The sequence below is a fragment of the Ramlibacter sp. genome, assembly GCF_035554825.1.
GTDB lineage: Bacteria > Pseudomonadota > Gammaproteobacteria > Burkholderiales > Burkholderiaceae_C > Ramlibacter.
In genome coordinates this window covers 114,763-161,454 of the sequence record NZ_DATMHS010000077.1, presented here as the reverse complement: position 1 = coordinate 161,454, position 46,692 = coordinate 114,763, and the positions used below count along the sequence as shown (strand labels likewise).

Annotated in this window: 48 protein-coding genes (1 of these 48 only partly in view); 21 read left to right on the top strand and 27 right to left on the bottom strand. The window is 71.6% G+C overall.

The annotated features are described in order from the left end of the window. Positions 1–331, bottom strand: a 331-nt coding sequence (locus tag VNT59_RS10050) for an AEC family transporter (RefSeq protein WP_325498206.1), incomplete at its 3' end; no start/stop codon positions are given. Between the two features lie 64 nt (positions 332–395). Between VNT59_RS10050 and VNT59_RS10045 the strand changes: the two genes are divergently transcribed. Then, positions 396–1,370 (top strand): tripartite tricarboxylate transporter substrate binding protein, encoded by a 975-nt coding sequence (locus VNT59_RS10045; protein WP_325498204.1) that lies wholly within the window; start codon positions 396–398, stop codon positions 1,368–1,370. Between the two features lie 18 nt (positions 1,371–1,388). On the opposite strand, the gene VNT59_RS10040 is transcribed toward VNT59_RS10045, so the two are convergent. From VNT59_RS10040 to msrA, 4 genes are read right to left on the bottom strand one after another with little or no spacing between them, the layout of a single operon-like run. Then, the gene (locus VNT59_RS10040; RefSeq protein ID WP_325498202.1) at positions 1,389–1,883 is read right to left on the bottom strand and encodes a hypothetical protein; all 495 of its coding nucleotides are present in this window, start codon (positions 1,881–1,883) and stop codon (positions 1,389–1,391) included. A gap of 7 nt (positions 1,884–1,890) precedes the next feature. Continuing rightward, entirely contained in the window at positions 1,891–3,093 is a 1,203-nt protein-coding gene (locus VNT59_RS10035) for an ABC transporter permease (RefSeq protein WP_325498201.1), read from the bottom strand. Next, positions 3,090–3,758, bottom strand: coding sequence for an ABC transporter ATP-binding protein (locus tag VNT59_RS10030; protein WP_325498199.1), 669 nt, complete (start codon positions 3,756–3,758; stop codon positions 3,090–3,092). The genes VNT59_RS10035 and VNT59_RS10030 overlap by 4 nt, the downstream gene beginning before the upstream one ends. Beyond that, a complete protein-coding gene (gene msrA / locus VNT59_RS10025; protein WP_325498197.1) occupies positions 3,755–4,297 on the bottom strand; it encodes a peptide-methionine (S)-S-oxide reductase MsrA in 543 nt (180 codons plus the stop codon). The genes VNT59_RS10030 and msrA overlap by 4 nt, the downstream gene beginning before the upstream one ends. A 199-nt stretch (positions 4,298–4,496) precedes the next feature. Here msrA and VNT59_RS10020 point away from each other — a divergent pair, with 199 nt between their 5' ends. The 6 genes from VNT59_RS10020 to VNT59_RS09995 are packed head-to-tail and all read left to right on the top strand — an operon-like array spanning position 4,497 to position 11,959. Next, positions 4,497–5,186 carry a TetR/AcrR family transcriptional regulator gene (locus VNT59_RS10020; protein ID WP_325498195.1) on the top strand — a complete coding sequence of 230 codons (690 nt, stop codon included), beginning with the start codon at positions 4,497–4,499 and terminating at the stop codon, positions 5,184–5,186. Further along, positions 5,183–6,355, top strand: coding sequence for an efflux RND transporter periplasmic adaptor subunit (locus VNT59_RS10015; RefSeq protein ID WP_325498194.1), 1,173 nt, complete (start codon positions 5,183–5,185; stop codon positions 6,353–6,355). Before VNT59_RS10020 ends, VNT59_RS10015 begins: the two co-directional genes overlap by 4 nt. 6 nt (positions 6,356–6,361) lie before the next feature. Further along, a complete protein-coding gene (locus VNT59_RS10010; RefSeq protein WP_325498192.1) occupies positions 6,362–9,553 on the top strand; it encodes an efflux RND transporter permease subunit in 3,192 nt (1,063 codons plus the stop codon). 14 nt (positions 9,554–9,567) lie between these two features. Next, a complete protein-coding gene (locus VNT59_RS10005; RefSeq protein ID WP_325498190.1) occupies positions 9,568–10,257 on the top strand; it encodes a protein-L-isoaspartate O-methyltransferase in 690 nt (229 codons plus the stop codon). 12 nt (positions 10,258–10,269) lie between these two features. Then, entirely contained in the window at positions 10,270–10,614 is a 345-nt protein-coding gene (locus VNT59_RS10000) for a rhodanese-like domain-containing protein (RefSeq protein ID WP_325498187.1), read from the top strand. A gap of 22 nt (positions 10,615–10,636) precedes the next feature. Beyond that, positions 10,637–11,959 carry a TolC family outer membrane protein gene (locus VNT59_RS09995; protein ID WP_325498186.1) on the top strand — a complete coding sequence of 441 codons (1,323 nt, stop codon included), beginning with the start codon at positions 10,637–10,639 and terminating at the stop codon, positions 11,957–11,959. Positions 11,960–11,966: 7 nt separating this feature from the next. On the opposite strand, the gene VNT59_RS09990 is transcribed toward VNT59_RS09995, so the two are convergent. From VNT59_RS09990 to VNT59_RS09980, 3 genes are all read right to left on the bottom strand, one after another. Further along, the gene (locus VNT59_RS09990; protein WP_325498185.1) at positions 11,967–13,226 is read right to left on the bottom strand and encodes a 3-deoxy-D-manno-octulosonic acid transferase; all 1,260 of its coding nucleotides are present in this window, start codon (positions 13,224–13,226) and stop codon (positions 11,967–11,969) included. Continuing rightward, positions 13,223–14,212, bottom strand: a complete 990-nt coding sequence (gene waaC / locus VNT59_RS09985; RefSeq protein WP_325498184.1) for a lipopolysaccharide heptosyltransferase I — start codon at positions 14,210–14,212, stop codon at positions 13,223–13,225. The genes VNT59_RS09990 and waaC overlap by 4 nt, the downstream gene beginning before the upstream one ends. 274 nt (positions 14,213–14,486) lie before the next feature. Then, complete coding sequence (locus VNT59_RS09980; RefSeq protein WP_325498183.1) at positions 14,487–15,869, bottom strand: phosphomannomutase/phosphoglucomutase; 1,383 nt, start codon at positions 15,867–15,869, stop codon at positions 14,487–14,489. Between the two features lie 112 nt (positions 15,870–15,981). Between VNT59_RS09980 and VNT59_RS09975 the strand changes: the two genes are divergently transcribed. The 3 genes from VNT59_RS09975 to VNT59_RS09965 are packed head-to-tail and all read left to right on the top strand — an operon-like array spanning position 15,982 to position 18,979. After that, positions 15,982–17,559: a DNA-3-methyladenine glycosylase 2 family protein gene (locus VNT59_RS09975; RefSeq protein ID WP_325498182.1), complete on the top strand. Its 1,578-nt coding sequence runs from the start codon at positions 15,982–15,984 to the stop codon at positions 17,557–17,559. Continuing rightward, positions 17,556–18,050, top strand: coding sequence for a methylated-DNA--[protein]-cysteine S-methyltransferase (locus tag VNT59_RS09970; protein WP_325498181.1), 495 nt, complete (start codon positions 17,556–17,558; stop codon positions 18,048–18,050). Before VNT59_RS09975 ends, VNT59_RS09970 begins: the two co-directional genes overlap by 4 nt. Beyond that, positions 18,047–18,979: a DMT family transporter gene (locus VNT59_RS09965; protein ID WP_325498180.1), complete on the top strand. Its 933-nt coding sequence runs from the start codon at positions 18,047–18,049 to the stop codon at positions 18,977–18,979. Before VNT59_RS09970 ends, VNT59_RS09965 begins: the two co-directional genes overlap by 4 nt. Positions 18,980–18,989: 10 nt before the next feature. On the opposite strand, the gene VNT59_RS09960 is transcribed toward VNT59_RS09965, so the two are convergent. Then, positions 18,990–19,298, bottom strand: a complete 309-nt coding sequence (locus VNT59_RS09960; protein WP_325498179.1) for a hypothetical protein — start codon at positions 19,296–19,298, stop codon at positions 18,990–18,992. A gap of 127 nt (positions 19,299–19,425) precedes the next feature. On the opposite strand from VNT59_RS09960, the gene VNT59_RS09955 reads away from it, so the two are divergent. After that, complete coding sequence (locus VNT59_RS09955) at positions 19,426–20,187, top strand: hypothetical protein (protein ID WP_325498178.1); 762 nt, start codon at positions 19,426–19,428, stop codon at positions 20,185–20,187. Positions 20,188–20,195: 8 nt separating this feature from the next. Here the strand turns inward: VNT59_RS09955 and VNT59_RS09950 are convergent, their stop codons facing one another. From VNT59_RS09950 to VNT59_RS09930, 5 genes are all read right to left on the bottom strand, one after another. Next, a complete protein-coding gene (locus VNT59_RS09950) occupies positions 20,196–20,339 on the bottom strand; it encodes a hypothetical protein (RefSeq protein WP_325498177.1) in 144 nt (47 codons plus the stop codon). Position 20,340: 1 nt separating this feature from the next. Continuing rightward, a complete protein-coding gene (locus VNT59_RS09945; RefSeq protein ID WP_325498176.1) occupies positions 20,341–20,514 on the bottom strand; it encodes a hypothetical protein in 174 nt (57 codons plus the stop codon). Positions 20,515–20,523: 9 nt separating this feature from the next. Beyond that, positions 20,524–20,676: a stereocilin gene (locus VNT59_RS09940; RefSeq protein WP_325498175.1), complete on the bottom strand. Its 153-nt coding sequence runs from the start codon at positions 20,674–20,676 to the stop codon at positions 20,524–20,526. Between the two features lie 8 nt (positions 20,677–20,684). Continuing rightward, a complete protein-coding gene (locus VNT59_RS09935; RefSeq protein ID WP_325498174.1) occupies positions 20,685–20,825 on the bottom strand; it encodes a hypothetical protein in 141 nt (46 codons plus the stop codon). A gap of 108 nt (positions 20,826–20,933) precedes the next feature. Further along, positions 20,934–21,206: a hypothetical protein gene (locus VNT59_RS09930; protein WP_325498173.1), complete on the bottom strand. Its 273-nt coding sequence runs from the start codon at positions 21,204–21,206 to the stop codon at positions 20,934–20,936. Positions 21,207–21,447: 241 nt separating this feature from the next. On the opposite strand from VNT59_RS09930, the gene VNT59_RS09925 reads away from it, so the two are divergent. From VNT59_RS09925 to VNT59_RS09890, 8 genes are all read left to right on the top strand, one after another. Further along, on the top strand, positions 21,448–22,641 hold the full coding sequence (locus VNT59_RS09925) for an acyltransferase (RefSeq protein WP_325498172.1): 1,194 nt from the start codon (positions 21,448–21,450) through the stop codon (positions 22,639–22,641). A gap of 316 nt (positions 22,642–22,957) precedes the next feature. Next, positions 22,958–23,323 carry a hypothetical protein gene (locus VNT59_RS09920; protein WP_325498171.1) on the top strand — a complete coding sequence of 122 codons (366 nt, stop codon included), beginning with the start codon at positions 22,958–22,960 and terminating at the stop codon, positions 23,321–23,323. After that, positions 23,320–24,831, top strand: coding sequence for an oligosaccharide flippase family protein (locus tag VNT59_RS09915; RefSeq protein WP_325498170.1), 1,512 nt, complete (start codon positions 23,320–23,322; stop codon positions 24,829–24,831). The genes VNT59_RS09920 and VNT59_RS09915 overlap by 4 nt, the downstream gene beginning before the upstream one ends. After that, positions 24,828–26,180: an O-antigen ligase family protein gene (locus VNT59_RS09910; RefSeq protein ID WP_325498169.1), complete on the top strand. Its 1,353-nt coding sequence runs from the start codon at positions 24,828–24,830 to the stop codon at positions 26,178–26,180. Before VNT59_RS09915 ends, VNT59_RS09910 begins: the two co-directional genes overlap by 4 nt. Positions 26,181–26,226: 46 nt before the next feature. Beyond that, a complete protein-coding gene (locus tag VNT59_RS09905) occupies positions 26,227–27,291 on the top strand; it encodes a glycosyltransferase family 2 protein (protein WP_325498168.1) in 1,065 nt (354 codons plus the stop codon). Between the two features lie 48 nt (positions 27,292–27,339). Beyond that, a complete protein-coding gene (locus VNT59_RS09900; protein WP_325498167.1) occupies positions 27,340–28,530 on the top strand; it encodes a glycosyltransferase family 4 protein in 1,191 nt (396 codons plus the stop codon). Beyond that, a complete protein-coding gene (locus tag VNT59_RS09895) occupies positions 28,527–30,203 on the top strand; it encodes a GMC family oxidoreductase (protein WP_325498166.1) in 1,677 nt (558 codons plus the stop codon). Before VNT59_RS09900 ends, VNT59_RS09895 begins: the two co-directional genes overlap by 4 nt. Before the next feature lie 13 nt (positions 30,204–30,216). Further along, complete coding sequence (locus VNT59_RS09890; protein ID WP_325498165.1) at positions 30,217–31,236, top strand: NAD-dependent epimerase/dehydratase family protein; 1,020 nt, start codon at positions 30,217–30,219, stop codon at positions 31,234–31,236. A 46-nt stretch (positions 31,237–31,282) separates the two neighbouring features. Here the strand turns inward: VNT59_RS09890 and galE are convergent, their stop codons facing one another. From galE to epsA, 8 genes are all read right to left on the bottom strand, one after another. Continuing rightward, positions 31,283–32,320 carry a UDP-glucose 4-epimerase GalE gene (gene galE / locus VNT59_RS09885; RefSeq protein WP_325498164.1) on the bottom strand — a complete coding sequence of 346 codons (1,038 nt, stop codon included), beginning with the start codon at positions 32,318–32,320 and terminating at the stop codon, positions 31,283–31,285. 9 nt (positions 32,321–32,329) lie between these two features. Then, positions 32,330–33,112, bottom strand: coding sequence for a WecB/TagA/CpsF family glycosyltransferase (locus tag VNT59_RS09880; RefSeq protein WP_325498163.1), 783 nt, complete (start codon positions 33,110–33,112; stop codon positions 32,330–32,332). After that, complete coding sequence (gene epsG, locus VNT59_RS09875; protein ID WP_325498162.1) at positions 33,096–34,043, bottom strand: chain length determinant protein tyrosine kinase EpsG; 948 nt, start codon at positions 34,041–34,043, stop codon at positions 33,096–33,098. The genes VNT59_RS09880 and epsG overlap by 17 nt, the downstream gene beginning before the upstream one ends. Further along, the gene (gene epsF / locus VNT59_RS09870; RefSeq protein ID WP_325498161.1) at positions 34,040–35,422 is read right to left on the bottom strand and encodes a chain length determinant protein EpsF; all 1,383 of its coding nucleotides are present in this window, start codon (positions 35,420–35,422) and stop codon (positions 34,040–34,042) included. Before epsF ends, epsG begins: the two co-directional genes overlap by 4 nt. 22 nt (positions 35,423–35,444) lie before the next feature. Then, the gene (gene epsE, locus VNT59_RS09865) at positions 35,445–36,257 is read right to left on the bottom strand and encodes a polysaccharide export protein EpsE (protein WP_325498160.1); all 813 of its coding nucleotides are present in this window, start codon (positions 36,255–36,257) and stop codon (positions 35,445–35,447) included. A gap of 24 nt (positions 36,258–36,281) precedes the next feature. Beyond that, entirely contained in the window at positions 36,282–37,619 is a 1,338-nt protein-coding gene (locus tag VNT59_RS09860) for an outer membrane beta-barrel protein (RefSeq protein ID WP_325498159.1), read from the bottom strand. Positions 37,620–37,757: 138 nt separating this feature from the next. Beyond that, a complete protein-coding gene (locus tag VNT59_RS09855; protein WP_325498158.1) occupies positions 37,758–39,185 on the bottom strand; it encodes an undecaprenyl-phosphate glucose phosphotransferase in 1,428 nt (475 codons plus the stop codon). After that, the gene (gene epsA, locus VNT59_RS09850) at positions 39,178–39,960 is read right to left on the bottom strand and encodes an XrtB/PEP-CTERM-associated transcriptional regulator EpsA (protein WP_325498157.1); all 783 of its coding nucleotides are present in this window, start codon (positions 39,958–39,960) and stop codon (positions 39,178–39,180) included. Before epsA ends, VNT59_RS09855 begins: the two co-directional genes overlap by 8 nt. Before the next feature lie 779 nt (positions 39,961–40,739). Between epsA and VNT59_RS09845 the strand changes: the two genes are divergently transcribed. Continuing rightward, positions 40,740–41,699, top strand: coding sequence for a glycoside hydrolase family 5 protein (locus VNT59_RS09845; RefSeq protein ID WP_325498156.1), 960 nt, complete (start codon positions 40,740–40,742; stop codon positions 41,697–41,699). An 18-nt stretch (positions 41,700–41,717) separates the two neighbouring features. On the opposite strand, the gene VNT59_RS09840 is transcribed toward VNT59_RS09845, so the two are convergent. Beyond that, the gene (locus VNT59_RS09840) at positions 41,718–41,915 is read right to left on the bottom strand and encodes a hypothetical protein (RefSeq protein ID WP_325498155.1); all 198 of its coding nucleotides are present in this window, start codon (positions 41,913–41,915) and stop codon (positions 41,718–41,720) included. A 95-nt stretch (positions 41,916–42,010) separates the two neighbouring features. Next, positions 42,011–43,252 (bottom strand): chromate efflux transporter, encoded by a 1,242-nt coding sequence (gene chrA / locus VNT59_RS09835; RefSeq protein WP_414708374.1) that lies wholly within the window; start codon positions 43,250–43,252, stop codon positions 42,011–42,013. Positions 43,253–43,340: 88 nt separating this feature from the next. Between chrA and VNT59_RS09830 the strand changes: the two genes are divergently transcribed. Beyond that, positions 43,341–44,444 (top strand): phospholipase A, encoded by a 1,104-nt coding sequence (locus VNT59_RS09830; RefSeq protein WP_325498154.1) that lies wholly within the window; start codon positions 43,341–43,343, stop codon positions 44,442–44,444. A gap of 46 nt (positions 44,445–44,490) precedes the next feature. Here the strand turns inward: VNT59_RS09830 and VNT59_RS09825 are convergent, their stop codons facing one another. The 3 genes in view from VNT59_RS09825 to VNT59_RS09815 are tightly spaced (at most 13 nt apart) and all read right to left on the bottom strand, a layout consistent with a single transcriptional unit that may run on beyond the window. Beyond that, positions 44,491–45,624 (bottom strand): rhodanese-like domain-containing protein, encoded by a 1,134-nt coding sequence (locus tag VNT59_RS09825; RefSeq protein WP_325498153.1) that lies wholly within the window; start codon positions 45,622–45,624, stop codon positions 44,491–44,493. 12 nt (positions 45,625–45,636) lie between these two features. Continuing rightward, positions 45,637–45,957, bottom strand: coding sequence for a hypothetical protein (locus VNT59_RS09820; protein ID WP_325498152.1), 321 nt, complete (start codon positions 45,955–45,957; stop codon positions 45,637–45,639). 13 nt (positions 45,958–45,970) lie between these two features. After that, on the bottom strand, positions 45,971–46,692 hold the final stretch of the coding sequence (locus tag VNT59_RS09815) for a DUF3373 family protein (protein ID WP_325498151.1). 1,048 nt of this gene lie beyond the right edge of the window; only the last 722 of its 1,770 coding nucleotides appear in the window; its start codon lies beyond the right edge, outside the window; its stop codon occupies positions 45,971–45,973.

Below are 46,692 nucleotides of genomic sequence, written 5' to 3'. Positions count from 1 at the left end.
GGCCCACCAGCGGCGTGCCGATCATCACCGTGTTGCCGAAGGTCGTGGCCAGCGCCAGCACCGCCGCGCGGCGGTTGAAGCCGCACACCGCCAGCGTGCCCGCGAAGATCACGATCACGGCCAGGAAGTAGGCGGCGACGGGCGTGAAGTCCAGGTCCTGCACGTGCACCTTGCTCATGGTGCGAAACAACAGTGCCGGCGTGAGCACCAGGAACACCAGGTTCGACAGGTCCTTGGCGGCGCTGGCGCGCACCCACCCGAGCCGCCCCGCGGCGAACCCGATCGCGATCAGCGCGACGACCGGCGTGAGGGCGGAAACGACGGGGTTCACTCGGATTGACCTGCGAAACGGCCGAGCATAGCCTGAGCGCTCCCTCCACTCGCCGCCCGTCCCCATGCCTACCAGGAAGAACCCGCTGTCCGCGCGCCGCGGCGCGCTTGCCATCGCCCTGCTCGCGCTGGGCGCGCTGGCCTCGCCCGCCCGCGCGCAGGACTGGAAGCCGACGCAGCCGATCACCATCCTGGTCGGCTTCGCCCCCGGCGGCTCGGCCGACCAGATCGCGCGCCAGCTGTCCTTCGCCGCCAAGGGCATCATCCCGGTGCCGGTCGTGGTCGTGAACAAGGTCGGCGCCGCCGGCGCGATCGCCGCCCAGGCCACGGCCGAAGCCAAGCCGGACGGCTACACGCTGTTCGTCGGCGGCGGCAGCGAGACCACTTCGGTCGGCAACCACAAGGCGCTGCCGTACGACCCGCGCAAGTCCTTCGTGCCGGTGCTCAAGGTGGCGCGCGCGCCCAGCCTGCTCGTGGTGAAGGCCGACTCGAAGTACGGCGACATGCGCGCGCTGCTGGCCGAAGCCAGGCTCGCGCCCGAGAAGGTTTCCTACGGCTCCACCGGCGAAGGCGGCATCTTCCATTCCACCGCCCTGGTGCTGGAAAAGCAGACCGGCACCAAGTGGCTGCACGTGCCGTACAAGGGCGCGGCCGAAGCGATGACGGCGCTGGCCGCCGGCCAGGTCGACTCGGCGTTCGGCGCCTACGAGGAGATGAAGCCGCTGATCGATGCCGGCCGCCTGCGCCCGGTCGCCGTGTTCTCGAAGAGCCGCTCGCCCGCCCTGCCGAACGTTCCGACCATGACCGAGCTGGGCGTGCCGGTGGCGATCGACAACATGAAGGGCCTGATGGGGCCGGCCGGGTTGCCGGAGCCGGTCTACCGCTACCTGAACGACGCCTTCCGCAGGGCGGTGCAGAGCGACGCCTGGAAGGACTACGTGGCGAAGTCGGGCATCACCGTCGACTACGCCGACGGCCCGGCGTTCCAGCAGGAAATCGTCGAGGCCTACGAGACGATCGGCAAGGCGATCAGGAAGTGAGGCGGCGCGGGGCGCCGGTTACTTGACGCCGACCGCGTCGGTGACGCGGTAGTACAGGCCGTACTGGTCGTCCTCGAGCAGCGCGAAGCGCCCTTCGACGACGACCGGATCGAGCGTGTAGCGCACCGGCGTCCTGGTCTTGACCTCCACCATGCTCTCCGGGCCGCCGGGCACGCAGAAGGGGCAGGACAGCGGCACCGAGCTCAGCAGGAAGTGGGTCTGCTTCTCGCCCGGCTCCAGCGGCATCATGAAGCCCTGCACCCGCTGCGCCTTCTGCGTCAGGGCCAGGTGCTGCCGCTCGAAGACCGGCAGCGTCCGGTTCTTCTCCACCTTGGTCTTGATCGTCGTCAGCAGCGACCAGGGCACGACGTCGGTGCGCGCCGGCAGCGGCGCGAACGCGCTGTTCGGATCGTGCACGCCCGGCCCGCTGCCCATGGGCACCGGCGCGGTGACCTGGGCCGCGGCGGCAGCGGCGAGGACGGCGGCCAGCAGGCCGGCAGCAACACGTTTCATGGCTCGTTCACCTCGGATTGAGCAATTCTGCTACATCGACGCGGTACGCGCTGGCGGCCGGAATGATCGCCGCGAACGTCGCCACGCCGAGCGCCGCCACCGGAATCCAGGCCTCGGCCGGCACCCACAGATTCCCGCTCACCGGCAACGAGCGCTGGGCCGGCAGCATCGCGCCGACCAGCGCCGCCAGGCCGTGGCCGGCGGCCAGGCCCAGGACCGAGGCCAGCAGCGCCAGCCACCAGGCTTCGGCCAGCAGCAGCCCGGCGATCTTCGCCGGCCGGGCGCCCAGCATGCGCAGCATCGCGAGATCGGCGCGCCGTTCGCGCACCGCGTTCCACAGCGCGATGAAGACGCTCAAGCCGGCGGCCAGCAGCAGCACGGCGCCGAAGCCGCGCAGGACGTCCGAGCCGGCGCCGAGCATGCGCAGCAGCCGCGAGATCTCCAGCGCCGGCGCCGCGGCCTGCATGCCGGTGTTCGAATTCACATGGCGCGGAAAGGTCACCGCCGCCAGCGGCGTCCGGTAGGTCACCAGCGCCATCGTCACTTCGCGCTGCTCGTCGGCGCCGTGCGCCCGCTCGTCGCGCGGCTCGCCGGCGTGCTCGTGCACCTCCCACACCGACTCGGTCGACGTCAGGATCAGGCGATCGGCGACGCAGCCGCACGGCGGCAGCACGCCCGTCACGCGGTACGGATGATCGCCATGTCCGTGGCCGCCGCCGCCCAGCCCGTGCGAACCGGCGAAGCTGCTGCCCGGTCGCAGGCCGGTGTCCTGCGCCACGTGCGCGCCGACCACGGCTTCCATCGGCGCCTGCCAGGTCCGGCCGGCGACCGGCGCCAGCCGGTAGTGCGCCAGCCAGTCGGCGGTGGTGCCGACGATCCGAAAGCCGCGGAAGCTGTCGCCCAGGCTGAGGGGAATCACCTTCGCCACCTGGGGCAGGAGGGCCAGCTTGCGAACGTCGGCCAGTGCGATGTTGCCGGGCGGCACGTCGATGTGGAACACGCCGGCCAGGATCAGTTGCAGCGGGCTGCCCTTGGCGCCGACGACCGCATCGATGCCGGCCAGGTCGCGCTCGAATGCGCGGTCGACCTGCTCGCTCGCCAGCAGCACGAAGGCGATCGACGCCAGCCCCAGCGTCAGCAGCAGCAGGTTCAGCACCGCCGCGAGCGGCCGCGACCAGAGATAGCGAAAGGCGAGCGCCAGCGTCTTCATGCCGCGACGCCCTGCTGCGGCCGCAGCGGCGCCGCCAGCAGGTACAGGGCGGCCTCAGGCAGCGCCTCCTGGACGCGGCGGTCGTGGGTCGCGATGACCAGCGTGGCGCCGCAGCGCGCGGCCGCTTCCCGCAGCAGGCGCACCGCGCCCGCGGCCGCGGCGTCGTCGAGGCTGGCCGTCGGCTCGTCGGCCAGCACCACCCGCGGCGCCATCAGCACGCTGCGGGCCAGCGCCACCCGCTGGGCCTGGCCGCCGGAGAGTTGCGCCGGCCGCCGGTTGGCCAGGTCGGCGACGCCCAGCGCCTGCAGCGCCCGCCCGATCGCGGCCGCGTCCTCCGCCAGCCCGGCGGCATAGAAGGCGAGCGCCAGGTTGCCGTGCACGGTGAGGGCCGGCGACAGGTGCAGCCGTTGCGGCAGGAAGCCGACGTGGCGCGCCCGCCAGCGGTCGCGCTGCGCGCCGGACAGCGCGGCCAGCGGCTGCCCCGCCACGACCACCTCGCCGTCGGTCGGCGTCAGCAGGCCGGCCGCCAGCGCGAGCCAGGTCGACTTGCCCGCGCCCGAGTCGCCGCGCAGCAGCAGCGTCGCGCCCTGCGCCACGTTCAGGTCGGGAAAGGACAGCGCCGGCCCGCCCCGGTAGGCGTAGCGCAGCGAGCGCGTGCGGATCACGCCTTCACCAGCTCGGAGAAGGTGCGGCGGAACTTGGCCACCTTGGGCGCCGCCACGGCCAGGCAGTAGCCCTGGTGCGGGTTCTTCTCGAAGAAGTCCTGGTGGTATTCCTCGGCCGGCCAGTAGTTGGCCAGCGGCCGCACTTCGGTGACGATCGGCCGCCCGAACAGCTTGTCCTGGCTCATCTGCCGGATCATGTCGTCGGCGACGCGCCGCTGTTCTTCCGTCGTGTAGTAGATGCCGCTGCGGTACTGGGTGCCGACGTCGTGGCCCTGGCGATCGCGCTGGGTCGGATCGTGGACCACGAAGAAGATCTCCAGCAGCTGGCGCAGGCTGACCTGCGCCGGATCGTAGGTCAGCTTCACGACCTCGGCATGGCCGGTGCGGCCGGTGCACACGTCCTCGTAGCTGGGACGCTCCACCTGCCCGTTGCTGTAGCCGGACTCGACGTCGGTGACGCCGCGCACCTTGACGTACACCGCCTCGGTGCACCAGAAGCAGCCACCGCCCAGGACGATGGTTGGCAGGCTCTCAGGCATGAACGTCTCCACAGCTCGGAATGGCGAGGCCGGCCATCTTACGCCGCCGGCCGGCGGCGCTCCCCGGGGCGGCGCCGGCGGCCGGCGCGGCGTGCGCCGCGGCGCGAGACTGATCTGGCGCAAGAACTTCTGTTTGCGCGCTTGACGCGGACTGGCCGAAAAGTTAACATACTAACCAGTCAGTCAGTAAATATCCCCCATGGATTCTCATCCGTTGACGGACGCGCCCGTGCCGTCGCCGGCCAAGCGCGAGCGCCGCAAGGAGGCACGCCCCGGCGAGCTGCTCGCGGCCGCGCTCGAACTGTTCGTCGAGAAGGGCTTCGCCGCCGCCCGGGCCGAGGAAGTGGCCGCCCGCGCCGGCGTGTCCAAGGGCACGCTGTTCCTCTATTTCCCGAGCAAGGAGGAGTTGTTCAAGGCGGTCGTGCGCGAGAACATCTCCGGCCGCTTCGGCGAGTGGAACCAGCAGTTCCAGCACTACCAGGGCACTTCGGCCGACCTGCTGCGCACCTGCCTCGCGCTGTGGTGGGAGCGGGTGGGCGCCAGCAAGGCCTCGGGCATCAGCAAGCTGGTCATCAGCGAGGCCCGCAACTTTCCCGACCTCGCGGCGTTCTGCCAGCAGGAGGTGGTGCAGCCGTGCCACGACCTGGTGTGCCGGATCCTGCAGCGCGGGATCGAGCGCGGCGAGTTCCGAGCCGTGGACGTGCCGTACGCCGCCTTCAACATCATGGGGCCGATGGTGTTCCTGATGATGATGAAGCACTCGTTCGGGCCCTGCCTGCCGCAGGAACAGCGCCTCGACCCGCAGCGCTTCATCGACGCCCAGGTGGACACGCTGCTGCGTGGCCTGTGCGTGCGCGAGGGCGCGCCGGCCGGCGCTGCGCGCCAATGAACGCCCGCCTCGTCAAGTGGCTGGTCCTGCTGGTGCTGCCGGCATTGGTCGCGGCCGGCGCCTGGCGGGCCTGGACCGCGCGCCAGGCGCAGCAGGAGGCGATCGCGCTGGCCAGCGCCGCGCGCGAGCAGAGCGTGGTGGAGCTGGCGGCGACCGACGTGGTCACGGCGCAGCAGCGCCAGCTGGCCCAGGGGCTGCCGATCTCCGGCTCGCTGAAGGCGGTCAACTCGGCGCTGGTGAAGGCGCGCGCCGCCGGCGAACTGCAAGGGCTCACGGTGCGCGAAGGCGACACGGTGCAGGCCGGCCAGGTGATCGCCCGGGTCGAGCCGACCGAGTACCAGGCGCGGCTGCGGCAGGCCCAGGACCAGGCCGACGCCGCCCGCTCGCAGATCGAGATCGCACAGCGGCAATGGAAGAACAACCAGGCGCTGGTCGACCAGGGCTTCATCTCCAAGACCGCCCTCGACACCTCGCTGAACAACCTGCATGCGGCGCAATCGAACCACCAGGCCGCGCTGGCGGCGGTGGACGTGGCGCGCAAGAGCCTCAGCGACACCGTCGTGCGCGCGCCGATCGCCGGCGTGGTGTCGCAGCGGCTGGCGCAGCCGGGCGAGCGCGTCGCCGTCGAGGCCCGCATCGTCGAGATCGTCGACGTGAGCCGGCTCGAACTCGAGGCGGCGCTCACCCCGTCCGACTCGGTCGGCGTGCGCGTCGGCCAGCAAGCCACGCTGCAGGTCGAAGGCAGCGGCCGGCCGGTGCAGGCCAGGGTCGCGCGGATCAATCCCAGCGCCCAGCCCGGCAGCCGCAGCGTGCTCGCCTACCTCGCCGTCGAGCCAGCCGGCGGACTGCGCCAGGGCCTGTTCGCCCAAGGCACCCTGAACACCGGGACCACCACCGCGATGGCCGTGCCGCTGACCGCGCTGCGGACCGACAAGCCGGCGCCCTACGTGCAGCTGGTGGACAACGGCCGGGTGGTGCATCGCAGCGTCGAGCCCGGCGTGCGCGGCGACGCGGACAAGGAAACGATGGTCGCCGTCGCCGGCCTGGCGGAAGGGGCCATGGTGCTGCGCGGCAGCGTGGGGCCGTTGCGCGAAGGCACGGCCGTGCGCTTCACGCCGCCGGCCGCGCAGCCCGGCCGCACGGCGTCGGCGGCCAAGTCCGGGCTGTAAGCGAGCATGTGGTTCACGCGCGTCAGCCTGAGGAACCCGGTCCTGGCGACCATGGTGATGCTCGCCCTGGTGGTGCTGGGCGTGTTCTCGTACCAGCGCCTGAAGGTCGACCAGTTTCCCAACATCGACTTCCCGGTGGTCGTGATCACCGCCGAATACCCGGGCGCGGCGCCCGAGATCGTCGAGAGCGAGGTCACCAAGAAGCTGGAGGAAGGCGTCAATTCGATCGCCGGCATCAACTCGCTCTACTCGCGCACCTACGAAGGCTACGCCGTCGTCGTCATCGAGTTCCAGCTGCACATCGACGGCCGCAAGGCGGCCGAGGACGTGCGCGAGAAGGTCGCCAGCATCCGGCCGCTGCTGCGCACCGAAGTGAAGGAGCCGCGCGTGCTGCGGTTCGACCCGGCCAGCCGCGCGATCTGGTCGGTGGCCGTGCTGCCCGACGCCAGCCGCGGCCGCGCCCTCAGCGCGGTGGAACTCACCAACTGGGCCGACCAGGTCCTCAAGAAGCGGCTGGAGAACGTGCGCGGCGTCGGTTCGGTCACGCTGGTGGGCGGCACCCGGCGCGAGATCAACATCTACCTGAACCCGGCGGCGCTGGAGGCGACGGGCGTGACGACCGACCAGGTCGTGGCGGCGGTGCGCAACGAGAACCAGGACCTGCCGGTGGGCGCCGTGCGCTCGCTGGCGCAGGACCGCGTCGTCCAGATCGCCGCCCGGATGCAGCGGCCGGAGGACTTCGGCCAGATCATCGTCGCGCGCAAGGGCGCGGCCGGCGCCGCCGCCCCGGTGCGCGTGGACCAGGTCGCGCGGGTCGCCGACGGCGCCCAGGAGCTCGACAGCCTGGCGCTCTACAACGGCGAGCGCACCTTGCTGCTGACGGTGCAGAAGTCGCAGGACGAGAACACGATCCAGGTCGTCGACGGCCTGGAGAAGACGCTGCAGGAGCTGCGGGGGCAGTTGCCGCCCGGCCTGCGGCTGCAGCCGATCACCGATGCCTCGCGCCCGGTCCGGGTGGCGGTGGAGAACGTGCGCGAGACGCTGATCGAGGGCGCGCTGCTCACCGTGCTGATCGTGTTCCTGTTCCTCAATTCGTGGCGTTCCACGGTGATCACCGGCCTGACGCTGCCGATCGCCCTGATCGGCACCTTCCTGTTCATGCACGCCTTCGGCTTCACCATCAACATGGTGACGCTGATGGCGCTGTCGCTGTGCGTGGGCCTGCTGATCGACGACGCGATCGTGGTGCGCGAGAACATCGTGCGCCACGTGCAGATGGGCAAGCCGCCGTTCCAGGCGGCCCTGGAAGGCACGCAGGAGATCGGCCTGGCGGTGCTGGCGACCACCCTCTCCATCGTCGCCGTGTTCCTGCCGATCGGCTTCATGGGCGGCATCATCGGCAAGTTCTTCCACGAGTTCGGCGTCACCATCGTGGCGGCCGTGCTGATCTCGATGTTCGTCAGCTTCACGCTCGATCCGATGCTGTCCTCGGTGTGGCACGACCCGGCGATCGAGGCCCATGGCCGGGGCGGGCGCCGCGGCCTGTACGACCGCAGCATCGGCCGGGTCACGGGCTGGTTCCACGGCGCGACCGACGCGCTCGGCGCCAGCTACCAGGCGATCCTGCGCTGGTCGCTCGGCCACCGGCCGGCGACGCTGCTGGCCGCCGCGGCCGTCTTCGCGCTGAGCGTGGTCATGGTGCCGCTGCTCGGGACCGAGTTCGTGCCGAAGGCCGATTTCTCCGAGACCACGCTCAACTTCAACACGCCGGTCGGCTCCTCGCTGGAAGCGACCGAGGCGAAGGCGCGCCAGGTGGAGGCGATCCTGCGCGAGGCGCCGGAAGTGCGCTACACGCTCGCCACGATCAACACCGGCAACGCGCAGGGCAAGATCTACGCCTCGATCTACGTGCGGCTGGTGGACCGCCGCGACCGCAGCCGCAGCGTCGACGAGATGTCGACGGTGCTGCGTGAGCGCCTGAAGCAGGTGCCCGGCATCGCGGTGACCCACGTCGGGCTGCTCGACGCGGTCGCCGGCTACAAGCAGATCGAGTTCTCGCTGCTGGGCCCCGACCTCAAGGAACTGGAGCGGCTCACCAAGCTGGTCACCGAGCGCATCGGCAGCGTGCCGGGCCTGGTCGACCTCGATTCGAGCCTCAAGCCGGACAAGCCGGTGGTCGCCGTCGACGTCAAGCGCGACGTCGCCTCGGACCTGGGGCTGTCGGTGGCGCAGATCGCCGGCGCCCTGCGCACGCTGGTGGCCGGCCAGACCGTCGGCAACTGGCGCGCGCCCGACGACCAGACCTACGACGTCAACGTGCGCATGGCGCCGGAGGCTCGCACGACGCCGCAGGACCTGGAGCGCCTGCCGTTCGCGCTGGGCAGCAATGCCGACGGCACGCCGCGGATCGTCCGGCTGAACCAGGTGGCCCAGGTGCGCGAAGCGACCGGCCCCAACCAGATCAACCGGCGCGAGCTCACGCGCGAGGTGTCGGTCAGCGCGAACGCCGCGCACCGCTCGGCCGGCGAAGTCTCGGACGAGATCCGCCGCCGCGTGGAACGCATTGCCCTGCCGCCCGGCTATTCGTACAAGTTCAGCGGCTCGACCAAGAACATGGCCGAGTCGTTCGACTACGCGATGTCGGCGCTGGCGATGGCCGTGATCTTCATCTACATGATCCTGGCCAGCCAGTTCAAGAGCTTCCTGCAGCCGCTGGCGCTGATGACGGCGTTGCCGCTCACGCTGATCGGCGTGGTGCTGGCGCTGCTGGCCTTCGGCTCGACGCTGTCGATCTTCTCGATCATCGGCGTGGTGATGCTGATGGGGCTGGTGACGAAGAACGCGATCCTGCTGGTGGACTTCGCGATCCGGATGCGGGCGCAGGGCATGAACCGCACCGAGGCGCTGCTGCATGCGGCGAGGGTGCGGCTGCGCCCGATCCTGATGACGACGCTGGCGATGATCTTCGGCATGGTGCCGCTGGCCTTCGCGCTCAGCGAAGGCAGCGAGCAGCGCGCCCCGATGGGCCAGGCGGTGATCGGCGGGGTGATCACCTCGTCGCTGCTGACGCTGGTGGTGGTGCCGGTGGTGTACTGCTACCTCGACGACCTCGCCGGCTGGCTGCAGCGCCGGCGGCACGGCTCCGGCGCCGGCGCCACGGCCGTGCCGGCCTCTAGAATTGATGACATGACTTTGTGAACGGAGAAACTTCCATGACCGACATCAGCAATCCCGATTTCGCCCGCATCAACATGATCAAGCAGCAGATCCGCACCTGGTCGGTGACGGACGACGATGTGATCGGCGCGCTGTCGGCCGTGCGGCGGGAAGACTTCGTGCCGCCGGCGGAAAAGCCGCTGGCCTTCGCCGACCTGCGCATCCCGCTGCTGCAGCCGACCGAAGAGGCGCTGCAGCACGGCCAGTGCATGCTGGAGCCGAAGATCGAAGCGCGCATCCTGCAGGACCTGCAGCTCAAGCCGAGCGACAAGGTGCTGGAAGTGGGCGCCGGCTCCGGCTACATGGCGGCGCTGCTGGCCACCCGCGCCCAGCGCGTGATCACGCTGGAGCTGAACCCCCAGCTGGTCGAGATGGCCCGCGCCAACCTGCAGAAGGCCGGCATCACCAACGTCGAGGTGCGCAAGGCCGACGGCGCCAAGGGCCTGGCCGGCGAAGGCCCGTTCGACGCCATCGTGCTGAGCGGCTCGGTCGCCGAAGTGCCGGCCGCCCTGCTCTCGCAGCTGAAGATCGGCGGCCGCCTGTTCGCCGCCGTGGGCTTCGAGCCGATGATGCGGGCGACGCTGATCACCCGCACCGGCGAGAGCACCTACACCACGACCGAGCCCTGGGACCTGGTGGCGCCGCGGCTGGCGAACTTCCCCGAGCCCTCGCGCTTCCATTTCTGACGGGGCACCCGCTTGATCGACCAAGTCCGACCGGCGGATCTGCCCGCCTGGCTCCAGGCCCACGCCGGCGGCGACGCGCCGCCGATCGTGCTTGACGTGCGCGAGCCGTGGGAGGTACAGACCGCCAGCGTCGCGCCGGCCGGCTTCGAGCTGCGGCACATTCCCATGAGCCTGGTGCCGGTGCGGCTGCACGAGCTCGATCCGGCGCGGCCGGTGGCCTGCCTGTGCCACCACGGCGGGCGCAGCCAGCGGGTCGCGCTGTACCTCGCCCAGCAGGGCTTCCAGCAGCTCGCCAACGTGGCTGGCGGCATCGACGCTTGGTCGCGCGAGGTCGACCCGGGCGTGCCCCGCTACTGAAACGAGACCACGAGGAACGATCATGACCAGACTGCGGCTTCTTCCCCTGGCGCTGGCGCTCGGCGCCGCCGGCGCCGGCCCGGCGCAGGCGCAGAGCCTGCTGGACCTGTACGAATCGGCGCGGGCCTACGACGCCACGTGGCAGTCGGCCAAGGCGCAGTACGACGCCAACCTGTTCCGCGCCGAGCAGGCCAAGGCCGGCATCCTGCCGTCGGCCAACCTGGGCGCCGGCCTCAGCCGCTCCAGCTTCGAAACGACGGCGCCGCCGATCGACCGCGGCATCACGACCCAGAGCGCCACGGTCAGCGCGGCCCAGCCGCTGTACCGGCCGGCGAACTTCGCCACCTGGGAACAGGGCAAGCGCCAGGTGGAACTGGCGCAGGCGCAACTGACGGCGGCCAGCCAGGACCTGATCGTGCGCGTCAGCCAGGCCTATTTCGACGTCCTGGCGGCGCAGGACACGCTGGCCTTCGTCCAGGCGCAGAAGACGGCGGTGGCCGAGCAGCTGGCTTCGGCCAAGCGCAATTTCGAGGTCGGCACCTCGACGATCACCGACACGCGCGAGGCCCAGGCCCGGTACGACCTCGTGCTGGCGCAGGAGATCGCCGCCGAGAACGACCTGCGGGTCAAGCGGCTGGCGCTGGATGCGCTGGTCGGCAAGCCGGACGTGAAGCCGAACCCGCTGGCGCTGCCGGCCGCGCTGCCGGCGCCCGAGCCGGCGGACGTCAATGCCTGGGTCCAGCAGGGCGAGGAGAACAGCCCCTCGATCCGGCAGGCGAAGACCGGCGTCGAGATCGCGCAGCTGGAAACCGAAAAAGCCAGGGCCGGCCACAAGCCGACGCTGGACCTGACGGCCAGCTACGGCGTGAACCGCAACCCGGGCGGCAGCGCCACGGTGCCCACCAGCACGCGGGCCACGACCGGCACGGTGGGCCTGTCGTTCAACCTGCCGCTGTTCGCCGGCTTCGCGACGCAAAACCGCATCCGCGAGACGCTGTCGCTGGAAGAGCGGGCACAGGCCGATCTCGAAGCCAGCCGGCGCGCGGTGGCGCAGGCGATCCGCACCGCCTATTTCGGCCTGGTGTCGGGCCAAGGACAGGTGAAGGCGCTGGAGGCGGCGGAAGCCTCCAGCCAGAGCGCGCTGGAAGCCAACCGGCTGGGCTACCAGGTCGGCGTGCGGATCAACATCGACGTGCTGAACGCGCAGAGCCAGCTGTTCCAGACCAAGCGCGACCTGGCGCAGGCGCGCTACAACGTGCTGGTCGGCCAGCTCAAGCTGCGGCAGGCGACCGGGACGCTGCTGCCGGACGACCTCGGCCGGCTGAATGCGCTGCTGGTGAAGTGACCCGGCCTCAGCGCGCCGCTGCCCGCTGCAGCGCGAGCACGGCCGCCGCGGTCCGCTCGGCGGCGCCTTGATGCGCCGAGGCGAAGGCCAGGCCGGCGGCTGAAGCGGCGGCGCGGCGGCCGGCATCGCCGGCCAGCGCCAGGGCGGCCCGCACGCCCGCGCCGATGTCCGGCACCCGCTGCGCGGCGCCGGCCGCCTCGGCCAGCTGCGACGCTTCGGCGAAATTGAAGGTGTGCGGCCCCAGCACGACCGGGCAGCCGCAGGCCGCCGCCTCGATCAGGTTCTGCCCGCCCAGCGGCTCGAAGCTGCCGCCCAGCAGCGCGCAATCGGCCAGCCCGTAATACAGCGCCATCTCGCCGAGCGAATCGCCGATCCACAGCTCGCCCGCGGCCGGCCCATCGGTCCAGGCGCTGCGCCGCGAGACGGTGAAGCCGCGGCTGGCCGCCAGCTCGGCCACCTCGTCGAAGCGTTGCGGATGGCGCGGCACCAGCAGCCACTGCACGTCGGCGGCGGGCGCGGCGCGGATCGCGTCCAGCAGTTGCGCCTCCTCGCCTTCGCGCGAACTGGCGAACATCACGACCGGCCGCCCCAGCGCCGAGCGCCAGGCCCGGCCCCGCGCCAGTTGCTCGGCGTCCGGCGCGGCATCGAACTTGAGGTTGCCGAACACGCCCGGCCGATGCGCGCCGGCCGCCGCCAGCCGCTGGGCGTCGGCCTGGGTCTGCGCCCACACGGCGGCGAGCGCGCCGTAGGCGGGCCGGGACAGCCGCGGGAGCCGGCGCGCCTGCGCCAGCGACTTGGCGCTCAGGCGCGCATTGGCCAGCGCGAGCGGGATGCGGCGGGCCCGGCATTCGGCCACCAGGTTCGGCCAGACCTCGGTTTCCATCAGCACGCCGGCACTCGGCTGGAAGTGCCCGAGGAAGCGGCGCACGGCGCGCGGCGTGTCCCACGGCAACCACGCCTGCCGGTCGCCGGGGCGCAGCAGCCGTTCGCCTTCGGCCCAGCCGGTGGCCGTGCCGTGCGTGAGCAGCACGCGCAGGTCCGGCTGGCGCTCGCGCAGCCGCTGCAGCAGGATGCCGGCGGCCCGCGTCTCGCCGAGCGACACGGCGTGGATCCACAGGGCGCCGGGTTCGGCCGGGCTGCGATACCGGCCGAAGCGCTCGTCGATGGCGTGCAGGTAGCCGGGCTCGGCGACGCCGCGCCGGCGCAGCTTGCGGCGCAGGAACGGCTGCGCGCCGATCAGCACCAGCGAATAGAGCGGCCGGATCATCGCCCGCTGACCCCCTGCCAGGCCAGCCACACGGCATCGACCGACGGCGACGGCGCCGCGTGGACCGAGCGCTGGCGTGCCGGCCCGGCCGCCGGCGGCAACGGGCCGGTGCGCCAGGCGGTGTCGAAGTTGTAGATCTGCACATGCGGCAGGTCGAGCGCGACCGCCACATGGCTGAGGCCGCTGTCGACACCGATGACGCCGGCGCACCCGGCCAGCCGGTCGGTCAGGTGGCCGAGGTCGAGGCGCGGCCACACGTCCACCGCCGGGCCGAGCGCCTGCGCGATGCGCCGCGCGCGCTGCAGCTCCGCCTCGTCGCCGTGCGGCAGCGCGAGCCGGAAGCCGTCCGCGACCAGGCGCCGCCCCAGCTCGAGCCAGTGCGGCTCGGGCCAGCACTTGTCGGCGCGCGACGTGCCGTGGATCAGGGCGACGCTCGGGACCTCGCCCGGCTCGGCCACCGCCTGCGGGTCCGCGTGCAGGCCGAAGCGCAGCGCCGCCGGCAGCCGGTAGCCGAGGGCGCGGGCGCACAGTTCGCGCGAGCGGGTGACGGCATGCACGTGCGGCTCGAGGCGGATCGCGACGTCGGCGAGCCAGCGCGTCGGCGCCTCGTAGCTGGAACCCTCGGTGCGGTTCGCCATCGCGTACCGCCGGCCGCCGGGCGCGAGGCGCGCCGCGCGGGCGACCAGGGCCGACTTGGTGAGGCCCTGCAGGTCGATGACCGCGTCGTAGCGCTGCCCGCGCAGCTGCTCGCGAAAGACCCGCCATTCGGCGGCGGTCTGTGCGCCGAGCGGCGCGCGGCGCCAGCGCCGCAGACCGAAGCCGATGACGCGGCGCACGCCGTCACAGCGGCGCACCAGCGGCGCGAAGCCGCCCTCGACGACCCAGTCGACGACGGCGCCCGGAATCGCCGCCCGCAGATCCTGCACCGCCGGCATGGCATGGACGACGTCGCCCAGCGACGAGAGCTTGACGATGAGGATGTTCACAAGTCCGTCATTGTGGCTGACATCCACGAGCGGACCGTCGGAAACCCAGCGGCCGAACGCAGAGGACGCCGAAGTTCCGCAGAGGACGCGGAAGAACAACCAGGAATGGTGAGGATCCCGTCGTACTGCGCTGCGCGATCGGGAGCAGCGTCCGCGCGAAAGACACGTTCAAGTGCCTCCTCATTCTGCGTCCTCCGCGTCCCTTTGCGCCCTCTGCGTTCGGCTGTTGGGTCCGGCGGTTGCGTGCGGCTGTTGGGTCCGGCGCTCCTGGCTGTCAGTGCGCCGCCTGCGCGATCTGCGCGTCCGGCTTCACGCTGCGCAGCAGCGCCAGCATCTCGCCTTCGATGCGGTGCAGCGCCTCCGGTGTCTGGCCTTCGAAGCGCAGCACGAGCACCGGGGTCGTGTTCGACGCCCGCACCAGGCCGAAGCCGTCCGGCCAGTCGACCCGCACGCCGTCGATGGTCGAGACCTGCGCCGGCGGCGCGAACCGGGCGCTGGCCACGAGCCGCTGGACGAGGACGTGCGGCTCGCCTTCCGCGCACTTCACGTTCAGCTCCGGCGTCGAGAAGCTGCTGGGCAGCCCGTCGAGGACGGCGCTCGGATCGTCGGAGCGCGACAGGATCTCGAGCAGCCGCGCGCCGGCGTAGGTGCCGTCGTCGAAGCCGAACCAGCGTTCCTTGAAGAACACGTGGCCGCTCATCTCGCCGCCCAGCGGCGAATCGACTTCCTTCATCTTGGCCTTGATCAGCGAGTGGCCGGTCTTGTACATCAGCGGGACGCCGCCGGCTTCGCGGATGGCCGGCGCCAGCCGCTGCGTGCACTTCACGTCGAACAGGATGGTGCCGCCCGGCACGCGCGACAGCACGTCGCGGGCGAACAGCATCAGCTGCCGGTCCGGATAGATGTTGTTGCCGCCGCGGGTGATGATCCCGAGCCGGTCGCCGTCGCCGTCGAACGCCAGTCCCAGCTCGGCGCCATGCCGCTCGATGGCGGCGATCAGGTCCTTCAGGTTCTCCGGCTTGCTCGGGTCCGGATGGTGGTTCGGGAAATCGCCGTCGACCTCGCTGAACAGCTCGATCACCTCGCAGCCGAGGGCCCGGAAGATGCCGGGCGCCGAAGCGCCGGCGATCCCGTTGCCCGAATCGACGACGATCTTCATCGGCCGGGCCAGCTTGACGTCGCCGACGATGCGGTCGCGATACGGGGCCAGCAGGTTGACGTTGCGGACGTGGCCGGGGGCGGCGGCGGCGGCGACGCCGCTTTCCATGTGCTGGCGCAGCGCCTGGATTTCCTCGCCGTAGATGGCGCGGCCGGCCAGGACCATCTTGAAGCCGTTGTAGTCCTTCGGGTTGTGGCTGCCCGTCACCTGGATCCCGCTGGTGCACAGCGTGCTGGCGGCGAAGTAGAGCATCGGCGTCGTCGCCTGGCCGATGTCGATGACGTCGAGCCCGGCCGACTGCAGGCCCCGAATCAGGGCGGCGCTGAGGCCGGGGCCGGAGAGGCGGCCGTCGCGGCCGACGGCGACGGTGGCCTCGCCTTCGGCCCGGGCCATGGTGCCGAAGGCGCGGCCCAGCGCCTCGGCCACGGTTTCGTCCAGCGTCCCGGGGACCACGCCCCGGACGTCATAGGCCTTGAAGATGCTCGGCGAGAACTGCATGGAGGGGCTGGTTCCTGGTTGGTGGTGAACCGGAAGATTCTAGGCCGGCGGCTCGCGCGCGCATGTCCGAAAACGGCCAATGCCGGGGCCGGCGCTGCGTATGATCGCCGCCATGAGCCCCTATGCCACCGAACTGGAGCCGGACGCCTGCTACCTGGCCCTGAAGGCCAGGGACGCGCGCTTCGACGGAACGTTCTTCACCGGCGTCACCTCGACCGGGATCTACTGCCGGCCGGTCTGCCGGGTCCGCACGCCCAAGCGCGAAAACTGCCGGTTCTTCGGCCATGCGGCGCAGGCCGAGAGCGCCGGCTTTCGCCCGTGCCTGCGCTGCCGGCCCGAACTGGCGCCGCGGGCGGCCGCCTGGTCGATCCAGGATGCGAGCGCGATCCTGGCCCATCAGGCGGCGCGGCTGCTGGACGACCCGGAGTGCTGGGGCGGCGCCGTGCCCTCGGTCGAGGCGCTGGCGGCCCGGCTCGGCGTCAGCGACCGCCATCTGCGCCGCATCTTCGAGGGGCAGTTCGGCGTCTCGCCGGTGCAATACCTGCAGACGCGGCGGCTGCTGACGGCCAAGCAGCTGCTGGCGGACACGGCCCTGCCGATGACGCAGGTGGCGCTGGTCAGCGGCTACGCGAGCGTGCGCCGCTTCAACGCCACGTTCCTCGCCCACTACGGCCTCAATCCGACCCGGCTGCGGCGCGAAGGGGCCGAGCGCCACGGCCAGGGCCTGGCCGTGCGGCTCGGCTATCGCCCGCCGTACGACGCGCGCTCCATGCTGGCGTTTTTCGGCCAGCGGCAGGTCCATGGCGTCGAACTGGTGCGGGCGGCCGACGACGCCGGCAGCTTCGCACGGACGCTGGCCGTCGAGTCGGCCGGCACGGTCCACCGCGGCTGGCTGGCCGCGCAGTTCGATCCCGGCCAGAGCCACGTCGTGCTGCGGGTGGCCGACGCGCTGGTCGACGTGCTTCCGGCCGTGATCCGGCGCGTGCGCGACATGCTCGATCTCGATGCCGACCCGAAGAGCATCAACAAGGTGCTGCACCCGCATTTCCCGCAGGGCGACGGCCTGCGGGTGCCGGGCGCGGCGAGCGGCTACGAGCTGGCCGTGCGGGCCGTGCTGGGCCAGCAGATCACCGTCGCGGCGGCGCGGACGCTGGCCCAGCGGCTCGTCGACCGCTTCGGCGAGCCGATCGCGACCCCCTGGCCCGAGCTGACCCGCCTGTTTCCGGCGCCGGCCGTGCTGGCCGGCGCCGGCGGCGACGCCCTGGGGCAGCTGGGCATCGTGCGCCAGCGGCAGGCGGCGATCGTCGCCATCGCCCGGGCCGTGCACGAGCGGCGGCTGCAGCTGCACGCCGGGGCCGATCTGGCGGCGACGGTCGCCGCGCTGACCCAGCTTCCGGGCATCGGCGACTGGACGGCGCAATACATCGCGATGCGGGCGCTGCGCTGGCCGGATGCCTTCCCGGCCGGCGACGTGGCGCTGCACAAGGCGTTGGGCGTGCAGGGCGAGCCGCGGCCGGCCGCGGCGGCCCTGGCCGCTTCCGAAGCATGGCGGCCGTGGCGCAGCTATGCCGTCATCCGCGCCTGGCACGGGCTGGGCGCCGGCCAGCCGGCCCGCCCCGCGGGCCGCGCCGCCCGCGCCGGGGGCACCCGCCCGGCGGCGCCGGCCGCCCTTCCCCAGGAGTCCTCATGAATACCCCCTCCCCGCTGGTGCAGGTCCGCTACGCCGGCCCGCTCGGCCCGATGATCCTGGCCGCCAGCGAGCGCGGACTGGCCGGGGCCTGGTTCGACGGCCAGCGCCATCTGCCGGATTGTTCGCCGTGGCCGGAGGCGGCCGGGCACCCGGTGCTGCAGCAGGCAGTGGCGCAGTTCGCCGCCTACTTCGCCGGCACGCGGGCCAGCTTCGATCTGCCGCTGGACCTGGCGCGCGGCACCGCGTTCCAGCAAGCCGTCTGGCGCGCGCTGTTGACGGTCCGGCGCGGCGAGACCATCAGCTATTCGGCCCTGGGCCGGCGGGCCGGCTGCCCGGCGGCGGTGCGGGCGGTCGGCGCCGCGGTCGGCCGCAACCCCCTGAGCGTCGTCGTGCCGTGCCATCGCGTGCTCGGCGCGGACGGATCGCTGACCGGCTACGCCGGCGGCCTGGACCGCAAGCGGGCGCTGCTGCAACTGGAAGGCGCCGCATGACGCAGGTCGACAAGGCGCTCGCCGGCGCGGCCGCCGGCGCCGCCCCCCGCCAGTGGCTCGCGGAATTCGTGCTGCTGGGCGCGATCTGGGGCTCCTCGTTCCTGTTCATGCGCATCGCGACGGTGGAGTTCGGCGTGATCGCGACGGCCGCGGTGCGGGTGATGGTGGCGACGCTCTGCCTGCTGCCGCTGGTGTTCCTGCGCGGCGTCGGCGCGCAGTTCGCCCGGCACTGGAAGACCGCCTGCGTGCTGGGGCTGCTGAATTCGGCGATTCCGTTCGCGTGCTTTTCCTTCGCGCTGCTGTCGATCACGACCGGCCTGTCCGCGATCCTCAATGCCACGGTGCCGCTGTTCGGCGCGCTCGTGGCGTGGGCGTGGCTGGGCGAACGGCCCACCGGCTCGCGGATGCTGGGGCTGGCGATCGGCTTTGCCGGCGTGGCGCTGCTGGCCTGGGACCAGGCCAGCTTCAAGCCGGGCGCCAACGGCATCGCTCCGGCCTGGGCGGTGCTCGCCTGCCTGGTCGCGACGCTGTGCTATGCGGTGGCGGCCAGCGCGACGAAGCGCTATCTCGCCGGCGTGCCGGCGATGGTGACGGCGGCGGGCAGCCAGCTCGGCGCCGCGCTCGGCCTCGCCCTGCCGGCGCTGTGGTTCTGGCCGGCGCGCCTGCCCGGCACGTCGGCCTGGCTGGCCGTGATCGCGCTCGGCGTCGCCTGTACCGGCGTGGCCTATGTCCTGTATTTCCGGCTGATCGAGCACGCCGGGCCGTCGCGGGCGCTGGCCGTGACCTTCCTGGTGCCGGTGTTCGCCGTGTGCTACGGCGCGCTGTTCCTGGCCGAGGCGATCACCGCGCGCATGGTGCTGTGCGGCGCGATCGTGCTGGGCGGCACGGCGTTGTCGACCGGATGGGTGAAACTGGGGCGGCGGCGCTGACGCCGGCCCCTCAGAACCGCGGCAGGTCCTTCAGCGTCCGCCCCGGCGCCTCCGGCTCCAGGGCCAGCGTCTCGGTGCCTTCGGGCAGCACGTCCACCTTGACTTCGGGGCCGGCCTCCAGGCCCCCGCATTCGGCCGGAAAGAGGCTGATCACGGTGTCGCCTTCCACCAGCCGGTCGACCACCTCGGTGAGCCGGGTGGGCGCCGGGCGCAGGTCCCAGCGCGCCTGCGAGCTGTCGATCAGGCCCATCATCGCCTCGACGATCTGGGCCCCGGCGTAGCGCACCGCGGTGATGCCGTAAGTCGCTTTCTCAACCATGCGGCTGATTGTGGCCAGCCGCGCTGGCCCGGCGATAAGGCAATGGCCACAGCTGCCGTGGGACCGTGCCTACGGCCGCGGCCGGCGTGCCGGGGCGACGCTACACTGCTGCGCTCGCGGTCCGCGCATGCATTCCCTCGCACCCACCCCTGCCGCGCCGGCGGCGCCGGCCCTGCCGAAGGCGCATGCCCGCCGCCTGCGCGAGGTCTGGCGCTCCGCCGGCTGGCCCTGCCAGGATCCGATCGAGATCGACCTGCTCGCCGCCGGCCTGCTCGATCGCGTGCACTCGCCGTCCGGCCACGAGACGCTGCGCGTCACCGACGCCGGCATCCAGCTGCTGGCGGCGACCCTGGCCGGCCACCGCGCCGCGTTCTCGGCCCACGAGGCGCTGGTGCAGCGGGTGGCGCAGGAGATGGGCCGCGCCGGCCGGGTGGCCTGGCGCGGGCTCGCGCTGCGCGCGCGGGTGCCGTGCGACGGCGACGCGACCCGTTGGTGCATGGCCAAACCCGACGTCTTCTCGATCCGCAACACCAGCGTGGCGAGCTACGTCGACCCGATCGTCCACGAAGTGAAGGTGCGCCGCGCCGACCTGCTGGGCGACCTGCGCAACGCCGCCAAGCGCGCGGCCTACCTCGATCTGGGCGAGTGCTGGTACGTCCTCGGCTGCGATGCCAGGGGCCGCTGCATTGCGGACCCCGACGAAGTGCCGCCCGAATGCGGCGTGCTGGTGGCCGACAACGGGCGGCTGGTCGCCGCGCGGGCGGCGCCGCGCCGCCACCGCAGCGACCTGCCGTTCGGAGTCTGGATGGCACTGGCGAAGGCGGCGCCGGAATGCGGGCGCGACGAAGCCGAGCAACCATTGCTGGGGCCGGCCGAGGGCGCGCCTTAGGCGGCGCGCTACTGCTTCGGGTGTTCCGACTTGCCCGGCGGCGGCGTGCGCACGCGGCCCTTCTCGGGGTCGCTTTCCTCGTGCTGCAACGGCTCCGGATTCACCGGCTTGGGCGCTTCCGTCGGCGGCGCGACGGGCGGGGTGCTGCTCATCTCACTCGAGGCCCCGCCGCACCTGGTCACCGTCGGGCGCCCGCGCCTCGCCGGGCTGGGTGCCGTCGGCATCGTGGTCGTCCGATGGAATGTCGTCTTCCATCGCCTGCTCAGGTTCTTCCTTGTGCTGGCCGTGCTCCGGCGGCACGCGGCCGGGCGCCGTGACTTGGTTCATCGGTCCTCCTCAGATGGTGGGCGGCTTGCCGCGCGGGTCTTCCGGCTCGGCCGGCGGCAGCGCCGGGCCGAACTCGGGCTCCACCGGCAGCTGGCTCGGATTGAGCGCGTCGCCCTCTTCCTCGGGCGGCTGCGGTTCGGGTTCGACGGGATGGGTCGCCATGGCAGCGCTCACTGGCTCGCCGGCGGCACCGGACCGGCCGGCGCTTCGTCGCCAGCCCCGGCCGGCGGCGGCGGCGAGAAACCGTCGTCGAGCTGCGCCGGCGCCGGTTCGTGATCGTGCAGACTGGGATCGATGTCGTAGGGAATCATGCGAACTCCTTTGCCGGATCGATCGTGGCAGCCGCGGCGGGCCGGCCCGCTCGGCCAAGGCGCCGCGGTGCTGTGGGCGCGCGCCGACGGCCGGCGTGTCGCGGCACCTCAGTTCTCGTGCGTGATCCGCTGCGCCTCGCGCCGCACCACGGTGCTCGGCTCGTGGGTGAAGGGCAGCCGCGGCAGGCCGATCAGCTCCTGCAGCTGGGCATGCGCGCGATCCATGTCGGCGCCGATCATCGCCAGCGCGACCTCGTGGCCCGGCTCGTTCTTGGCGATGTCGAGGTACGCGGCGCGCAGGCGCTGGTAGTCCTCCTCGGCCCGGGCGACTTCTTTTTGCAGGGCTTGCACCCGCGTGTGTTCGGAACGGCTGTAGCGCATGGTTGAAGCTTGCTGAGCCAGCCCCCCCGACGGCCCGCGGAGCATGCAGTCGCGGCGCGCACGACGACATTGCCGCACGCAGGGTGTGCTCATTGAAATCCATGCTAGTGAGCGGCCCGCAACACCCTTGTAGGACAAGCCAGACAGGTCGCGCAGGCGCACGCCGTCCCGCCACTTTTCGCACCAGAGCTTGGCTACGATCTGCGTTCGACATCAACGAACCCGCACGCCATCCACGCGCATGTCCTTTCCGAAGAACTCCGCCAATCACTTCGAAGCGCTCGATGGATGGCGCGGCCTGTGCGCGTGCCTGGTGGCGCTGTTCCACTTCCACGGCACCAGCCCGATCTACAGCTGGGACCTGATCCGCAACAGCTACCTGTTCGTGGACTTCTTCTTCGTGCTGAGCGGCTTCGTGATCGCCTGGAACTACGGCAGCCGCCTGGCGACCTGGGCCGACGTGCGGCAGTTCCTGGTGCTGCGCGTGGGCCGTCTCTATCCGCTGCACATCTTCATGCTGTTCCTGCTGCTGGCATGGGAGACGTCCAAGCTGGTCATCGGCCGCATCAGCCCGCCGGGACCGGAAGCCTTCGTCGGCGAGAACCAGCCCGCGACCGTGCTGAGCAACATCTTCCTGGTGCAAAGCCTGCACCTGAACGACGGCCTGTCGTGGAACGCGCCGAGCTGGTCGATCAGCACCGAACTGTGGGCCTACGTCGTGTTCGCGCTGGTGTCGGTGATGGTCGGCCTGCGCAACTGGATGCTCTGGCTGGTGGCGCTGGCCGCCCCGCTGGTCCTGCTGTCGGTGACGAGCACCGGCATGGACGTGACCTACGACTGGGGCCTGGTGCGCTGCCTGTTCGGCTTCGCGCTGGGCGTGGCCTGCGCGCGCATGCACCGGCGCCGCACCCAGGCCGCCACCGGTCCGGCCCCCTGGGCGGCGACGGCGCTCGAAAGCCTGGCGCTGGTCGCCGTGGTGTGGTTCGTCTCGTTCGCCGGCAAGAGCAACTGGTCGATCCTCGCGCCGTTTCTGTTCGCGGCGGCGGTGCTCGTCTTCGCCGGCGAGGGCGGCTGGTGGAGCCGGCTGCTGCAGCAGCCGCTGTTCAAGTGGCTGGGCACGCTGTCGTACTCGATCTACCTCACGCACTACTTCTTCGTGATGCTGCTGCCGGTCTTCGTCAAACGCATCCTTCACGTCGACCTGTGGACGCCGGTGGCGCTGCCGACCGGCGAAACGGCGCTCCTGTACGGCCGCAACGAGCTGCAGGGGACGCTGTTCTACCTGCTGGTGCTCGGGCTCACGATCGCGTTCAGCGCGCTGACCTACCGCTGGGTCGAGACGCCGGGGCGCGACTGGAGCCGCGCCTGGGCCAAGCGGCTCGCCGCCCGGGGCCGCGCCGCCGCGGCCGCGCCGGCCCGCGTCCCCAGCCCTTGACGAGCCGCAGAACCACGAGCCGTGCCATGCAGCCCAGCTCAGCACCAAGAGGCCATCTGCGGGCGGTGAAGCCGCCCGTCGACGACGTTGCCAACCGTTGCACCGGGGACATTCGCGTGTCGCAAGCAGCTGCGATCGTTCGGCAGCCGATGCGGCGCGACCAGCTCGCTCATGCACGCGGGGACGGTCGCGGCGCACCGTGCTGGCGTCTCCCGGATAGCCTGAAAGAGCCAGCCGCGGCAGCCCTATTCGAGGGGGCACTGCCGCAAAATTCCGTTTCAACGGACCCAGATTCCAGGAGAGCCAGATGCACAGCTTGCTGACCTCGATCGTCCTCTGCCTTGTGGCGCAGACGGCCGCCGCGCAGTGCGTGAATGCGACGCCGGCGATCAGCGCCCAGGTCCGCCCCGGCGCCGAGTTGATCAAGACCGCGGCCGCCGCCGACACGCGCGACATCATCAAGAGCGCCGGGCCCGAATCGCGCGACATCATCAAGACTGCGGCCGGCGGAGCGCGCGCGGCCGGTCCGATGCGCCAGGCGGCGCCGGCCTCCGCGCAGGCCAAGGCCGACGCCGCGGACGACGACGACCATCACCACCGGACCGGGTCCGGGATGCTGCTGGCCGCCCTGGCACTGATGTCCGGCATCGCACTGCGGCGAGCGACCGCCTCGCGCCCATGACGACACGCGCGCTGGCCGCCCTCGCCGAACGCGCCATCAAGTGGAGCGCGGCCACGACGGTCGCCCGCTTCGTGCTGCAGCTGGGCGCCCAGGTGGCGCTCGCGCGCATCCTCGGTCCCGACAACTACGGCGTCTACGGCATCGGCGTCGCCGTGCTGACGTTCGTCTCCTTCCTCTCCGGTTCCAGCTTCAGCTGGAACCTGATGCTGCTGCCCACCGTCGACGACGACGACATCCGCTTCTCCTTCACATGGCAGATGCTGGCCGGCAGCGGCTGCGCCCTGGCGATGTACGCCGCCGCGCCGGCGCTGGCCGTCTTCTTCGCCGACGCCCGGGTCGAGGGCATGGTGCAGCTGCTGTCGGTGGCCAGCCTGCTGACGGCGGCCAGTGCGCCGGCCACCTGCCTGCTGCAGCGCGACCTGAATTTCCGTTCGCTGGGCCTGATCCAGCTGGCCAGCTACGCCGTCGGCTACCTGCTGGTGGGCGTGCCGATGGCCTTGCAGGGCTACGGCCCCTATGCACTCGGCGCCGCCTGCGTGGTGCAGTCAGCGATGGTCCTGGTCACCTCCTACCTGGCGCGCCCCCACCCGCTGCGGCCGCTGTTCTCGCACGCCGGCGGTTCGGCGGCGCTGTCGACCGGGCGCACCGTCTTCGTCACCAACGTGGTGAACTGGTTCCTCAGCAACATCGACCGGGTCCTGATCGGACGGGTGCTGAACGCGCACGCGGTCGGCCTCTACAACGTCGCCTACAACCTGGCGGCGATCCCCAACACCCTGCTGCTCGGCGCGCTGCAGCCGACGCTGCTGGCCACCGGCGCCAAGCTGCAGCACGACCGGGACCGGCTGGGACAGGGCTGGCTGATCGCCCTGTCCTGCGTGTTCGTGCTGGCGCTCCCCGCGGCGGTCGTGTTCGCGCTGCTGTCGGACGATCTGGTCCGGCTGCTGTACGGCCCGGCCTGGTCCGAGTCGGCCTGGGTCCTCGGGCTGCTGTTCCTGTGCCTGCCGGCGTGGGCCAGCTGGGGCATCTCGACCCCGGTGCTGTGGAACACCGGGCGCAAGCACCTGGAGTACATGCTGCAGCTGCCGCTGCTGGCCGTGGCGCTGCCGGCATGGTGGATCGTGGCGCCGGACGGCATCCGCGCCGTCGCCGTCGTCTCCGCCCTCATCATCTTCGCCCGCGCCGCCGTGATCATCGGCGCCGCGCTGCGGGCGCTGCACCTGCGCGCCGCGGTGCTGGTGGCGCCGGCGCTGCGCGGCGCCGGCCTGTCGCTGGCGTGCACGCTGGCCGTGCTGGGCGGCCAGCACCTGGTCGGCCGCTTCAGCCAACCCGCCGTCGGCCTGGCCGGCGGCACCTGCGGCGCGCTCGCCGTGCTGGCGCTGGTGCTCGGCGCCTGGCCGCAGCTGCTCGGCTCGGACACCCGCGCCGTGCTCGCCCGCTTCCTGCCGTTCCTGCGCGTGCCGGCCGTGGTCGGCGCCGCGCCTCGCGCCGAGGGGCTGCCCCGATGACCCGGTCCCGTTCGGCCGCCGAGCCGCAAGGTTTCCTGCACTGGATGCTGCCGGCCATGCTCGGCCTGGTGGCCATCACCGTGCTGCTGTCCGGGCGCGACCTGTCGCAGATGTTCAAGGACCTGGCGGTCGGTGGCGGCATGTACCTGCACCCCGCCGTCGCCTGGCTGCAGCGCGGCGTGTCGCTGCTGCTGGTGCTGGTGGCCGCCGAGCGCCTGGTGAACCACTTCGCGATGCACAAGCAGCTGCCTTCGCCGCTGCTGGTGTGGACCTTCATCGGCTACTGGCTGGCCACGGTCGCCGGCCCCGCGTTCTTCGGCTCGCATCCGCAGCTGTCGCACGAATACCTCTACACCCTGCTGATCGGCCTGGCCGGCGCCCTGGCCGCCGGCGCCGACCGCGACCGCGTCGTCGATGCGGCCCGCAACGCGCTCTTCCTGTTCCTGCTGGCCGGCGCGGCGCTCGCGGTGGTGAACCCGGCCATGGTGATCGACACGACCTACAACCAGGGCCTGTTCGCCGGCGTGCCGCGCTTCGGCGGCCTGGCCACCCACCCGGTGGCGCTCGGGATGTTCGCGCAGACCTTCCTGCTGTGCCTGTGGGCGCGCCCCTTCGGTCGGCGCTGGCTGACGGCGCTGGCGTGGATCCTCGGCCTGGCGACCCTCTTCTTCGCGCAGTCCAAGACCTCGTGGATCGCGTTCATCGTCTGCTCGCTCGCCATGCTGGCCGTGCGGCACGGCGGCAACGTGTGGCGTCGCATGGGCGATCCGCGCGAGGGCGAATTCGGCATCGTGGCCTGCCTGGCGGTGATCGTCCTGGCCGCGGGCGCGCTGGCGCTGGTGCTGTTCGCCGACGTCGGCAGCGAGGCGGCCGGCTTCCTGGACACGACGGAAGGCGCCCAGCTCATGAGCATGACCGGGCGCGACCAGATCTGGGTCATCGCGCTGGAGGAATGGCGCGCCAACCAGCTCTTCGGCTACGGGCCGGGACTGTGGGACGACGCCTTCCGCGCCAGCATCCACCTGCCGAACGCGACCAACGCGCACAACCAGTTCATGGACACGCTGGCGCGCTCGGGCAGCATCGGCGCCGCCGCCCTGGTGGTCTACAGCGCCGTGCTGCTGGTGCTGGCGCTGCGCTACGCCAAGCAGACCGGCGGCCTGAGCATCGCGCTGCTGGTGTCGGTGGCGCTGCGCTCCATCAGCGAAGTGCCGCTGCTGATGTTCGGCTACGGCACCGAACTGTTCACCCACCTGCTGCTGCTGATCACGCTCGCGTCGGCCGCCGCCGAGCGGGTGCACGCGCCGGTCGCGGCGGTGCGCCGCACCAACTACCGGGTCGCATCGTGAAGTGCCACGCCGCCCTGCCCGCGACCCCGCATCAATGGACTCCCTCATGAGCGCCCACCCGAACTCCCCCCGGTCCGATCGCTGCCCGGTGTCGATCATCATCAAGGCGTTCAACGAAGAGAAGAACATCTGCGCCGCGATCGAGAGCAGCCTGGCCGCCGTCGCCGAGGTCGGCGGCGAAGTGATCCTGGCCGACAGCAACTCCACCGACCGCACCGTGGAGCTCGCGTCGCGCTATCCGATCCGCATCGTCCAGCTGGTGCACGCCCACGAGCGCTGCTGCGGCGCCGGTCCGCAGCTGGGCTACCAGCACTCGCGCGGCGAATACGTCTACATCCTGGACGGCGACATGCAGATGGTCCGCGGCTTCCTGCCGCAGGCCCTGGTCTTCCTCGCCCAGCATCCGGAAGCGGGCGGCGTCGGCGGGCGGCTGGTGGAGCTGAACGAGGAGAGCCTGGAGTACCGCGAGCGGGCGCTGCGCAATTCGGCGCACCTGGCGCCGGGCGAGGTCGACCGCCTCGACGGCGGCGGGCTCTACCGGCGCCGCGCCGTCGAGGAAGCCGGCTACCTGTCCGACCGCAACCTGCACGCCTACGAGGAATTCGATCTGGCCGTCCGCTTGCGCTCGCTCGGCTGGAAGCTGTGGCGCATCCCGGTCGACTCGGTCACCCATTACGGCCACGACGCACCGCCCTACCAGCTGCTGCGTCGCCGCTGGCGCGCCCGCTACGTCTGCGGCTCGGGCGAGTTGCTGCGGGCCGCGGCCGGCAAGCCGAGCCAGCGCCTGGTGCTGCGGCTGCGCGAATTGCGCATCTACGGCGGCGTCCTGCTCTGGTGGGCCATGCTGCTGTCGGTGCCGTTCTGGGGCCTGCCGCTGCCGTGGGCGGCCGCCGCGCTGGCCGCGCTGGCCGCCGCGCCGTTCGCCGTCATGGCCTGGCGCAAGCGCTCGCTGGCGCGCGCCACCTATTCCGTGGTGTCCTGGTGCTTCAACGCCGCCGGCCTGGTGCGGGGCCTGCTGGCGCCGCGCCGGCCGGCCCGCGAGCCGATCCCCAGCCTGGTCGTCCACGAACCGCCGCAGGCCACCGAAACCCGTCCCCAGCACTACGCGTGACGCGGGGCGCGCCAGCGCCCCGCCGCATCGACCCCCAGCAGGACCGCCATGCAAGAAACACCACCGCTCGCCACCGAGTCGCTGCCCGGCGCCGCCGCCGGGCGCAGCGCCCGCTTCATCTACATCGCCGCGCCGTGGACGCCCGTGGGCGGCGGCATGTACAAGGTCACCGACTACCTGATCCAGTCGCAGGCGGCCCATCCGGGCGCCGACGCCGCGCAGCTGCGGCCGCTCGATTCGCGCGGCGGCCGCGGTCCCGGCTGGTCGCTGTGGGTGCTGCTCACGGCGCTGGCCAGGATCCTGGCCGGTCGCCTGGGGGGCCAGCTGGCCGGCGTGCACGTCAACGTCGGCGAGCGGCTGAGCTTCGTGCGCAAGGGGTCGATCATTGCCTGGTGCCGGCTGCTGCGGATTCCGGTCGTGCTGCACCAGCACGCCCAGATGCAGCGTTTCTACCGGCGCCAGCCGGCGCTGCTGCAGGCCGTGATGCGCTGGGTGTTCGGCCTGGCCGACGCCGTGGTGGTGATCGGGCCGGCGGCGCGCCGCTTCGTCATCGAAGACCTGAAGGTGCCGGCCGACCGGGTCGAGATCGTGATCAACGGCGTGCCGGCGGCCAGCCAGCCGCGGCGCGTCAGGCAGGCCGGCGGCACCCAGCGCGTGATGTTCCTCGGCAACCTCGGCCCGCTCAAGGGCGTGGACGACCTGATGCAGGCGCTGGCGCGGCCGGGATTCGATCGCCAGCGCCTGGAAGTGACGATCGCCGGCGGCGGCGACCTCGCCGGCTACCGGGCCAAGGCGCAGGAGCTGGGCATCGCCGACTTCGTGCGGCTGCCCGGCTGGTGCGACCAGGCGGCCGCCGCGCGGCTGCTGGCCGACACCGACGTGCTGATCCTGCCGTCGTACGACGAGGTGCTGCCGCTGGTCGTCCTGGAAGCGCTCGCCAACGGCGTCGCCGTGATCTGCACCGCGGTCGGCGAAGTGCCGTCGCTGCTCAGCGACGGGGTCGACGCGCTGTACGTGCAACCGGGCGACATCGACGGCATCGCCGCCACGCTGCAACGGGTGCTGGGCGACGCCAAGCTGCTGGAGACCGTCGCGCACAACGGCCACGCGCTGTACCGGCGGCAGTTCTCGCTGCAGCGGTTCTTCGCCGGCGTCGCCCGCGTCCACCAGCGCGCCTTCGGCATCGCGGGCCGGCCGCGCGACGCCGGCGCCGCCTCCACCGAGGAGCGGGCGCCGTGATCCTCGACGCCGACACCCTCGACAGCAACTGCTGCCTGCACGCCGACGTCTGCATCGTCGGCGGCGGCGCGGCCGGCATCTCGCTGGCCCTGTCGCTCACCGGCCAGGGCCTGAGCATCATCCTGCTGGAATCCGGCCGGATGCACGAACATGCGCCGACCCAGGCGCTCTATGAAGGCGAGGTGGCCGACGAGCGGCTGCACAGCCCGGCCGACAAGTACCGGCAGCGGCGCCTGGGCGGATCGACCGGGATCTGGGGCGGCCGCTCGATGCCGTTCGATCCGCTCGATTTCGAGACCCGCTCCCACGTGCCGCACAGCGGCTGGCCGATCTCGTACGAGGACCTGCTGCCCTTTTATCCGCAAGCCAACGCGCTGTCGGAAGCGGGCCGCTTCAGCTACGACGCCGACGAGGCGCTGGGCGGCGTGGCGCCGCCGATGGTGCGCGGCTTCGCCAGCGACGTGGTCCGCACCAACGGGCTGGAACGCTTTTCCTGCCCGACCAACTTCGGCACCCGCTACGAACGCCGGCTGCGGGTGGCGCCCGACATCCAGGTGCTGCTGGGCGCCAACTGCACCGCGATCCGGCTCGCCCTGGATGGCCGCTCGGTGCGCGAGGTGGCGGCGGCCACCCTGGCGGGCAAGCGCTTCGGCGTCGCCGCCCGCACGACGGTGCTGGCAACCGGCGGTCTCGAGACGGCGCGGCTGCTGCTGGCCTCGCGCGACGTCGCCACCCGCGGCATCGGCAACGAGCACGACGTGGTCGGCCGCTACTACCAGTGCCACATCGCCGGCAACGTCGGCACGCTGGTGTTCAACGGCCGGCCGCAGGACGTGCGCCATGGCTACGAAGTCACGCCCGAAGGCATCTACTGCCGGCGCCGGCTGGCGATCGCGGCGGCCGAGCAGCGCCGGCACGGCCTGGCCAACTGCGTGGCGCGGCTGCACTTCTCGCGCATCACCGACCCGCGCCACCGCAACGGCGTGCTGTCCGGCCTGTTCCTCTCGCGCAAGCTGATCAGCTACGAATACGGCAAGCGGCTGCACGACGGCGCCGACCCGACGCTGGGCCTGTACGCCCGGCACCTGTGGAACGTGATGACCGATCCGGTCGACACCGTGGCCTTCCTGACCCACTGGGCGACCAAGCGCACCCTGGCGCAGCGCAAGTTCCCCTCGGTGATCCTGCGCAACCGCACCAACCGCTTCAGCCTGGAGATGCACGGCGAGCAGATGCCGCGCGCCGACAGCCGGGTGACGCTGACCGACAAACGCGACGCGCTCGGCCTGCCGCAACTGCGCATCGACTGGCGCTACAGCCCGGAGGACATCGCCTCGGTGCGCGGCACGCTGGACCTGATCGCGCAGGAACTGGCCCGCACCGGCACCGGCCGCCTGGAATACGACGCCGACACGCTGGAAGCGGACCTGCTGCGCTTCGGCGCCTACGGCGGGCACCACGTCGGCACGGCGCGCATGGGCACCGACCCGCGCACCAGCGTCGTCAACGCCGACTGCCGGGTGCACTCGGTGAACAACCTGTACGTGGCCGGCAGCGCCGCCTTCCCGACCTCCAGCCAGGCCAACCCGACGCTGACGCTGATCGCGCTGTCGCTGCGGGTGGGCCGGCATCTGTCGCAACGGCTGGCCACCCGCGCCGTGGCCCATGTCTGAAGGAAAACACGTCATGAAAGTGCTGGTGCTGGGCGGGTCGGGCTACGTCGGATCGCGGCTGTGCGCGCTGCTGGCCGCCAGCGGCTGGGCGACCCCGGTGGCGGGCTCGTCGCGCCGGACGGTGGCGGGCGCCGAGGCGGTGCGCGTCGACACCCGCGACGCGGCCGCGCTGCGCACGGCGCTGCGCGATGTCGACGCCGTGGTCAACTGCGTGGCCGGCAACGCCGCGGCCATCGGCGAAGGCGCGCGGGTGCTCGCCCGCACCGCGCTGGAGGCCGGTTGCCGCCGGATCGTGCATCTGAGCTCGATGGCGGTGTACGGCACGGTCGAGGGGCGGGTCGACGAGAGCACCGCGCTCGACGGCTCGCTGGGCTGGTATGCGCAGGCGAAGTGCGAGGCCGAGCGCCACATGAACGGGTTCGCCGAACGCGGGGGCGCGGTGACGATCCTGCGGCCCGGCTGCGTCTGGGGCCCAGGCAGCGATCTCTGGGTGGGGCGCATCGCCCGCTTCCTGCAGGCGGGGCGCCTGGGCGACCTCGGTGCCGCCGGCGACGGCTGGTCGAACCTGGTCCACGTCGACGACGTCTGCCAGGCCGTGCTGGCCGCCCTGCGCGACGCCGACGCCCGGCCGGGCGTGCGCACCTACAACCTGGCGGCGCCGGACAGTCCGCGCTGGAACGAGTACTTCGTCGACCTCGCGCTGGCGATCGGCGCGACGCCGGTGCGCCGGCTGTCGTCGCGGCAGCTGCGGCTGGACGCGATGCTGGCGGGTCCGCCGCTGAAGGTGGCGGAGATCCTGGCCAAGAGGCTGCTGGGCGACGCGCGCTTCGTGCCGGTGCCGCTGCCGCCGAACCTGCTGGGGCTGTGGGAGCGCCACCTGCGGCTGGATGCGAGCCGCGCCAGCCGCGAACTGGGGCTGCAGTGGACCCCGTATGCGGTCACGCTGCAGCAGTCGGCGGCGTGGTTCCTGCAGCAGCGGCCGGGGTCGCTGCCGGACGTGACCGTGCTGCGTGGGGGCGATTCGCCGACCTGAAACCAACCCAACAGCCGAACGCAGACCGCTGCGTTCGGCTGTTGGGTCAGCCGTCCGAGGCAGCTTCGTCCGCGTCGCGGTAGCCGTGCGGATTCGCGCTCTGCCAGCGCCACGCGTCCTCGCACATCTGCGCCAGCGTGCGCGTGGCGCGCCAGCCGAGCAGCTCCCGGGCCAGCGCCGGATCGGCGTAGCACTGGGCGACGTCGCCCGGGCGGCGGTCGACCAACCGGTACGGCACCGTCCGGCCGCTGGCCCGCTCGAAGGCGCGCACCACCTCGAGCACGCTGTTGCCGCGACCGGTGCCGAGGTTCACCGTCAGGCTCCGGCCCCGGTCGACCAGCGCCTGGAGCGCCGCCACATGCCCTTCCGCGAGGTCGCAGACGTGGATGTAGTCGCGCACGCCGCTGCCGTCGGGCGTCGGGTAGTCACCGCCGAACACCTGCAGGAACGGCCGCAGCCCGGTGGCGACCTGCGCGATGTAGGGCATCAGGTTGTTGGGGACGCCGGCCGGGTCCTCGCCGATCAGCCCGCTCGGATGGGCGCCCACCGGATTGAAGTAGCGCAGGATCGCCACCTTCCACGCCGGCCGCGCCACCTGCTGGGCGGCCAGCATGTCCTCGATCACGAGCTTGGTGTGGCCGTACGGATTGGTGTGGCTGCGCGGGAAGTCCTCGCGGATCGGCACGCTGGCCGGATCGCCGTACACCGTCGCGCTGCTGGAAAACACCAGCGTGCCGCAGCCGGCGTTCTCCATGGCCTGCATCAGGCTGACGGCGCCGCCGAGGTTGTTGCGGTAATACTTGAGCGGCTGGGCGACGCTCTCGCCGACGGCCTTGTCACCGGCGAAATGCACCACGCCGCCGATGCCGTGGCGGCGCAGCACGCCCTCGACGAACGGCGTGTCGAGCACGTCCCCGCGCTCGCAGGGCACGGGCCTGCCGGTGATGGTCTGCAGCCGCTCCAGCACCCGCGGATGGCTGTTGGCGAAGTTGTCGAGGATGACGGGCGTGAAGCCCGCCTCCACCAGCGACACATAGGTGTGGCTGCCGATGTAGCCGGCACCGCCCGTGAGCAGAACGTTCATGCTGTCCGATTATGTGGCCGCGCCGCGGCTCGGTCGGCTGGTGCCCGCCGCCAGCGTCAGGGCGCGCGCGATGAACAGCGGATTGCCGATCACGTAGCGCTTGAACAGCCGCTTGGGTTCCAGCGCCAGGCGGAACAGCCATTCCAGGCCGGCGCCGCGCATCCAGCGCGGCGCGCGCGAGGTCTTGCCGCCGATGAAGTCGATGATGGCGCCGCCGCAGACGATCAGGCACGGGAAATCGACCACGGCCCGCAACTCGCGGGCCACCGCTTCCTGCCGCGGCATGCCCATGCCGAGCACGATCAGGCTGGGCCGGTGCTCCAGGGCCAGCCGCACGTACGCGGCCGTGTCCAGGAAGCCATGGGCCGTCGTACACGGGCCGCCGGGCGCCAGCGTCGACATCACCACCTCCCGGGCCCGGGCCAGGTACGGGTCCTCGGTGCCGAACAGCGCGATCGGCCGGCCGGCGTAGCGGCGCAGGATCTTGGGGATCAGGTCGGTGCCGTTGAGGTTCAGGCCGGGCTCCAGGTTCAGCAGCTTCAGCAGGATCGCCATGCCGATGCCGTCGCGCAGCACCACGTCCGCGGCCCGCACCGCCTCGAAGAACTCGCGCGACGTCGCCGCGGAGTTCATCGCGTGGGCGTTGACGAACGCCACCACCGTCGCCTCGGCCGGGTGGGTCAGCGAATCCAGCAGCTGCCGCTCGCCGCGGTCCGAGTGGATGCGCACCAGGCAGCGCACCAGCTGCTGCCAGTGGCCCTGCCAGCCGCGCGCTTCAACGGCGAGCGGCATGGTCCGGTGCGCCGTTCAGCACGGCGCCGACGATCGTGGTGCCGAACTGGCGCAGGTCCTCCGACAGGCTCGCCAGCCGCGGCACCGAGCTGCGGTCGCGGCACGCCACCATCAGGGCGGCGCCGGCGCGCGCGGCGATGGTGCCGGCGTCGGCGCACGACTCGGCGGCCGGCGTGTCGATCAGGATCACCTCGTAGCTCGAACGCAGCGCCGCGATCAGGCGCGCGAAGCCGGGCCGGGCCAGCAGTTCCTGCGGGTTGGGCGGCACGGCGCCGGCCGGCAGCAGCCACAGGCCGGGCACCGCCTTGACCTCGCTCACCGCCTCCCAGCCGGCGCGGCCGGCCAGGATCGCCGACAGGCCGACGCGGCCCGGAACGCCGAAGATCTGGTGCTGACGCGGATGGCGCAGGTCGGCATCGATCAGGATCGTGCGCTTGCCCAGCTGCGAGAACAGCACGGCCAGGTTGGCCGCGATGTAGCTGCGGCCTTCGCCGGCGCCCGGGCTGACGACGGCCAGGGCGGCCTGCCGGTCATCGTTCTCGAACCAGCGCAGCATCAGCTGGCTGCGCAGCGCGCGCAGGTGCTCCACGGTGTCGCTGTCGGGATCGGTGGCGGCGACCAGTTCGCCGGCCAGCCCCGAATCGGGCGACAGCGCGGCATGGCCGAACTGCGCGGCCAGCACCTGCTGGACGTCGTCGTCGGCCAGCAGGCCCAGCGCGACCCCGGCTTCGCCGAAGGGCAGGCCGGCGCGGCTCTGGTAGTCGAGGATGCGCTGGACGTCGTCGGGCGCGAGCCGGCCGGAGTCGATCAGCATGCGGCCCATCGGCTGGACGGGCTCGCGCGAACCGACCGGGAAGTCGAGGTCCGTGCGCCCGGCCAGGCTGATGTCCAGGTCGGTTCGATTGGGCATGGGGTACACCTGGCTGTTCATGCAAGGCTCCGTTGGGGAGTGAGCGCCAGGCGGCGCGGCGCGTTGGTGAGCCGCAGCGGCGTGACCCGCGCCTTGGGCGCCGGCAGGATGCCCAGCACCGGCAGTTGCGTCACCATCGTCAGGTCCTCGACCGAGCGCACCCGGCGGTTGGACAGTTCGGCCAGCAGCGCGCCGGCCACGGCCAGCAGCGTGCCGGCGCCGAGCGCGGCCAGCAGCGCCTGCAGCGGCGTGGGGCCGCTGGGGCCGAGCGGCTCGACGGCGGAGCCGAGGAACACCACGTTGCTCTGCGTCATCTGGCTTTGCAGGCGCGACTGGGCGGCGCTGGCGCTCACCGTCTCGAACGCCTTCTGGGCGGTGTCGACCTCGCGCTGCAGCACCGACAGCTCGCCGCGCTGCTTGTTGGTGGCCAGCACCCGCGCCTTCTGCGCGGCGATGGCGTCCTGCAGCTCGCGGATGCGGCTGGCGCTGGCCTGCGTCGACACGGCCGCGGCGGTGCCCAGGCGGGCGCTTTCGGCCGCCAGGCGCGAGCGCATCGAGCGCAGCTCGGCTTCCATCTGCACCATCTTCGGATGGTTGGGGCCCATGGTGGCCGAAGCTTCCTGCACCTTGGATTCGAGCTTGGCGACGTCGGCGCGCATGTTGTTCACCAGCGGGCTCTGCAGCACTTCCGACGAGGTCTCGCCGGCGCCGGCGCGGCGGCGGCCCTGCGCCACCATCAGCTGCTGGGACAGCTCCGACAGCCGGGCGGTCTCGTAGTCGCCCTGCTCGTTGCTGGAGATGATGCCGGCCTTCTCCTGGAACGCCGACAGCTTGTCCTGCGCCTTCTCCAGGCGCTCGCGGGCCGCGGTCACCTGCTGGTCGAACCAGTCGGCGTAGCGCTTGGCCGGCGCGGTCTTGAGGTTCAGGTTGGTGTCGAGGTAGGCCTGCGCGAAGGCGTTGGCCACCCGCGCCGCCTCGGTCGGGGTGCGCCCGCTCCACGAGATGTTGATGATGTTGCTCTCGCGGGCCGGCTTGACTTCGAGGTCGCGCTGGATCGCGTGCACCAGCCACTGCTGCGGCGCCGCGCCCTTCTGCGCGGCCTCGCGCAGCCGCAGCATCGGCTGCTGGTCCGGCGGCAGCAGCTCCACCACCTTCTGGGCGACCCGGTCGCTCTTGATGATGTCGATCTGGGTCGAGATGTAGCCGGGCGACACCATGCCCTGCAGCGGCGTGCCGCCGGTGGGATCGGTGCGCACGTCCACCAGGACGGGCGCGCGCGCCACGTAGGTGGCCGGGCGCAGGAAGACCCACGCCAGCGCCAGCAGCACGGTGCCCAGCAGGATCAGCCCTGCCAGGCGCCGGCGGGCGCGCATGATGGAAAAGAATTGGTGCAGGCTCATGATGCTCCCTGGTGCTTCGCGTTCAGAACAGGCTTTCCTTGACGAACAGCACGTCGCCGGGCAGCACGGGGTCCGTCAGGCGCGGCTCGAGCTGCACGACGGTGCCGTCGGGGCGGGTGCGATTGAGCCGCACGCGCTCGCTGCCGCGGGCCGTCGGGCCGCCGCCTTGCGCGAGCGCCTGCTGCACGGTCATGCCGCGTTCGATCTTGTACGTGCCGGGGCGCTGGGCCTCGCCGTAGATGTAGAACGTGGGCGCCTTGTTCACGAAGAGCGTGTCGCCGGGCTGCAGCAGGATGTCGTCCTGCGAGCGGTCGCCCTTGAACAGGTTGGGAATGTCGATGGACTTGCGGAACGGCTTGCCGTCGCGGGTGCCGCTGACGACCAGCACGTCGTCGCCGGTGGGCGTGACGCCGCCGGCCAGCGCCAGCATGTCGCTGACGCGGACCGTGGTCGTCTCGAGCGGGAAGCGGCCGGGCTTTTGCACCTGGCCGAGGACCGAGACCTGGCTGCCGCGCACCTGCAGCAGCACGATGTTCACCTGGGGCTGCTTCAGGATCTTGCCGTTCTGCAGCGCCTGGGCGATCTTCTTCTCGGCATCGGAGATGCTCATGCCACCGATCGGAACGCTGCCGACCAGCGGATAGCTGATCGTGCCGCCTTCCGACACCCTCGCCTCGAGGGTGAGGTCCGGGTTCTGGTACACCTGGACCTTGATCGCGTCACCGGGCCCGAGCTTGTACTCGGGCGCGGCCGCCGGCTTGCCGTTCTGCGCCGACGCAAGCGTCGCGCAAACGGCCAGGACGAGCGCTAAGGCTGATCGGAACAGGTGTGGCATGAGACTTCTCCCTTCATAGAGGCACTAGAAATAGGCTTTCACGGCGGCACCGATGGTGGTGTTGCGGTAGCCCGTGTTGAGGTTGGACTTCTGGCGTTCGCCGCGGACGTAGCCGGACACGGCCAGCCAGCGACGCGGCTCCCACTCGACGCCCGCGGACAGCATCTCGATCGATTCGTTGCGGCCCACTTCGGCCGAGCCCGCCGGCACGTTCTTCCAGTCGCGCGAGACGCGGTCGTAGCGCGCGTTCACCGCGATCAGCGAGGTCGCCTTCCAGACCGGGCCCACGTAGAAGCGGTTGCTCTGCACGTGCCCGCCGGTGGCCAGGCCGGTGGCGCTGAGGTCGCGGCTGACGCCGGCGATCACGCGTGTCTTGCCCGTCACGTCCCAGGACACGCCGGCGCTGCCGACCATGCCGCTGAAATCGCGCCGGGTGTTGGTGTCGTGGTTGCGCTCCAGGTGGCCCAGCCGCGCTTCGACCGAGGTCTTGCCGCTCACCGGCCACTTCAGCAGCAGATCGGCTTCGTTTTCCTTGAAGTCGCCGGTGGACGCGCCGGGGGTCGGGTCGCCGTAGCTGCCGTCGCCGCGGCGGTAGCGGCCCCACAGCGAGGTGCCGGAGCCCAGCTCGTAGCCGACGCCGACGCGCGCGCTGGTCACCGACGGGCTCGCGTCCCAGGTGGCGGGCTCGGTGCTGCTGGCCTTGGTGTGCGAGGCGCCGGCCATCAGGCGCAGCGCCGCGCCGGCTTCGAACACGCCTTCCAGCACCTCGTTGCGCTCGGTGCGCTTGCCCACGCGGTTGACCAGCGCGACCGGATCGGTCGCCACTTCGCGGTACTGCTTGCGATCGGCGCTAGCGACGCCATGCAAGCGCGGCGTCAGCGACCAGTCCCAGGCCAGCGCGTAGTTGAAGACCGAGTAATTCAGGTCGGACTGGCGGTCGTAGCGGTAGGTGTTGGCCTCGATGTCGGCGCGAAAGCGCTGCAGGCCGTAGCGCCGGTCGGCGCGCGCGCCGATGCCGGCGATCAGCGCCTGGTCGGAGACGCCGCCGCCGGGCGTGCGCAGCACGTTGCTTTCGTGCTCGACGGCCGCCAGCGCACGCAGCTGGAACGCGGGACTGGTCTGGTCGGAGACCGTCGACGCCTGGGTGCCGGCCGGCTGGAAGCCGGCCGTGCCGGGATACCAGATGTTCGACGGATACGGCAGGCCCGCCGGCTGCGACGGCGTCGTCGGCAACGAGGGCGTGCTCGGCACGGAGGGGGCCGACGGCTGCGACTGGCCCGTCGTCTGCGCCTGCAGTGCCACGGGCACCAGGCAGATCGATGCCACGGTGAGCAGGGGGCCGATGGTGGAATGTTTCTTCAAGGGAGTCCTCGCGCTTTCTTCTGAAGCGTCCCGTGCGCCGGGGCATGCGCCCACCCGCGGGCGCCGTGCAGCGTCACATGGATGGGAATCATCGCGTACACCCGGGCTCTCACCAATGGCTCCGTTGGACTATCAGTCCTAGTAAGCGGCGCTGTCGCGGAAGACCAGGCGTACGGTCTTCCAGATTATGTACAGGTCGAGTCGCAGCGACCAGTTGCGCAGGTAGTCGAGGTCGCAGCGGATGCGCCCTTCCATCTTTTCCAGCGAATCGGTCTCGCCGCGGAACCCGTTCACCTGGGCCCAGCCGGTGATGCCCGGCTTGACCTTGTGGCGCACCATGTAGCTCTTGATCAGGCCGCGGTACATCTCGTTGTGGGCGACGGCATGCGGGCGCGGCCCGACCACGCTCATGCGGCCCTGCAGCACGTTGACGAACTGCGGCAGTTCGTCCAGCGAGGTCTTGCGCAGGATCGACCCCAGCCGCGTCACCCGCGCGTCGTTCTTGCGCGCCTGCTGGATCTGGCCGCCGTCCTCGGTCACGGTCATCGACCGGAACTTGTAGACGATGATCTCCTCGCCGTCGAGCCCGTAGCGGCGCTGGCGAAAGATCACCGGGCCCGGCGAGCTGAGCTTCACGGCCAGGCCGATCGCGACCATGAACGGCGACAGCAGCAGCAGGATCAGCGCGGCCAGGACGATGTCGCTGATGCGCTTGAGCACGCCGGCGGGGCCGCGGAACGGCGTCTCGCAGACCGAGATCACCGGCAGGCCGCAGACCGAATCGGTGCGGCCCTGGATCAGGTCCGTCACGAACATGTCGGGCACGAAGTAGACCGACGACGTCGTGTCCTTCAGCGCGTCGAGCAGCTCCTTGATCCGCGGCTGCGAGGCCATCGGCAAGGACAGGTAGATCAGGTTGACCCGGTTCGCCTTGGCGTACGCGGCGATGTCGGCGATGCGGCCCAGCATGCGGTGGCGGTCGGCCCCGTACTGCCGGTCGGGCGTGCGGTCGTCGAAAAAGCCGAGCAGCTCGATGCCGGTGTCGGCGGCGCCGACCAGCCGGTCGGCCAGCGCGCAGCCCTGCTCGTTCAGGCCGACCACGACCGCGCGCAGCGCCGGGCCCTGCAGCCGAACCAGGTGCGGCGCGGCGGTGCGCAGCGCCCAGTGGCTGGCCAGTTGCGCCACCGGGGCGAACCAGAGCCAGTTGACGACGATGGCGGGCGCGAAATCGTTCATGTGGCCGGTGGCGAAGCCCATCGCCAGCAGCAGGCCGGCGGTCCAGGTCCAGGTCAGCAGCGTGCCGGCCACCACCCGCCCGGGCGACAGCCGCAGCTGCGGCCGCCCGGGAAACGCCAGCGCGAAGACGACGACCGACGCGATCAGCCACGCCGAGCCCAGCTCGTCGTCGAAGAACCACACCAGCAGCCACAGCGAAAGCACCGTGACCAGCGGCTCGAGGCCGGCCTCGAGCGCCTGCAGCAGCCGGCTCTGCCCCAGCGAGGGCACCAAGCGGATCGGCGGCACGCGCGGGGCCGCGACGGCCAGCATCGGATCGGCTTCACGCATAGGCGGCCATCCGGTTGAGTTTGGCGACGGCCTGCGCGCGGTTGGTGACGTCGAGCTTGGTGAAGATGCTCTTCATGTGGTTCTTCACCGTGAACTCGCTGATGCGCAGGATGCAGCCGATCTCGGGATTGGTCTTGCCGAGCGCGACCCAGTCCATGATCTGGCGTTCGCGTTCGCTCAGGGCGGGCACCCGGGCCGTGTGCACGCCCTGGCGGTCGCAGGCGGCCTCGCGCACCGGCGCCGGCGGGATGCGGCGCAGGGCGGTGTCGATGAACGGCAGCAGCAGCTTGAGGGCGCTGCCGCCGCCGGGCGGCAGGCTCGTCTGCATGCTGAGCGCGGCGAAGATGCGTTCGCCGCCGCGCGGGCCGTCGGTGGTGCCATGGACGAGCGCCGTGCGCATGCTGGCGATGGCCTGCGCCGAGGCCCAGTTGCAATGGCCCAGCAGTTGCTGGCAGCCGGTGATGTCGACCTGGCACGGCGCCTGCTGCGCCGCGACCCAGCAATCGCGCAGGTAGCCGACGAAGGGCGCGATGCAGGCGGGCGTGAAGTTGTGGGAGCGCAAGCCGGGCACGCTGGACACCAGGTCGTAGTGCAGGTCGCCACTGCTGAAGTCGCCCCATCCCACCAGCATCGCATCGTGGCTGAGCCATTGCTGCACATCCCCCTGCAGCCAGCGCCACAGCTCGGCGTGGGTGGCCACGCCCGCTCCCTGCCCGGCGATCTGGAGGAATTTCGACGGGTCGCGCTCTGGCAGTGGTGTTGTGATGTTGTTCATGACGTAGGCCCTGGTGGCACGTGAAAAATGCTGTGCTTCCGAGGCTGCCACTGTAAGAACGGGGCCCTTTTTGTTGATGTGGGAAACACGGTGCTCTTGATGTAGGACGAGCTCCATAGCCCGGAATCAGGCGGAGATGACATGAAAAGCGGCCACTGGGCGGGCCGTCGCAAGAGCGGTTCCCGAGTCCATGTCGGACGTGTCCGGCGGCAACAAGTCTGGCGGCAACATCTGCTCACACCAGTGCAGTGGCCGAGCCCGATGCATCGCGGGATGCCGGTTTGCCGCTCGACCGTATGTGCCGCGCGGCCGCCGGCCAGTGGGACGCGGCACGTGCGCGGCGAACAAGTTACAAATCGTCGCGACGCCCGGCGTGGCCCGGGAGCAACGAACAAGCGCCGCAGGCGCGGGAATCGCGAGCGCGTGGAAGGCGAGGTCAGCGCGAGCGCAGCGCGCGGGGCTGTGACGGCCGTCACATCTGGGCGGGCGCCTTCCGCCGCCGCGCTGGCAGCTGCGCTGTAGGACTTGGCCGCGACCGCTGGCGCCGCGCTTGCGCCCGCTCGGCGCGGCCCAGCAGAATGCGCCGCAGAGCCGCTCGTGCCGAGCTGCACGGTACCGCCGGCACGCATCGAACGGCGGCCGCCCCACCCTTTCCTCGACAGCAACGACCAGTGATCAACAGAACCGTTTCAGCCCTTCTCTTGTGCGCCGCGCTCGGCGCCGCCCAGGCGCAAGCGCCGCGCCGGGCCGCCCTGCCCCCGCCGCCGTCGTGCAGCGCGGTGACCCAGCAGACCTGCGCGACCGCGCAGGCGCTCGGCCGCGGCATCAACCTCGGCAACATGCTGGAAGCCCCGCGCGAAGGCGATTGGGGCGTGCGGGTCGAGCCGGCCTATATCGAGCAGGTCGCCGGCGCCTTCAACACCGTGCGGGTGCCGGTGCGCTGGAGCAACCATGCGGCGCCGACGGCGGACGCCAAGATCGACGAAGCCTTCGCCGCCCGGGTCGACCAGGTGGTGGATGCGCTGCTGGCCAAGGGCGTGTACGTGATCGTCGACATGCACCATTACAACCAGCTGTCGGGCGCCGGGCTGCACCCGAACGAAACGCCGGTGGACGCCGCCGTGCTGGAGACACGGCTGGTGAACATGTGGCGCCAGATCGCGCAGCGCTACCGCGACCGGTCGCCGAAGCTGCTGTTCGAACTGCTCAACGAGCCGAACGGCCGGCTCAACGGCGAGGCCTGGAACACGCTGGCGCCGCAGGTGCTCGCCGCCGTGCGCGCATCGAATCCGACCCGGCCGGTGCTGATCGGGCCCGGCGAATGGAACAGCGTGTACGAGCTGAAGAAGTTGCGGCTGCCGGCGGACCGCAACATCATCGTCTCGATCCACAACTACGATCCCTTCAACTTCACCCACCAGGGCGTGGAGCACCTGGCCAAGCCGTTTCCGCTCGGCACCACCTGCTGCGACGCCGGGCAGCGCAAGGCGATCACCGATGCGCTGGACACGGCGCGGCAATGGAGCGTCGCCAATGGCTACCCGCTGCACCTCGGCGAGTTCGGCACCTACGAGAAGGTGGACATGAAGTCGCGCGAGACCTATACGCGGATCGTGCGCGACGAGGCCGAGCGCCGCGGCATCCCGTGGACGTTCTGGGAGTTCGCCTCGGAGTTCGGCGTGTATTCGCCCAAGACCGGCAAGTGGATCGAGCCGCTCAAGCGCGCGCTGCTGGACTGACGCCGCGGCCACCGCCGCCTATTTGCGGCGTTTCGGGCCGTCGCCGCGCCCGCCCTGCTTGGGCTCCTTCGCCAGCGGCGGGCCGTCGCGCTGCGCGCCGGGGCGTCCCGAAGGCACCAGCTTTTCGAACAGGCGCCGCCGCGTTTCCGGCCCGAGTTCTTCGGTGCGCCAGGAGATCTCCAGGTCCGGGGGTGGTTCGGGTCGCTTGCTCGGCATGGGGCGATCATGGGCACCCGCTCGCGCCGGCCGGGTAGGACCCCAGGGCGTTGACGGGTGCGCGCCCGCCTACGACGCGATGCGCGCGGCGCCGACTAGCCAAGCAGGAGCCAGCCGCCGGCGGCCGCGAACGCCACGACCAGCACCGGCGACACCCGCCCATGCACCAGGAGCCCGAACGCGGCGAGCGCCAGGCCGAACGCCGCGCGGCCGTGGATGGCACTGGTCCACACCGGGTCGTACAGGGCCGACAGGAGGATGCCGACCACGCCGGCGTTCACCCCGGCCATCGCCGACTGCACGGCGTCGCGTTGCCGCAGCTCGTCCCAGAACGGCAGCGCGGCCACGATCAGCAGGAACGCCGGGATGAAGATCACGACCAGGAACACGAAGCCGCCGACCCAGCCGGCGAGCGGACCGTGCGCCACCGCGCCGAGGTAGGCCGCGAAGGTGAAGAGCGGACCGGGGACCGCCTGCGCGGCGCCATAGCCGGCCAGGAACTCGGCGCTGCCGACGGCGCCGCTCGGCACCACGGTGGCCTGGAGCAGCGGCAGCACGACGTGGCCGCCGCCGAACACCAGCGCGCCGGCCCGATAGAACCCGTCGACCAGCGCCCAGGTCGCCGAGCCGCTGGCGGCAGCGACCAGCGGCAGGCCCGCCAGCAGCGCGACGAACAGCGTCGATGCCGCCACGGCCCAGCCCCGGGAGACGCCGGAGCCACGATGCGCCACCGGCTGCTGATGCGGCACCTTCACCAGCCGCCAGCCGATCAGGCCGGCGCCGGCGATGGCGCCGACCTGGCCCAGGGCGGAGGGCACGGCGAGCGTGAGCAGCGCGGCGCCGATCGCCAGGCCGGCCCGCACGCGGTCGGGGCACAAGGCCTTCGCCATGCCCCACACCGCCTGTGCCACCACGGCCACGGCGGCCACCTTCAGGCCCTGCACGACGCCCGAGGCGGCGACCTCGCCCCAGCGCGCGACGCCATGGGCAAAGGCGATGAGCGCGAGGGCCGAAGGAAGCGTGAAGCCGATCCATGCCATCAGCGCCCCGAGCCAGCCGGCCCGCGACAGGCCCAGCGCCATGCCGACCTGGCTGCTGGCCGGCCCCGGCAGGAACTGGCAGAGGGCGACCAGGTCCGAGTAGCTGCGATCGTCCAGCCAGCCGCGCCGCTCGACGAACTCGGCGCGGAAATAACCGAGGTGCGCGACCGGGCCGCCGAAGGAGGTCAGGCCGAGCCGCAGGAAAGCGAGCAGCACCTCCAGCGCCCGGCCGCGCCGTGGCGGCGCGCCGGCGCCGGCGTCCGGATCGGCATCGGGAACTGGGGCGCTGGCTCGCAAGGTGAGGCGTGCTGGTGGAGCGAAAGCCGGACAGTGTGCCAGAGCCTGCCCGCCGGCCGCTGCGTATCATCGGCCCGGGAGGTGCGCAGTGGAGATCGGCAATCGAGGGCGTCGTTGGGGACGCAGTGCGACATGGCAGTGGGGCGCGGCCGTCTGCCTGGGCGCCGGCGTCGCGGGCGCGGCCGCGCAGGCGCTGCCGGACTGCGTGCACGAGGACGACGACGCACGCCGGCTGGCTTGCTACGACAGGCTGTTCCGCGCGGCGGGCGCCGCCGTTCCCGCCGTCCCCGCCGCGTCCGCACCGGCGCCCGGCACGGCGCTGGCGCCCGTGACGCCGCCCGCTGCGGCAGCGTCCGAGACGGCGCCCGTGGCGACCGTGTTCGACAAGGCGTGGGAGCTGTCGCCGGCCACCAAGCGCGGGACGTTCGTGGTGCGCACCTACCTGCCCAACTTCGTGCTGCCGCTGCACACCAGTTCCAGCATCAACCGCAGCCCGGCCAGCCCGACGCGCGGCACCGTCACCGACCGGCCGGCGTATCGCGCCAGCGAGGCCAAGCTGCAGGTGTCGCTGCGCGCGAAAGTGGCGCAAGGCCTGGTGCTGCCCGACGCCGACCTCTGGTTCGCCTTCACGCAACGGTCGTTGTGGCAGGTATGGACGCCCAGCGAATCGTCGCCCTTTCGCAGCACGGACTACCAGCCCGAAGCGATCTACGTCGTGCCGGTGCCGGCCAGCCTGGGCACGCTCGGCGCCGGCTGGCGCTGGCGCATGGCGCAACTGGGGATCGCCCACCAGTCCAATGGCCAGGGCGGCGCGCTGTCGCGCAGCTGGAACCGCGTGCACGCGACGGCCGCGTTCGACCGCGGCGAGTTCGGGCTCCTGCTGCGCGCTTATCGGCGCATCGGCGAGAAGACCAACGACGACAACCCCGACATGGCCAGCTTCATCGGCAACACGGAGGTGATCGCCTCCTGGCTGCCCGGCCTGTCGACGGCGTCGCTGACCTGGCGCACCCACGCGGCCACCGGCCGCCGCGGGTCGCTGCAGCTGGACTGGACCTACCCCGTCAGCCGTTCGCAGCCGGCCGGCCTGCGCTGGTACGCGCAGCTGTTCAGCGGCTATGGTGAGACCTTGCTCGACTACAACCACCGCCAGACCAGCGTCGGCGTGGGTCTGACGCTGTTCCAGTTCTAGCGTCGCCGCCGCGGCGCGGCGCCAGGGCTGCTGCGGCCGGGCATCGTCACTTGCCGGCGATGCTGTACGTCCCGTTGGCCGTCCACTTGATCCTGGCGTCCAGGAAGAGGGTCTTGAGCTGCGGGCGCGCCGCCTTGACCAGGTCGTGCGCTTCGCCGCTGCGGCCGCCGGCGCCGCAGAAGAACACGATCGGCTTGTCGGCCGGCAGCCGGTCGAGGTTGGCCTCGAGCGTGGCGACCGGCATGTTGAGCGCACCCTTGAAGGTGCCAGCAGCGAACTCCTGCGGGTCGCGCACGTCGATCAGGTGCACCGTCTGCGGCGCCTCGCGGTAGATGCGCTCGAACGATTCGACGGCGATGGTGCCGGGCTCCTTGCCGGCGACGATCGCCGGCGCGCCGACGCCGGCGGCGCCGTACGCATGCTGCCAGCCGGGCCAGCCCTCGGGCACGACCTTCACGTTGCGGTACCCGAGCTTCACGGCCTTTTCGGCCGAATCGTTGCTCAACTTGCAGGTCGGCCCGTCGCAATAGAAGTACAGCGGCGCCGCCTTGTCGGCCGGCAAGCGCGCGGCCGCGAGCGCGTCGAACTGCGAATCGGGCAGGCTGATGGCGCCGGGGATATGGCCCTGGTCGTACTTGCGCTCCTTGGGCCGGGCATCCACCAGCGTCAGCGGCGACTGTTCGTCCAGCAGCCTCTTCAGGTGCGCGATGCTCACCGCCGCCAGGTGGCCGGCCTGCACCCAGCCGGGGAAGCCGTCCGCGTAGACCCGCACATTGGTGTAGCCGAGCCGGCCGGCCTTGAACGCCGACTGGTGGCTCAGGATGCACTCCGGCCCGTCGCAGTAGAAGATCACCAGTTGCGACTTGTCCGGCGGCAGCAGCTTGGGCGCCAGCTGCTCGAACTGGCTGTCCGGGATGTTGATCGCCGTCGGTATGTGGCCGAGGTCGTACTTGCGCGCCGCCGGGCGCGCATCGACGATGGTCACGTCCTCGCGCTTGGGCAGCACGGCGTACTGCTTCACCGTGGCCGTGTCGACCTGGTGCGGGTAGCGGCCGGCCGCGTCCGGCACCGTCTGCGCGGCGGCGGCGGCCGGCCCCGTGGCGCTGCCACCGGGCAGCGCCGGGCAGAAGATCATCATGGCGATGACCGCGCCAAGGGCGGTCCTGGTCCGTGTCTTCATGCAGCCCTCCCTTCAGCAGCCGGCCGTCTTGCGGAACGACTTGCTGGCGTTGCCGCCGCCGCTTTGCTGGAAGCGGGCGCGGATCTCGTCGCCCTCGACGATGCGCTTGTCCTTGAACTTGTCGAGGGTGAGTTCGTCCGTGACGTTCAGCTTCACCTCGGCGCCGGACTTGCCGTCCTTCAAGGTGGCGACGGCCGAGGCGCCGTCGGCCGCCAGCTCGATCTTCGTGACCGGCCCCACCACCGTCACGTCCTGCGCCGCGGCGTTTTGCGCGGCCCATGCCGCCGCCAGGAGAACGGCGACCCGCAAGCCGCCTGCCAATGTCGTGCTCATGATTCGATCCTTCTCAGAACTTCACTTCGAACGTGCCGTAGATGTCCCAGGCCTTCCTGAGCGGCGTCAGCGCGCTGAACTGGCCGTTCATGTCGCTGATGCGCACCGGCGCGCCGACCCAGTTGTTGCTGCCCGTGTACTTGAAGTCGTAGTACTGGGCGCCGAGCTTGAAGAACGCCTTGGAGCCGAACGAAGAGATCGGCTTGCCGGCCAGCTCCTGGATGAGATAGGCCTCCCAGACGTCGCCGCGCGTGCCGGCCTTGGCGGTCCAGATGTCGTCGGCCGCCGGCGCGAACGTGATCCAGTTCTTCGAGCCGCGGTTGAACTCCAGGCCGATCTTGGTGCGCGACGGCAGGTCGTAGCGCAGGCCGACGGCGATGGCGTTGCCGCGCTTGCGGCTGGCCGCCTCGGGCGCCAGGAAGCCGCCGGTGAGCAGGCCCTGGAAGCCGAAGGCCGCCGACACGTTCTGGTTCGGGCGGGTGACGCTCAAGGCGACGTCGCCGAAGAAGTTCAGGTTGCCCGGACCGACGTTCTTGAGCGTGCTCATCGCGCCGACGCCGAACCAGTCGATGTCGCCCAGGTCCGCCTTCGGGGCGGTGGTGCCGAAGTAGGTGCCGTTCATCGCCGGCGCGTCGAAGATGTGGAAGCCGCGATTCCACTGCGCCCAGACGCGCAGCTTGTCGCTGTCGATCGGCACCAGCGAGATGCCCAGCATGTCGGTGTCGGCGATCGAAT

What these genes read in the sequence shown, in the direction of transcription:
- VNT59_RS10045 (WP_325498204.1), top strand. Translation starts at nt 396, where the DNA reads ATGCCTACCAGGAAGAACCCGCTGTCCGCGCGCCGCGGCGCGCTTGCC.
- VNT59_RS10040 (WP_325498202.1), bottom strand. Translation starts at nt 1,883, where the DNA reads ATGAAACGTGTTGCTGCCGGCCTGCTGGCCGCCGTCCTCGCCGCTGCC.
- VNT59_RS10035 (WP_325498201.1), bottom strand. Translation starts at nt 3,093, where the DNA reads ATGAAGACGCTGGCGCTCGCCTTTCGCTATCTCTGGTCGCGGCCGCTC.
- msrA (WP_325498197.1), bottom strand. Translation starts at nt 4,297, where the DNA reads ATGCCTGAGAGCCTGCCAACCATCGTCCTGGGCGGTGGCTGCTTCTGG.
- VNT59_RS10020 (WP_325498195.1), top strand. Translation starts at nt 4,497, where the DNA reads ATGGATTCTCATCCGTTGACGGACGCGCCCGTGCCGTCGCCGGCCAAG.
- VNT59_RS10015 (WP_325498194.1), top strand. Translation starts at nt 5,183, where the DNA reads ATGAACGCCCGCCTCGTCAAGTGGCTGGTCCTGCTGGTGCTGCCGGCA.
- VNT59_RS10010 (WP_325498192.1), top strand. Translation starts at nt 6,362, where the DNA reads ATGTGGTTCACGCGCGTCAGCCTGAGGAACCCGGTCCTGGCGACCATG.
- VNT59_RS10005 (WP_325498190.1), top strand. Translation starts at nt 9,568, where the DNA reads ATGACCGACATCAGCAATCCCGATTTCGCCCGCATCAACATGATCAAG.
- VNT59_RS09995 (WP_325498186.1), top strand. Translation starts at nt 10,637, where the DNA reads ATGACCAGACTGCGGCTTCTTCCCCTGGCGCTGGCGCTCGGCGCCGCC.
- VNT59_RS09990 (WP_325498185.1), bottom strand. Translation starts at nt 13,226, where the DNA reads ATGATCCGGCCGCTCTATTCGCTGGTGCTGATCGGCGCGCAGCCGTTC.
- VNT59_RS09980 (WP_325498183.1), bottom strand. Translation starts at nt 15,869, where the DNA reads ATGCAGTTCTCGCCGAGCATCTTCAAGGCCTATGACGTCCGGGGCGTG.
- VNT59_RS09975 (WP_325498182.1), top strand. Translation starts at nt 15,982, where the DNA reads ATGAGCCCCTATGCCACCGAACTGGAGCCGGACGCCTGCTACCTGGCC.
- VNT59_RS09970 (WP_325498181.1), top strand. Translation starts at nt 17,556, where the DNA reads ATGAATACCCCCTCCCCGCTGGTGCAGGTCCGCTACGCCGGCCCGCTC.
- VNT59_RS09965 (WP_325498180.1), top strand. Translation starts at nt 18,047, where the DNA reads ATGACGCAGGTCGACAAGGCGCTCGCCGGCGCGGCCGCCGGCGCCGCC.
- VNT59_RS09960 (WP_325498179.1), bottom strand. Translation starts at nt 19,298, where the DNA reads ATGGTTGAGAAAGCGACTTACGGCATCACCGCGGTGCGCTACGCCGGG.
- VNT59_RS09955 (WP_325498178.1), top strand. Translation starts at nt 19,426, where the DNA reads ATGCATTCCCTCGCACCCACCCCTGCCGCGCCGGCGGCGCCGGCCCTG.
- VNT59_RS09950 (WP_325498177.1), bottom strand. Translation starts at nt 20,339, where the DNA reads ATGAGCAGCACCCCGCCCGTCGCGCCGCCGACGGAAGCGCCCAAGCCG.
- VNT59_RS09945 (WP_325498176.1), bottom strand. Translation starts at nt 20,514, where the DNA reads ATGAACCAAGTCACGGCGCCCGGCCGCGTGCCGCCGGAGCACGGCCAG.
- VNT59_RS09940 (WP_325498175.1), bottom strand. Translation starts at nt 20,676, where the DNA reads ATGGCGACCCATCCCGTCGAACCCGAACCGCAGCCGCCCGAGGAAGAG.
- VNT59_RS09935 (WP_325498174.1), bottom strand. Translation starts at nt 20,825, where the DNA reads ATGATTCCCTACGACATCGATCCCAGTCTGCACGATCACGAACCGGCG.
- VNT59_RS09930 (WP_325498173.1), bottom strand. Translation starts at nt 21,206, where the DNA reads ATGCGCTACAGCCGTTCCGAACACACGCGGGTGCAAGCCCTGCAAAAA.
- VNT59_RS09925 (WP_325498172.1), top strand. Translation starts at nt 21,448, where the DNA reads ATGTCCTTTCCGAAGAACTCCGCCAATCACTTCGAAGCGCTCGATGGA.
- VNT59_RS09915 (WP_325498170.1), top strand. Translation starts at nt 23,320, where the DNA reads ATGACGACACGCGCGCTGGCCGCCCTCGCCGAACGCGCCATCAAGTGG.
- VNT59_RS09910 (WP_325498169.1), top strand. Translation starts at nt 24,828, where the DNA reads ATGACCCGGTCCCGTTCGGCCGCCGAGCCGCAAGGTTTCCTGCACTGG.
- VNT59_RS09905 (WP_325498168.1), top strand. Translation starts at nt 26,227, where the DNA reads ATGAGCGCCCACCCGAACTCCCCCCGGTCCGATCGCTGCCCGGTGTCG.
- VNT59_RS09900 (WP_325498167.1), top strand. Translation starts at nt 27,340, where the DNA reads ATGCAAGAAACACCACCGCTCGCCACCGAGTCGCTGCCCGGCGCCGCC.
- VNT59_RS09890 (WP_325498165.1), top strand. Translation starts at nt 30,217, where the DNA reads ATGAAAGTGCTGGTGCTGGGCGGGTCGGGCTACGTCGGATCGCGGCTG.
- galE (WP_325498164.1), bottom strand. Translation starts at nt 32,320, where the DNA reads ATGAACGTTCTGCTCACGGGCGGTGCCGGCTACATCGGCAGCCACACC.
- VNT59_RS09880 (WP_325498163.1), bottom strand. Translation starts at nt 33,112, where the DNA reads ATGCCGCTCGCCGTTGAAGCGCGCGGCTGGCAGGGCCACTGGCAGCAG.
- epsG (WP_325498162.1), bottom strand. Translation starts at nt 34,043, where the DNA reads ATGAACAGCCAGGTGTACCCCATGCCCAATCGAACCGACCTGGACATC.
- epsF (WP_325498161.1), bottom strand. Translation starts at nt 35,422, where the DNA reads ATGAGCCTGCACCAATTCTTTTCCATCATGCGCGCCCGCCGGCGCCTG.
- epsE (WP_325498160.1), bottom strand. Translation starts at nt 36,257, where the DNA reads ATGCCACACCTGTTCCGATCAGCCTTAGCGCTCGTCCTGGCCGTTTGC.
- VNT59_RS09855 (WP_325498158.1), bottom strand. Translation starts at nt 39,185, where the DNA reads ATGCGTGAAGCCGATCCGATGCTGGCCGTCGCGGCCCCGCGCGTGCCG.
- epsA (WP_325498157.1), bottom strand. Translation starts at nt 39,960, where the DNA reads ATGAACAACATCACAACACCACTGCCAGAGCGCGACCCGTCGAAATTC.
- VNT59_RS09840 (WP_325498155.1), bottom strand. Translation starts at nt 41,915, where the DNA reads ATGCCGAGCAAGCGACCCGAACCACCCCCGGACCTGGAGATCTCCTGG.
- VNT59_RS09825 (WP_325498153.1), bottom strand. Translation starts at nt 45,624, where the DNA reads ATGAAGACACGGACCAGGACCGCCCTTGGCGCGGTCATCGCCATGATG.
- VNT59_RS09820 (WP_325498152.1), bottom strand. Translation starts at nt 45,957, where the DNA reads ATGAGCACGACATTGGCAGGCGGCTTGCGGGTCGCCGTTCTCCTGGCG.